This window comes from Kitasatospora cystarginea (assembly GCF_039533515.1).
In the GTDB taxonomy this organism is placed as follows: domain Bacteria; phylum Actinomycetota; class Actinomycetes; order Streptomycetales; family Streptomycetaceae; genus Kitasatospora; species Kitasatospora cystarginea.
This window is the reverse complement of record NZ_BAAATR010000048.1, coordinates 1-56,625: the sequence shown is the minus strand read 5'-3', so window position 1 is coordinate 56,625 and position 56,625 is coordinate 1. Positions and strand designations below refer to the sequence as shown.

Genomic DNA, 56,625 nt, shown 5'->3' with positions numbered 1-56,625 from the left:
TCACGACGAAGACGCCGAAGAAGATCAGCGAGGTGCCGAGGTCGCGCTCGAAGATCAGCACCAGCAGGCTGACCACCCAGATGGCGAGCACCGGGCCCGCGTTGCGTCCGCGCGGAAGGTTCATGCCCCAGACCTTCCGCCCGGTCAGCGCGAGCGCGTCCCGGTTGGCCATCAGGTACCCGGCGAAGAAGACGGTGATGGCCACCTTGACGAACTCGTCCGGTTCGACAGTGATCCCGGGGAGCTTGATCCACCGCTTGGCGCCGTTGACGTCACCGGGGAAGAAAGCCGGTGCCGCCAGCAGGATCAGCGCCCCGGTCATCAGCAGGTAGACGTAGCGCTGGAAGATCCGGTGGTGCTTGATGACGACGATCACGGCAGCCGCGGCCGTGGCGGCGACCCATACCCACATCACCTGGTCCGGGGCCGCCGGGCTCTTCTGAATGTCGCCCTTGGCGGCGTGGAAGAGCGCGTAGGACTGGTCCAGCCGGCTGAGCAGCACCAGTCCCAAGCCGGTCAGGAAGACGGCCAGCGGCAGGATCAGCGGGTCCGCGTACGGGGCGAAGCGCCGGACCGCCAGGTGCAACCCCAGGGCCAGCGGTGGCAGGCTGAGGCCGTAGACCAGCAGGCCCTTGGGCAGCGCGTGGTTCATCGCCTCGTTGGCGGTCACGTAGCCCACCAGGCAGACCAGGACCGCCGCAGCCAGCATGAAGAGTTCGAGGTTGCGGCGCCGGGTGGCCAGCCTGCGCCCGGAGCTTCGTGGGCTGTCCTTCACAGGATTCCCTATCTTGGCGGCTTCGACAGCGATGCGGTGGACGACGACTCCTGACGCGGGGTGGGCACGAGCCGATCGTGCCCGTTCATCACAGGCTCGACCGTCTCGCCGCCCCCACGGAGGGGAAGTCCGCGGTCGTACGGGGAGGCCCCTGACCGGCACCGCTCAGACCGTTCGTCCCCCGGCGATCGAGACGCCGAACGTGACGGCACCGACGAGCAGGGCGCTGACGAAGACGAATGCTGCGAGCTGGGCGAGCGGGTCGAGCTGGGTGCCCTGCCCGACCAGCGTCCAGATGGGGTCGCGGAACGCTCCTGAGACCGCGATGGCGAGTGCCGCCGCGTTGACGGCGTGCCGTGACGCGCGACGCCGGTTGCCGCTCTGCGGACGCCGGCCATCGGCCTCGCGGCGACGAGGAAGAGCGTGAAGGACACCGCCCCGATCGTGTGGCCGTGGCGGCCGGGGCGGCACTGGTGTTGCTCGCCTGGGCACTCACGGCCACCCTGCGCGACCTGCGCTCCGTGCCGACGGAACTGGCCTGACCCTGTCGTACCACGTTGCCCACCGGCCGTGGCGAGGCGGTTCCCGCGAGCTGGAGGTGTACCGTGCCGGCCTTCAGGAGCTGCGCGGGTAGGTCCGCGTCACGTTGCCCTTCGGGTCCGCCTCCAGGTAGCCGCTGCCGTAGTCGTCGGAGAGGTAGACCTTGACACTGGGCGAGCCGTCGAACATGTCGGCCTCGATGATGAGGTAACGGCTGGTCGGATGGGCGACGTTCAGGGTGTCCTGGGCCTTCTGCAACAGGGCCGGCAGGACGTCCCAGTCGAAGTCCTGCAGACCGATGGCCTTCTCGTCGGGCGTGAGCTCACCGCCCACCGAGCGGACCGCCTTGCCGTCACGGTAGTTGACCTCGTCGTAGAACTTGGCGCCGGCGGCGGTGGGCACCTGGGCGATGGCGTAGTCGGGGTAGACGACGAGCTGGTAGGCCTTGCCGCCGGAGAGGTACGGGTGTAGCGCGTCGATCGTCCGGCGCACACCGCCCGGCGTCAGCAGGTTCGCCCCGCCCGGGGATTCCGACGGCGGCAAGGCGGCAGGTGCGCCGGCGCCGGCCGGGTCCGGACTGCTGGTGACCGTGGTCGTCGTACCGGTCGTCGAGCCCGCGGTGGTGCCGTGCGCCGCTGTCGCGCCGCCCTGATTCAGGAGCAGGGCGACGACACCGGCCAGCACAACGGCGGTGACCACCCCCGTGGCGGCGACCGTCCGGCCCCGGCGGGCGGCCGCCGAGGGCTTGGCGGGGGTGCTCGGAACCGGCCGGAAGTTCTGCGCCGCCGGGTCGGGCGGCGGCGCGGCGAAGCCAGGCGGCATCCGGTCCGCAGGCAATGCGGCGCCACCGGGCGGCGGCGCGGCGACGACGGCCTGCGGAACGCGGTCTTCGAAGGCGGCGCGGTCTTCGAAGGCAGCGCCGTCGAACTCAGCCGCCGCGAGCATCCGGTCGAGCTGCTCGGCGTCCGGGCGGGCCGCCGGGTCCTTGGCGAGCAGCGCGGTCAGCAGCGGGCCGAGCCGCCCCGCGCGAACCGGGGGTGGCAGCGGCTCATCGAGCACGGCGGCGAGCGTGGCGAGCGTGGTCGCCCGACGCAGCGGGTGGCGGCCCTCGACGGCGACGTACAGCATCATGCCGAGCGACCACAGGTCGGAGGACGGATTTCCCTCCTGGCCGCGGATCCGTTCCGGCGCGATGTACTCGGGTGAGCCGATCAGCGCGCCGGTCGCGGTCAGGGCGGTCGCGTCCTGGATCGCGGCTATGCCGAAGTCGGCCAGCACCGGCGTGCCGTCGGGGCGCAGCAGCACGTTGCCGGGCTTGACGTCCCGGTGCTGGATGCCGCCGGCGTGCGCGGCCCGAAGCGCGGACAGCACGCCGCGGCCGGTCCGGGCCGCCTCCGCCACGTCGAGCGGCCCCTCGGCCAACCGGTCGGCCAGACTGCCGCCGGCCACCAGCTCCATCACCAGCCAGGGGTGCGGGTGTTCCGGGGTGTCCACGATGTGATGGATCACCACCACGTTCGGGTGCTGGAGCCGGGCGAGCGCCCGCGCCTCGCGCAGCACCCGTTCGCGCAGCTGCCGCGCCTGGGCCGGATCGGCCGCCGCCATGGCCGGGTCCGGCGGGCGGACCTCCTTGAGCACCACCTCACGTTGCAGCGCGTTGTCGCGTGCCCGCCAGACCAGGCCCATGCCGCCGCCACCGAGCTGTTGCAGCAGTTCGAACCGCCCGTCGATGAGGCGCTGCTCCGCCCCCGCTGTGTCCATGGCGGTCATCGTAGGAGACGCCACCGACTGCGCTGACCACACCGGCAGCTCCGTCGGCGGACGGGTACGCACCATGGCCCGGTTCCACTGCCCTCACCCCGTGACCGGCTCCGTCCCCACACCCGAGGGCCCTTCCTCGTTCCGCACACTGGTGCGTGAACGGAGTGTGGTGGCCATTCCGCGCGTGCCCCGGTGCGGAGGGCGCGGACGTCAGGGCACTGAGCGGCCACGACCGCCTGCAGCAGTCCGGTGCGGGCGGTCGGGGCATCGGCGGTCGGGGCATCGGCGGCCGGGGCATCGGCGGCCGGTGACTCAGTGGCAGGTGTAGGTGAAGGAGGCCGAGGCAGTACGGGAGTCCGGGGAGAGCACCTCCAGGGTCGCCGTGGCCGCCATGGTCCCCTTTCCCTCGAAGGTCCAGCGGAGCACCACGTCCGTCTGGTGGCTGCCCTTCGGCACCGGCTGGGCGATCTCGGCGGAGACCGTGCCGTCGCTGCGGCGCCAGCGGTAGGAGACCGTGCCGGCCCGGCCCTTCGTCCGCAGGGTGCCGATGACCGTAGCGGTGCCGTCGCAGGACGGACCGGCCGGGTCCGCGCGGACCGAGACCGCGGTCACCGAGAGCGGCTGCGCGGAGCCCTGCCAGGCCAGATAGCCCAGCACGGCGAGCAGGACCAGCAACGGCAGCAGCCACCCCAGGCGCCTCCGGGCTGGCCGTGGGGCTTCCGCGGCCGCCGGCTCGCCGGGCCGGGCGGTGCCGTGCCACACGGCTGCGGCGAGCGCCGGAACGTCCGCGGTGGCGCTCGGCACACCGGGGCCGAACCGGCGCAGCCCGTCGGCCCGAGGTTCGCCCGTCGGCTCCGACGACCCCGCCGGTGCCGGGACGGTCGCTTCGAGAGTGGCCTCGAGGGGTGCTTCGGCCGTCGTCTCGACGGTGGCGGCCGACAATTCGACCGTGGCGGCTGGGGTGGCCCAGGCCTCCTCGTCGAGCAGCGTGGCGCTTTCGGCTTCCTCACCGACCGCACGCACGTCAGCAGACGCGAGCCGCACCGTCGCCGCAGCAGCCGACGGCTCCAGCTCCACAGTGGCAACCGTATCGAGCTCGACATCCTCACCGACGCCGCGTACATCGGCAGACGCGAGCCGCACCGTCGCGGCGGCGGCAGGGTCGGGCGGGGACGGTCTGTCGAGGCGCATCGTGCGGTCCGGCTCCGGGACGGTCTCCGTGGCCGGGCGCTCCTGAGGTGTGGTCATGGTCTCTTCCTGGCGGGTGGTGCGGTGTGGTCTGCGGAGGGGGTGTCAGCGGGGCGGGTTGCAGAGGTAGGCGTAGACCTCTTGGTAGCTGCCCTGGCCCCGGAGTGCGGCGGGGGCGGTGCTGACCTGTAGGCCCCACGCGGTCGCGTTGTCCGCGAAGGTGTGGCTGACCGGGAACGAAGCGTTGGTCTGGCCCTTGGCGAGTGTGAGGCTCTGGGTCGCGACGACCTTCCGGGATGACCCGCCGTCTATCCAACTTACAGCAAGGGTCCCGGTGTTGGCGCCGTTGGTGGTGACGTTGACGGTGCCCTTGGTGCCGTAGTTCCCGTAGCAGCCGTACGAGGAGATGCTCACCGAGATGACGCGCAGCGGCGTCGGGGCCGGCGAGGGCGTAGGCGGGCTCGGCGGGCTCGGCAGGCTCGGCGGGGTCGGACCCGTGGTGGTGGCCGTCGGGTCCGTCACCGTCCCGGGGGCCGGCGCAGGTGGGTCGGTGGCGGCCGGGCCGGCAGTGCTCGATCCGGTCCGGGTGGTCGCCGTAGCCGTCACTCCGGGCGTGGCGCTCGTCGAGGACGACGGCGACGTCGACGCGGTCACCGAGACGGAGGGTGAACCGCTCGCGGACGGCTCGGTCGAGGACGCGCTCGCCGTAGGCGCCAGCGAGGTCGTCAGTTCCGGTGCCGGAGCAGCCACGGACGTCACGTGCGCGGCATCCACGCTGCCTGCGACCGCGACTGCGGCCATCGTCCCGGCCACCAGCGTGACGCCCACGGCACCCGCCGCGAGGCTGGCCCTGCGGCTCAGCCGAGGACGCCGAGCGGGCTCGACGTCGGCGGCGGTAGTCGCGGCCGGGTCCGGGCCGCCGTCCAGCACGGTGGTGGCCAGCGTGGTGCCTCCCGCACCCGTGCCACCGGCGGAGGGGAGCAGCAGGGGCAGCAGTGCCACCAGCGCCGCGAGCACCCCTCGCCCGCGCTCCTCCCAGTCCTCGCCGTACTCGGAACTGGCCACCCGTTCGAGCTCCTCCACCAGCGCGGCCGCGCTCTGCGGGCGTTCCCCGGGTGTCTTCGCCAGGCCGGCCCGGATCAGCGGCCGGACCGGCTCCGGCGCCAGCTCGTCGGGGATGGGTGCCTCGGTGTGCTTGATCGCCAGCTCCGCCAGCGTCGTGCCGCTGTAGGGCTTGGTACCGGTGAGGCATTCGAAGAAGGTCGCCGTGGCCGCGTACACGTCGCCGGACGGCGAGGCCGGCTCGCCCGCCCACTGCTCGGGGGCCATGTAAACGGGGGTGCCGGCGACGCCCGGCCGTTCGCCGCTGCGTACCGCGATGCCGAAGTCCACCAGCTTGGACGATCCGTCGGCCGCGACCAGCACGTTCTCCGGCTTGTAGTCGCGGTGCACCACACCGGCCGCGTGCGCGGCGGCCAGGCCGAGCAGGGACCCCTTGAGCACCACCAGCGCCGCCTCCGGCGAGGTGGCGCCCTCCTGGCTCAGCAGCCCGCGCAGCGCGACGCCGTCCACCAGCTCCATCACGATCGCGGCGCCCCGGGGGCTCTCCACGTACTCGTACAGCGCGGCCACCTGGGGCGAGCGCAGGCCGCCGAGCAGCACGGCCTCGTTGCGGAAGGAGGTGGTGTCACCGACCGCCGCGCTCAGGTACTTGACGGCGACCCGCGTGCCGGTGGCGTCGTGCCGGGCCAGCACCACCCGCCCGCTCGCCCCGGCGCCGAGCTCGCGCTCATGGGTGTAGCCGGGCAGCGTCCACAGGCCGTCGGCCTCCGCCGCCGTGCCCTCGGTCTGGCCGTTCATCCTCAGTCTCTCTCTTGGTCTCTCTCGGATCCGGCGAGCAGCGCCGCGCCGTCCGGACGGACGTCGGGTGCGCGGCCGCCGCGACGTGCCACGGCGTTGTCGGCGACGTGAACGTCAGGGCCTCGGGTTCCCGCCCGAGACGGATCGCAGGTCACGATTCGGATGCTTCGCATGCATCCGCAAAACCCTTCGCACACAGGCGAGTTCGCTTTTCGGGTAGACCGGTCGTCCGGATGCGCAGCCACCCGGCGGCGAATTGTACGACGCGCGCCGGATCCGTCGCGCCGTGCGCCGACCGGACGGAGGAGTCGTGGAGGAGCTGTGGTGTGCCGAGCGGGACCGGCGCCGTGTGTGCTGCCCGGCGGTGAGGTCTGGCGTGGTCCTCGCGGGGTGGCGGATCGGTCGGGGCCTGCCACGTCCGCTGCCGCGTCACCTGCGCGGCCGCAATGGCCGGCAGCCGATCGGACTGGGCGGTCAGCCGGCTTCGACCGGGGCCGGTGGCCGTTCGTCCGGCGCGGTGGCGGTGTGGATCGGACCGTCGGTCCGGGTGAGCGGCCGGCCGGTGCCGCCCCAGCGGGCGGCGATGATCTCGGCAGCGATGGAGACCGCCGTCTCCTGCGGCGTGCGGGCGCCGAGGTCGAGCCCGGCGGGAGCCGACAGCCGGGCCAACTCCCGTTCCTCCAGGCCGGCTTCGCGCAGGCAGGCGAGCCGCTCACGGTGGGTGCGCCGGGAGCCGAGCGCGCCGACGTAGGCGAGTTGCGGCAGCCGCAGCGCGGTCGTCAGCAGCGGCACGTCGAACTTGTGGTCGTGGGTCAGCACGGCCACCACCGTGCGGTCGTCGACCCGGCCCGCCCCGGCCTCCTCGGCCAGGTACTCGTGCGGCCAGCGCACCACGACCTCGTCCGCGTGCGGGAAGCGGGAGGCAGTGGCGAACACCGGCCGCGCGTCGCACACCGTGACGCGGTAGCCCAGGAACGACCCCAATTCGGCGACCGCGGCGGCGAAGTCGATCGCACCGAACACCAGCAGGCGCGGCCGCGGGACGAAAGACTCGACGAACACGGTCAGCCCGCCGGGCTCGGCCCTCTCCGCGCCGTCCAGGCATCGGCCCACGGTGTCGTAGTGGCGCAGCATGGTCGTGCCGTGGTCGAGCAGGCCGCGGACGTCGAGGCCCACCGCGCGGTCCAGCGCGGCCGACCCGAGGGTGTCCGAGGAGCGGTCCGGCCAGACGACCAGGCGGCTCCCGAGCGCGCCCGCCCCGTCGTCCGCCCCGGTCACCACGGTGGCCACCGCGACGGGCTCACCGGCGCTCAACGAGGCCACCACGTCCGGCAGTTCGGGAAAGGTCCGGCGGGACACCGGTTCGACGAAGATCTGGATCGTGCCGCCGCAGGTCAGCCCCACCTCGAAGGCGTCGTCGTCGCTCACCCCGTAGGTACGCAGCACCGGGCGTCCCGTAGTCCGGGCCGCCTCGGCCTCCTCGTACACCGCGCCCTCGACGCAGCCGCCCGAGACGCTGCCGACCACGGTGCCGGAGGCGGACACCGCCATCGCCGCACCCGGCCGGCGCGGCGCGCTGCGGAAGGTGCTGACCACGGTGGCGAGCCCGAAGCTCTCGCCCGCCTGGTACCACGGGTAGACCTTGTCCAGGACGTCACGCATGGTGGCTCCTCACGCGCGCCGGCAGGTCCGCCGCAGTCGGCGCACGACGCCCAGCAGGACCGTGACGGCGAGGACGACCGGCACCAGGCGCTTGACCACCGGACCGCGCGCCACGGCGAGCAGGTCCAGCGGCTCGCTCCCGGGCGTCTTCGACGGGGCGGCCGCGGGCTCCGCGGCCGGCGCGGCCTCGTCCTTGGCCCTGTCCTCGCTTCCGCTCCCCCGCTCGGCGGCCAGCCGCTCCTCCAGGCAGGCCACGAACTGGTCCGGCAGCTTGCGACTGATGTCCGTGATCACACCCTTGCCGAACTGGGCCACCTTCCCGGTGACGCTGAGCCGGGTCTCCACCGTCACCCGGGTGCCGTCGCCGTCCGGCGCCAGGGTCGCGGTGATGTGCGCCTCGGCGTTGCCCTGGCCGTGGGTGTCGCGTCCGGAGGCGGTGAGCCGCGCGGTGCGGTTCGCCCCGTCCAGTTCGTCGACCGCGGCCGTGCCCCGGTACTGGACGGTCACCGCGCCGACCCGCACCTTGACCGTGCCGTGGAACCGATCGCCGTCGACCTCGGTGAGCTCCGCTCCCGGCATGCACGGGGCGATCCGCTCGACGTCGGTGAAGAGGTCCCAGGCCGCTTCCACCGGCAGGCGCACGCGGAACTCGTTGGTGAACTCCATGTGGACGGTCCTCCTTGCCCGGACCTGCCCGGTGCCCCGGGGAATCCGGCGCTCGACGTACCTTCCAACGGTTCCCGGCGACCCGGCGATTCCCGGTGGGGCGGTGCCCGGTCAGCTCCACAGGCTCACCCGGACGGTCGGCCGGTAGTGGTCCACCGGCACGCCGGTGGCCGGGTTCAGCAGACTCCGCACGGCGGCCGGCGTGGTCAGGAACCGGCACAGCGCGGAGGCGGCCGGCGAGCGCCGGTCACCGCTCAGGGCGGCGGCCCGCAGCACGCCGTTGACCGGGGTGCCGGGGACGGCGACCACGGTGAGCGTGCCGTGGCGCAGCTCGTCGCGGACCAGGTGGAGCACGGCCAGCGACAGCCCGTCGCCGGCCATGACCGCGCTCAGGGCCGCGCTGGCGCTCGGGAAGATCGACGCGTCGGCGTCGCCGACGCCGTGCCGGGTCAGGAACGCGCCGCCGGGCGTGCCGGGGTCGAGCCCGCCCGGCCCGAGCAGCCAGTGCTCCCGGGACAGTCGGCCGATCGGCAGGTACAGCCGGCCGCCCGGGGCACGGTCCAGCCGGGCGCCGGCGTGGTGCGGCGCAGCGACGACCACCAGTTGGAAGCCCAGGAACGGGATGTGCTCGAGGGTGTCAGGACCGGGCGGTGCGGCGATCGGGCCGGGGCGCGCCCGGTTACGCCCCGCTCGCTGCCGGGATCGCGGCCGCACTGCCGCACTGCGTCCCGCCAGCCGATGCGACCGGTGTCAGCTCAGCGCCCTGGACTGCCAGTAGCCGAACTGCCGGAGCGGGTCGCCGTCGAGCACCCACGGCCAGGCGGTGACCGTGTCACCGAGCAGGCGGAAGGTGTCCGTACTCTCCTGCACGCGGCCGGCCTGTGCCAGGGCGAAGGCGAGCAGGTTGAGGTCGGCCAGGGCGGCCGCGTGCCGCAGGTGGCCGGGGCGGGGCCAGACGGCCACAGCGGTGTTCAGCGCGGCGGTGGCCCGGTTGCTCGCCCACTGGCGGCGGACCAGCAGCGCCTCGACGCCGCCACGCGCGGCAGTGCGGGCGTGCTCGTCGACCAGCGCGGTCAGTTCGACACCTACGGCCGGTGCGGCCGGCGGTACCGCGCCCCGCACGGCGTTCACGAACTCCAGCTGGCCGCCGCGCGAGCCGCACTCCTCCGGCGACAGGTAGCGCAGCATCTGCAGATGGGCCTCGCGGTTCCAGGGGTCGCGCGAGGTCACCTCGTGCCAGACCGCGAACAGCTTGCGCGACTCGACGCGCGCCAGGCGCAGGATCCCGAGCAGCACCACCCAGGGCGTGGGGTCCTCGGGGCGGGCGTCGGCAGCGCGGTAGCAGTTGTCGGCGGCGGCCCGGACGTCCTCCATCCGTCCCGCGTGCCGACCGCGGACCAACTCGACCCACGCCTCGAATACCAGCGGGTCGGCGCCCCGCGACCGGCGCATCCGCCAGGAACGGGCCAGCGCCGACGGCGCGGCGGCCTCGGCGAGCACGGCGAACCGGTGCGCACGACGGTCCCAGTCCGTACCGGCCTCCTGCAGAAGCCGCTCGACCTGGCCAATCTGAATGTCGTACTGGCCCGGCATCCCGGAGGAATTCAACTGTCGCCGCACGCGACCGAGTTCGACGTCGTCGAGTTCCGGCAGGAGGCGCGGGCCGGAAGCGCGAAGTCTTCGAAAGATCGACACGCGCCGCAGCCTAGGCCCCCGGCAGAATTTCAGACAGCCCTCGAAAGGGAATTGTTATTTCCCGGCGATTTTGGTGACCCTACTGTCTCGTACCGCAACCGGAGGAGGCCGGCGACCGGCGAAAACGGTCGCGAAAGGGAAGGGATTGGGGATGTGGAAGGACAGGGAGATGGAGTATGGTCTGCGAATCCGACGCGCACCACGGGAATATGGTCATGCGTTCGCAAAGCCGGGTCGCGGATAGCGCGGGCCGGTGGAGTGGTCCCCCGCGGTGTGGAGGATTCCATCGTCCTGCTCGTTTCCGGAAATGTGACCACGCGTCAGGAACGCGCTTTCCGAACGACGGTATTTCGCGCCGTCCGGCCGCCGAGGAACCGCACGCCCCCGGAGCGGACACCGTCGGCCGCCCCACGAGGTCCGGACCACGGAACGTCGAGGACGGTCGGCCGGGCAGTGCGCGATCCCCTTGACGGCGGCCGGAGTCAGACCCCGGGCGTCCCGGCGAGCGTCCTCGTCATGAAGACGCTGTTGGGGTCGGGCCGGTAGTCGGCGAACGGCTCGCAGTAGTCGAAGCCGAACTTCTCGTACAGCTTCCTGGCCGGCAGGAAGAACTCCTCCGAGCCGGTCTCCAGGCTCAGCCGGGTGAACCCCATCCGCCCGGCCTCGGCGACGATGTGCCCGAGCAGCCGCGAGGCGATCCCGCTCCGTTTGCGCGCCGCGTCCGTGCGCATCGACTTGAGCTCCGCGTGGCCCGCGTCCAGTTGCTTGATCGCACCACAGCCGACCAGCGCATCCGCGTCCCTCACCGACCAGAACGTGACCTCCGGCCTGCGGAGCTCGTCGAGATCCAGCGCGTGCACACTCTCCGGCGGCGAGATCGACCGCAGCTGCCGGAGATGAGCGTCCAGGAACCGCGCGATCTCCGGCCCGGAGAGGTCGTCCACTACGATCTTCATGCCCTGCGCCATTCCTTCCCACCCGGGCCAGCCCGGGAATCCGTACCTCGGCGAACCGTCCGAGACCCCCGGAAGCCATGATCGCTCCTCGCCCCGTGCCGCCCGGCCAGCGGGGTACCGCACGGGCTGACCACCTGATCCAACAGTCGTGGAAGCGATGACAGAGCACCCGGCCAACCCCTGACCAGCGGGCTCACACCGGAAACCGTCCACTGCACGATCCACAACACGCTGATCGCCGAAAGCACCACCGACACCGCCCGTCGCGGCTGGTGCAGTTCAGCACCAGCCCCGAGCGTCACGGCGGACGAGCAAGACGGGTCGACGGCGGCCGCCGAGCGCGCACGGCGGGGGGCACCGTCCGGATCACTGTCGGAGCCCCTCGCCGTACACGGTTGCCGGCCTCTGTCACACCGGCCGCAGGACGGCGGCGAACTGGGGTAGCGCGAGAAGCAGCAGAGCCGTTCCTGCCTCGATCCAGCGGTATTTGGCGCGAACGATCGCGCTGGTCCCGATAAGGGAGGCGAACAGCGGGCCGACTGGGTCGCGTCCGGCATCCTCGAAGGCGCGGTTCAGTCGGACGTGGCCCGACTCAGGCGTGATGTGCTCGAAGTAGCTGGGGCCGGCCGTCGCGTGGCGTCGGCCCTTGCGGTGGCGCGGGGCGATCGCGGACACGAAACAGACGACAGCGAGCAGCGCGCTGAGGACGGCTGTCCACCACAGCAGGTGGGCATTCCAGGCGTGGGAGACAACCCCGGTGCCGTCGTTCCTGGTCAGGGGGATGAAGGCGCCGAGGGCCGCTCCGGTGAAGCCTAGAAGTACGGCAGCCTTGGTGTCCGCCCGGGTGAGTTCCGCGCTGTTGGCGGCCATGAGGCGCTCCATCGCCGCGACAGTCCGCGGGTTCGGCGTGGTCGGAGGGGCGACCGCGTCGCGACGCCGGCGCAGCGCCCCGTGTGGTGACCGGCCGCAAGGGTGCCGGGACAACAGCAGCCGAAGCCTGACGTGCGTACCCCGTGGCCTCCCCCGTGCCACGCTGCGGGCTGAGGCCGTCGGCGTCATGCCGGCCTCCCGTTCACCACGCCTCCCGCCCAGCCGTTGGCCTGGGAACGAATCTTCCCGAACTCCACTCCAGGGCCCTGCGGGCCGGGCACGGACCGCCCGAGCGCGACGAGCCGATCGCGCAGCAGCCGGGAGAGTTCCTGCTGCTCCTGCGCCGTCAGCTTTCCCAACAGGCCAGCCACCGAGTCCTGCCAGGTGGTCTCGCCGCGGAGCAGGTCGGCGTGGTCGACCGCCCAGTTCAGCACCTGGCTGACCTCGTCCGGGTGTCTGGTGAGCCAAAGCCCCGCGAGTGCCACCGGGCCGTCCTGGACGGCGCGCTTGCAGAAGTCGTACTCCTCACGGCTCTTGTCGGTCCAGGCGTAGGGCAGGCCCACGCCGTCGGGCTCTCCCAGTCGCAGTTCGGTGTCGTTCTCCCGCGCGGAGACGTCCGTGACGCGGTAGGTGAGACCGCAGTCCGGCATCTGGTGGGGTGCGGCCAGGTGTTGCATCACCTCGGACGCACCGAGGCCGTGCCCGGCAGCGGTGTAGCGGTCCTTCAGGTGGCGCAGGCGCCGGTCGAGGTCCTTGCGGACCGGATACCAGCCGCGCGCGGTCCGGGTCTGCACGGCCTGTACAGCGTCATGGACCCACCACAGCACGTGGACGTCCAAGGCTTCGGTGCCGTACCGGGTCGGGAAGGCGACGGCCCGGGTCCCCGGCCGTTCGTCGAGTTGGACGAGGTACGCGGAGTCGTATCCGCGCAGTCCGAGGCGGCCGGCCCAAGGCCCGTCCTGGCCCAGTTCGAGACCTTCCGCGGCGGGCGTGCGGCGGCGGTTCCCCAGCAGGTGGTGGTACCCCTCCCGGTCCCGCAGCACAAGGGCGCGGTCGCGCCGCCCGGACCAGCGCTGGCGCAGGACCTCACGCCAGGGGGCGTATGCGGCGCGAGTGTAGACGGGCTGATCATTCTCGGCGGTCATCGGGTCCTCCGTGCAGGTACGTGGGGGTGTACGGCTGTGGATCGCCTCGGCGCCAGGCCTCCAGTGTGTGGCGGGCGATGTGCCTTCCGGGGAGTTCCGGGTTCTGGTCTCCCTCGATCTCGACGAACAGGCGCAGGACGCCGAGGCGCAGGTCGTGGGCGAGCGCGATGAGTAGTGTCTCCAGGGCAGTGCGGAGCCGTTCGTCCCAGGCTGCCAGGTGGCACCACCCGATCAGCGAGCGGCAGGTCGCCTCGAAGAGGCTGTCGTCGTTGAGGGTCCGGCGCACGAGGTCGATGACCGTCTCGGTGTGTTCGCCGAGGGTCAGCAGCTGTTCCTGGAACCAGGAGGGGTCCTCCTGCAACAGTTTCGGGAAGACCTGGAGCGACAGTTCCGCGTCGGGCCCGTCCGCCCATTCAGCGATCTGGCGGAAGACGGTCGGCTGATTGCCCGCCGCGAAGAGCGCCCGCAAGGAGCGCTGGACGGCCGAGGCAACTCGTCTCTCGTCGCCGTCGGGTCCGTGGTAGCAGCGCCGCAGCAGCAACAGCGCCAGGTCCGGCCGGGATGTCCCGAAGGCGGTGCCGCATGCGTAGGCGACCGTCGATCGCAGCTGCCAGCCGCGGTCGCTGCTCCACTTCCTGAGGTGGTGCTTGATCTCACTGGCCAGGACCGGGTCCTGAGCCGCGATGCCCAGGGCGTACGCGGCGGTGGTGCGGCTGTGGAACCGCTCGGACCGGGCCAGCTCGCGGATGTGCACCAGTGCACGGCGGCCACCGCCCCAGCCTGCGGCCATCCCCATGACGCGACCCACGGGCTCGGCCAACTCGGGCTCCGTGTCAGGGACGTTGTCCATCCAGTCCGTCAGCAGTCTGGACACCTCGCCGTACTGCCGCCATACGTGCCGTAGCACGGCCTCCGCCTGCCGGTGCCGAGTGAAGCGCACCGGCTCCACCGCGTAGGTGAAGCCGGTATTCGCCCGGTTCTCCCGGGGCGCGCACTCCGCGCGGACGGTACGCAGGAGTTCCTCCAGCGACCGGCGGAAGACGAATCGCGGGTTCGGCTGGAGGTTCTCCCGGCGTCCCGGCCGCCCCTCGCCGTCGTCGCCGCCCTCCGGCAGGACGGAGTTCAGCCGCCCGTCGGCCAGCGCGAGGAGCCGCTCGGCCTCCTCCCTGACGATCCGGTGATCGAGCCCCTCGAAGACGCTGGTGGCCAGGAGGAAGGCGAGGCCGTCGGGGTCCTCACGGAGCTTGTCGATCAGTTCCGGCACCTCCCCCTCCGCCAAGAAGCTGAGGCGCTCGCGAAGGTCGCCGGGATCCGGGCCGTCGTCGCCGGCTGTACTGATCGCGGCGACGAGTTCAGCGACCTGGGCGGGGACTAGTTCGGGGGTCAGCAGTGCGTCCAGTAGGCCCGGGTCCAGTCTGGCCAGCAGCCGTGCCCGGCTGGCCGTGTCGGGCACGGCGGCTTCGAGGCGTGCGTCGAAGACCGCGTGGGGCAGCGGGGGCTCGCAGTGCACCGGGGAGACGTGCAAGTCCCGGGAGAGGCTTCGGATGCGCTCCGGATCGTGGGGCAGCACGATCACCATGCGGGCGTCAGCGTCGCTCAACAGGCGGCGTAGGTTCGCGATGACCGCTGGCCCGAGCGGGTGTTTGGGGAGCAAGCCGTACACGAGGTAACCGCGGGCCTCGCTGTCGGTAGGGCGCCACGCCGACAGGTTCTCGTCGCTGTCGAGCGCACGGAGGTTCATGCTGTGGCCACTATGGCGGTACAGCAGGTTCAAGGCCGCGGTGCGCCGTCCGGTGCCGGGCTCTCCGGAGAGGAAGAGGATGCGAGTGTCGAGCTCGGTCAGTGCAGAGCGGAACCACCCGGGTTCCGCGAATCCTGTTTGGGCTTCCATGATCTCCAGCGCGGAGATCGGTCCCTCGTGCGCCTCCACCCGTTGGCCACCGTAGGCGCCGTTGGCTCCGGTGTTCTCGACGTGCTGATCGCCGTGCACGGAACCGGTGTTGATGTTGCCATGAGGGGCGTAGATGACGTTGCGCGGGCCCCCGGTCTCCCTCATGCCGAACAGGCTGGCAAAGTCGTCGTCGATGTCCGCGAGGTCGTCGAAGTCGCTGACATCCCGGGTGCCGTGGTCGTCCTTCTCCGGGCCGGACGCCCGGCCATCGGGCTCAGCCGTGCTCTCGGGCTCACCCTCACCCTTCGCTCCGGCGCCGTTGAGCTCGCCGGCGCTCACGCGCGGCGCTCGTTCTTGTCACCGTGGACCGTGTCACCCTGGTTGCCCTGGACCGTGCCGGCCTTGTTGCCCCCGACATAGTCGCCGCCGAAGGAATTTCCTCGAACGAGGTTGCCGCGGACGAAGTCACCGCCGGCGTTGGTGACGCTCTGACCGCCGTGCACGGTGCCGTTGTTGAGGTTCCCCCGGTCGGCCCTCTGCGTCATGGACAGCTGCGGTGCCCGAAGGCCCGCCTTGCCCTTGGGCGTTCGCCCGTCGGCGTCGGCGGCATCACGCCCCGCCTCCTGGTCGTCGACCACGCGGTCGCCCAGGATGCGGCGGTCGTAGAGATTGCCTGAGGGCGCGGGCACGTACAGCCAGGCCCGCTGGTCGAACCGCTTACCCTCGACGGTGGCCGGCACCTCGATGAAGTGGTCGGGGTGCCGACCGGTGTAGCCGCCGGCCACGGCGTCCTGGTAGCAGCGGTCGGACAGGATGGCGGCGACCTGGGTGATGCTCGCGTTGGAGGCGGCCAGCATGGCCTTGACGGGACGGGAGTCGAGCAGTCGGTGGGTGTCGTTGCGCGGCGTCCCGTTGCCGTCGAACTCCCCGCCCGAATCGGGCAGCGGCCCGACGTGGAGGCTGACTCGCAGGCGGATGCTCACGGTTCCCACGGAGTGCACATTGAACTCGCTGAGCACCTCCTGGAGAGTGTGCAGCCAGGGATGAATCAAAAACGGCATCCACGCCGGTTCGAAGCCGAAGACGTACCCGTCACCCGTGGACGCGGGGAACCTTCGGTCGTGCCAGACCTCAGCGATGTCGGCCCGCTCGAAGGACTGCTGGAGAAGTTGCGGGATCGCCTGGCTGATCAGGCCGTGCTCGATGGCGGGGAAGCCGGTGAAGTCCTTGGCGTCGACGGCCACGATCCCCCGGTACGGCGGGAGGCGCCGGCTCCGGCTGTGGGGCAGCGCGCTGGCTTCGGGTAGTGACTGGCCGAACTGCGGCATCAGGGCTCCTCGGTGTTCCGTACGGACCTCGTGCTCCAAGCTTGGCGAGGACGCGTGTCGCGGTGTGCTCGCTCAGTGCGGAAGCCTGGTGACGGGCGTCACAGGAGCCGAGGCTCTGAAGCGTCGATCAGTGGCCGGGCAGGCCCCCGGAATGGTGCGATCTCCGGTCTCGATGTCAGTGGCGCAGCACCGAGGCCGCGTCACGCAGGGCAGGCAGGTCGCCGATCACGATGTGCTTGCGTCCGCTCTGGACCTGTAGGTGGCCGAGCTCGACGAGGCCCGCAGTCACCGTGTTGCGAGACACCCCGAGGTACTGGGCCAGCTCGTCACGGGTCAGGGCGAGTTCGATGCGCTGACGCTGCGATCCGGGCCAGCCTGCGGAGACATCAGCCAGGGTGACCAGAGCGGCCGACAAACGGACCACGACATCCCCGCCACCACGAGCGAGGTCTGACTCCCTGAGCCTGCCGAGGGCATAGCGAACCATGACGGGAAACAGATCGTGGTCCGTGACGAACCGCAGGAACGCCGCCTTGTTCAGAACCGCGACCGAACAATCCGATATCGCCTGAACACTCGCCGACCGCACCCCGTCGTCCAGCACCGCCACCTCCCCCAGCAGCTCACCGGGACCACGGAACGCCAACAGCGTGCGGTCTCCGCTCCTCTCGCGCCGGATCACTTTGGCAACTCCGCCGAGCAGCGCGAGGACGTGGGTGCCGGGCTCCCCTTGCCTCAGTAGCATGCTGCCGATCGGATGCCGTCGTTCGTAAGCCTCCGCCAGCATGTCGTTCCACACCACCTCACCCATGAGGTGACGCAGCGTCTGGCCCAACTCATCCGGCGTTCCTCCGGCGTGACCGCTCATGCGACGACCTTAGAAGCCGCCGAGGCGTGCGCACAGACGGCCGCACGCTCAAGGAGGCGCGATCCGATGCCAGATACGGCATGCGTTCACCACGACCGTGGGCGTCCGTGGCGCTCTTCAGTACCTCGCGCGCCTGGGCGGCGGACCGCGACCAGACATCGGCGGGCGCGCCGGAGAACGGCTGGTCCAGCAGGACGACCCCGGGGGCTGCGAAGCGGACCAGGCAGTCCACGTGTGCGTCGGTCATGTCCTGGTCGCGCACGCCGGCGAACCAGATCACCTTGGTCACGCCGAGGGCCTTCTTGAGCTCGGCCTCGATCTCGTCACGGCTCTTGCCCGGGTTGCGGCGCTGGTTGACCACCGAGCTCTCGGTGACCAGCAGCGTCCCCTGCCCGTCGGTCTCGAAGGAGCCGCCCTCCGCGACCACCGACATGCGGACCCGCTCGATCCCGTACCTGCCGAGGACAGCGGCGGCCAGCGCCGTGGCGGGCCGTTGAACCATGATGGAAGCCCCGCTGACTGGCGCTTCGTCCAGTCGGCGGGGCTCCGGCCTTGCCGACAGCGCGAGCGGTCAGCACACGGCCAGCTGGCTGGACTCGTCGAACAACCTGTCATCGTATCCGCTCGAGCTCAGCGGCCGGGGGCGTGCCCGTTACCGTCTTGGTCCTGCTGCGGCGTACAGCACGGTACCGGTCGCCAGCAGGGCCCACGCGGTCACGGCGGACGCCGTCGTGGCGGGGGAGATGATCATCCAGTCGCCCACCTCTCCCGCGATGCCGCGCGGAACCGGGACGAGGAGGGTGAACGCGAGCCAGCCGATCGGCAGGGTCCATGCGAACTGCGCCCCGCACAGCACCGCCCCGAGCGCGGCCAGGCCGATCAGCCCCGCACTGTCCCGGACGACGAGCCCGGCGGGGGCGAGCTTCGGCCCCGCCGCCTGGACCCCCAGCAGCGCCGCCCCGGCGACCGCGCCGGCCAGCAGCACGTGCGCCGCCCGCCGGGGCATCCACCGGATCGCGGCCGTGCGATCCAGTGCGGCATCCTGCCCGCCGAGCCCGACGGAAGCGGCCGCCACGTTCGCGGTCAGGACCAGGACCACGATCCCCAGGTCCATCGGGCCCGCGCCGTCGTGCTCGAAGGCCCACGCCGCCAGTGCGACGAGCGTGACCGCGGCGGCCGAGGTGGGTACCTGCCGTGAACGCGCGTACAGCATCAGCCACCTCATCGCGATGCCTTCCCCGCCAGCACCGAAAGCTCGTTGTGCCCCGTGCAGGAGAGGGCGGCGGCATGCACCTCGGCAATCCGCGAGCGCTGCTCGGCCGGTGACAGCGCCATCAGCCGCTGCCAGGCGGTGTCGGCGTCCGCCCATGTACGCTGCGAGTACGCGTAGGAGTCCGGCCTGTGCAGTGGTTCGAACTGGTGATCGCCCAGGGCCCAGCTCGCGGCGATGCTCTGTACAGGGATGTCGACCTGCCCCCCGCCCTCCCAAGTGGTGCGCGGTGCGCAGTTCGGTGCCAGGCCCTGGGCGACCAGGAGGCGGGTCAGTTCCGCCCCCGTCGCATGGGCGATCAGCGGGTCGTCGAAGTCGACCAGCACCGCGTCGCCGAAGAGTTGGCGTTCGTCGCCGAGCGCGCGCAGCTCGGTGTCCTCCCGCACCGAGTTCGGCGCCTTGTCGCCCAGGGCGTCGTGCAGCACGCGCAGCGCGTCCTTGCCGCGCGGCGCGAGTTCGGGCAGGTGTGAGCGGTTCGCGTGCGTCACGCACACCGGTCCGTCGCAGACCAGGGTGGCGGCGGCCTTGTCGATGACGTAGGTGTCGCGCGGAGTGGCCGGAAGGATCAGCAGGGCCAGGGCCGCGCCGGCCAGGACGGGGGCCACCGCGAGCAGTCGGGCCCGGCGGGTCGCGGCCGACAGCAGTGCGAAACCGGTGGCGATCAGGCCGAGCAGCCAGAGCGTCTGGCCGAGGTGCACGGAGCCGGACAGGGTCAGCAGTGTCTCCCGCGGCTCCGCGGTCACCGGGACCAGCAGGGCGAGCCGGTTCGGCGCGACGCTCGACGGCAGTGCCCCCTCATTGCTCTGCCGCAGGAGGAGGGCCGTCAGCAAGAGGAGCACCGTCAGGGCCGGCGGGGTGAGCACGGAGGGCACGGCCCGCGCGACGCCCATGCCGAACACGGCGGCCGCGACGAGGCCAAGTACCGCCACCAGCGAGATCGGCAGCCAGCCGAGGCCCGTGTAGGTGGTCGAACCGAGCGCCACCTGGGCGCCGCCCACGAGGACGAGGAGGCCGAAGCCCGTCGCCAGCGCGAGCGCGATCGCACCGGCCGGCAGCGCCGCACGGCGCCAGGCCGGCAGCGGCGTGGTCGTCAGCAGTTCGGTCATCCGCGAGCGGGGTTCACGCAGCCCGTACACCGCCCCGATGCCGACCGCGAACGGCAACCAGAAGGCCAGCAGGTACCGGGTCCACATGGCCATGGTGGTCCACTGGGCCGTCCACCCCGCGTTGCCCTTCCACCAGATTCCGTCGATCAGGCAGAAGATCGCCAGGCTTCCGCCCAGGACGACGACTCCAGCCCACGGGGCGGCGGAGCGCTTCAGCTCGATGCACAGGACACGTGCGTTCACCAGGTGCCTCCCTGCTGCCCGGAGTTGTGGAGCAGCGCCGAGTAGCCGCGCTCCAGGGGGCTGTCGCCCGGGTACTCGGAGCCGCCCGCGGCGGCCAGGTCGTCCGGCGTGCCCTGGAAGACGAGGCGGCCGTCGGCGAAGAGCACCACGTCGGAGCAGGCGGCCGCGACGTCCTCGACCAGGTGGGTGGAGACGACCACGCAGGTGTCGCGGCCCAGTTCCTGCAGCAGCTCGCGGAAGCGCAGCCGCTGCGCCGGGTCCAGGCCGGCCGTCGGCTCGTCCAGCAGCAGCACCGCGGGGTCGTTGACGATGGCCTGGGCGATGCCGGCCCGCCGCACCATGCCGCCGGACAGGGTCTTCATCCGGTGGTCGGCGCGGTCCGCCAGGCCCACCCGTTCCACGGCCCGCTGGACGGCCGCGGGGACGGCCGCCTTCGGAACCTCCTTCAACCAGGCCATGTACTCGACGAACTCGCGCACCGTGAAGCGCTTGTAGTAGCCGAAGTCCTGCGGCAGGTAGCCGATCCGGCGACGCAGGGCCCGGTGGTCGCCCATCGCGCCCACGGAGGTGCCGAGCAGTTCCAGTTCGCCCTCGGTGGGGCGCAGTACGGTGGCCAGCGTCCGGATCAGGGTGGTCTTTCCCGCTCCGTTGGGCCCCAGGAGGCCGTGGGCGCCGTTGCCCAGGGAGAGGTCGAGCCCGTCGACGGCCATCTTCTTCCGTCCGACGCGTACTCTCAGGCCGCTGGCCCGGATCTCCCAGGCGTAGGTCTTCGGCGCGGTGTCAGCCGCGCTCGTCACGGGTGTCATGCGGTGGTCCCTTTCGAGGGTGGACATGGGTTTCACAGCGTTGAGTACGCGTTTCTGCGGGCGATCACGGCGCCGGTTCCGAGCGCGAGGAGCAGCCCCCACACGGGCAGCCGGTCCGGCTGGAGGACAAGCTGCAGGGCAAGGGGGACGCGGCCGGTGGCCCACGCGGGTACCACGACGACGACGCCCCAGGCGACCATCAGCCCGACGGCTGCGCGGGTCACGCCGACCACGCTGCCCAGCGCCAGGGCGGTGGAGGTGAAGGCCAGGGAGGGCAGCAGCCACTGCGCGGCGGTCATGGTTCCGGTCAGCCATCCCCCCACCAGGAGCCCGGGCAGGACCACCACGAGAACCGCCGTGGTGCGCCTGAGGAGCAGGGGCAGGCCGGCCCGGGCAGTCGAGGCCGTCAGTTCGTGTGCCGGGTCCAGGCCGCGCGACCACGATGCGGCGACACCGCACAGCGGCAGCACGGGCGCGATCGGCAACACGGGAGAGGCGTCGCCGAAGAACGTCGGCGCCGCGACCGCGTCCAGTAGCAGCGCCATCAGGGTGACGACGACGGTCATGGCCAACCACGGGGCCATGACCGGCGTCAGCCAGGCCGAGACCCACCTCGGGCGGTGTCGCCGCGAGGGCGCCCCAACGGCCGCGTCCAGCTGCGGTTCCAGACCGGCCCGGACGGTGTCGAGGAGCGCGGCGATGTCGGGCGCCTCGGTGGCCACGGAGGCCGCCAGGTGACTCCGGCACGGCGCGCACGTCTCCAGATGGGCCTCCAACGCCCATACCGTGTCCGCGGCCATCGTTGCGTCACCACGTGCGTAGTCGTCGATCAACCGCCTAGACGCGTGTTCCCCGCTCATGCGCCCATCTCGCTTCGCTCGGCAGACGCTTCGCTCAACGCGCGCCTCTTGATGGTTCGCTCGCTTCGCTCGCTCATGCCAGCGCCTCCCGCATCGCGATCCGGGCCCGGCGGGCGCGGGTCTTGACCGTGCCTTCGGGCAGTCTGAGCAGGACGGCGGTCTCCCGGACGGAAAGCCCGTCGAGCACCGTGGCCTGCAGTACCTCTCGGAGTTCCGGCGCCAGTCGCCGCAAGGCATCGCCGACGTCGCCGCCGACGGTCCCGGCGAGTGCCTCGTCCTCCGCCGCGGGCACCACCGCCCGCTCGGCGGCGGAGGCGACGACGACGGGAAGTTCGGCGTGGTGGGCACGGCGCCGGAACGCGTCGACCAGGCGGCGCGCCGCGATCGTCCACAGCCACCCGACGGCCGTCCCGCCGACCGCGCTGCCGGAGAACGCGCCGGCCGCACGCCACACCGCCAGATAGGTCTCCTGCATGACCTCGGCGACGATCTGCTCGTCCGCGCAGCGGCGGCGCAACCGCACCGCCAGCCACGGCGACGTGCGCCGGTACAACTCGTCGAACGCTCCGCGGTCACCTCTGGCCACCAGCCGGAGGAGGCGTTCCTCGTCCAGCTCGTCCAGTGCTCTCCTGCGTGATCTCACACCAGCCAGACGCCCGATGCGGCGCGCAGGTTCTACATCTGCCGTGACCTGCGTCACAGTTCTTCCGAGCGCACGCCCACCCGCAGCGCCGCCGCGATGTCCCTGTTCTGCTCCCCGCTCTCGAAGCGTTCCGCGGCTACCGCCGGACCCGCTCCCGCGCAGCCCTCCCGGCGTCGGTCAACCCGCCGCTCCGCGCGTATCTCATGCCCCAGGACCACCGGATCCTGGCTGCCGCTGTTCGGCGAACGGCCAGGGCATCACCCGACCGAAGTCAGTTCTCTTCGGCCAGCTCCCGCAGATGCACGGAAGTCCCATCCTTGGAGATCGTGTACCACGTGCCGCCCCCTGCTGCGCGGGCAGGACCCGAGACGGGAACGGGGTAGGAGATCTCGCCGCGCAGAGTCATCTCGTGCACGTCGACCAACCAGTGGCGGGCTGTTCCATACGGGGCGTCACACTCGGAGGTCCCGGCAACGATGGTGGCCTCATCCACGAAGGCCGCGTCATAGTCCCAGTACACCCTGTCCTCGCCGGTGCTCCCCGGGTGTACCGGCACCGTGTCCGCGGCCTCCAGTTCCCGCAGAACCGAACCGTTCTCCACCTCGTGGAGGGAGAGCGACCACTGCCCGACATCAACGGTCAGGAGGTGCCGGCCGGACGGGCTCACCGCAAGGAGGACCAGCTCGATCCCGATCTGTGCGGCGGTCAGTTGCTGCCCGTCCCAGCGTCCCCACAGCGCAGGCGACCCTTCCTCGCCCTCGCCGACACTCAACCCCGTCTGCGCAGGGTCCGGGTGTGGAGTGTGCTCGGAGTTGGAGGCCACCGTCATGGTGTCCACACGTCCCAGGACCCTTCCGTCCCTGGCGTCCAGGACCACCCACAGTTCCTGGCAGTCCTCCGTGTCCCCGTCGCCGCCCAGCGGAGCGCGGACGTGCGACACGATGCCCCCAACACCTATGTGGAGCCCCGATCTCACTCGTGGCACCTGGGCAGGCAGACCCTTATCGGTAGGTGAGTCGGGAAGTTCGCCCACTCCCCTACCGCGTGAGCCGCGCCCGGTGCGCGGCGATCAGGTCGCGGTACCAGGCATAGGAAGCCTTCGGCGTCCGCCGCTGCGTCTCGAAGTCGACATGGACCAGCCCGAAGCGTTGCCGTCCCAGCCCCTCCGCCCACTCGAAGTTGTCGATCAAGGACCAGGTGTAGTAGCCGCGGACGTCCACGCCCTGGGCGATCGCCTCGGCCAGGGCGTCGAGGTGGCTCGCCATGTAGTCGATCCGGAACCGGTCGTCGATGGTGCCGTCGGGGGCGACCCGGTCGTCCACCGAGCAGCCGTTCTCCGTGATGGTGATCGGCGGCAGCGCATCGCCGTACCGATCGCGCAGGCCGAGGAGGAGTTCGCGCAGGCTGTCCGGGACGACCGGCCAACCGAAGGCGGTGCGCGGGACTCCCTCGATCTCGGCCTCGTTGAACGGGAGTTCGGGATCGGCGGGGGCGGCGATCCGGGTCGGGTTGTAGAAGTTGAGGCCTAGTCCGTCCAGGCCCGGAGCGGAGATCAACTCCAGATCCCCGAGGCGCACGCTGCCCCCGAGGTCCCCGCCGACGCCGAAGGCGGAGAGGTCGGGGTAGCGGCCGAGGAGCAGGGGGTCGGTGAACAGCCGGTTGTGCAGCGCGTCGTACGCGGCCGCCGCCGCCACGTCCGCCGGGTCGTCGCTGGCTGGCCAGACCGGGGTGAGGTTGTTGGCGATCAGGACCTGGTGGCCGCGCTCACGCAGCACAGCGGCGGCAAGACCGTGGCCGAGGAGCTGGTGGTGCGCAACGGGCAGGGCGTCGAGCATCAACGTGCGGCCCGGGGCGTGGATGCCCAGCGCGTAGCCGAACACCATGTGCACGAAAGGCTCGTTGAGCGTGATCCAGGCGGGGACGCGGTCGCCGAGCTGGTCCACGACGAGTTGGGTGTACTCGGCGAAGCGGTACGCGGTGTCCCGGGCCAGCCAGCCGCCGCCGTCCTCCAGGGCCTGTGGCAGGTCCCAGTGGAAGAGCGTGGGCATCGGTGTGATGCCAGCGGCGAGCAGGGCGTCCACCAGCCGGTCGTAGAAGGCGAGTCCGGCCGGGTTCGCCGGGCCCGTGCCGGTGGGCTGGATCCGGGGCCAGGCGATCGAGAACCGGTAACCATCCAGGCCGAGTCCGCGCATCAGGGCGATGTCCTCGGGGTAGCGGTGGTAGTGGTCGCAGGAGATCCGGCCGGAGTGGCCGTCGCGGACGGCACCGGGGCGGGCGGCGAATATGTCCCAGACGGAGGGCCCGCGCCCGTCCTCGTCGACCGCGCCCTCGATCTGGTAGGCGGCCGTGGAAGCACCCCAGCGGAAGCCCGCCGGCAGGTCGAATCGAGTCGGCATGGTCAAGCCCCTCTCCGCTAATGTGAGCTGAGCTCATGTTAGGGAACCGGCCGCTGAACTGACAGACACACCGCGTAGAAGCCGCGATGCCACCGCACTCAAACGGTGCGGAGCTGGCGCCGGCGGGGGCGGGGGCGGACCATCATCTTGTGTCACCGCGGCAACGGGGCGGCGATGCCGTTGAAAACGGCGTCGACCAGCTGCTCGGCCAGCGCGGGATCGTCGAGCGGTGCCTCCTTCCAGAAGACGGTGCGTAACAGGATCGGTCCCATCACCACTTCCGAGAGCAGGTCGGGGTTCAGGTCCGGGCGGATCACCCCTTCGGCCACCCCGCGCCGAACTATCCGCCGGACCAGTTCGCGGCGGGGTTCGAGTACCTGCTCCTGGTACATCGAGCGCAGTTCGGGCCAGTTGTCCAGTTGGCCGAGGGCGGTCTTCAGCACCCAGCGCGAGCGCTTGGCCAGACCCCGGCGGCGCATGAACTCCATCATCGCCAGGAGTTCCTCGCGCACCGTGCCACCGGTGAGTTGCGGCTCGGGGGCCTCCAGTCGGGCGACCACATCGACCAGCAGCGCCTCCTTGTTGGGCCAGCGCCGGTAGATGGTGGCCTTGCCGACGCCCGCAGCCGCGGCGATCCCCTCGATCGAGAGGTCGGCCAGGGCCACACCGTCCTCCATCAGCCGCTCGACTGCGGCGACGATCGCCCGCTCCGCCGCCTCGCTGCGCGGGCGGCCCCGCCGCCGGACACACGGCTCGGCGGCCGCGCAGCGGCTCTCGGGTCGAGGCACCGGGGCCGCGGTGTCGATCTGCATGGCCTTGTCCTCCACAGGCTTTCGAAGCCGTTCGTCCCACCGCCACGGCCAGCCACCGCGGTGGCCTCGCCCTCCTTGCCACAGGCGACGGCGTACCCCCGTCCCGGTCAACCGTCGGCCCTTCCCCCGTTCGCCGGGCTAAGAGCTCGGCGGCCTACCACGGCTCGGCCTCGGTACCGAGGCCGAGGACCGTTCAGCCCGGAGGCCGAACACCCCGGGCGCGCCGGGCAGTCAACCCGACCACGGGGCCTTCGTGCCGCGCTGGAGCGTGAATCGGGCCTGGGTGAGGGTGCCGATGGCAGCCAGGGCGAGGGTGAGGACGGCAAGCCAGGCAACCCAGTTGCCCGGAGTGGCCAGGGTTGCCAGCGCGCCACGATCGGCGGCAAGCGCCGGGTTGAGCACACTCGCCCGCCAGAACAGCCAGGCGAGCGGCGCGATGCCGGCCAGGGTGAGTGCGGCATGGGCGACGACGGTCACGGGCCTGCCGCGGCGCAGGCGCAGGCTCACGGCGCTGACCAGGGCGGCGAGAGCGAGCACGGCACCGAAGTAGGGGATCCAGAAGCTCCAGAGGGCCGGGTTGATGATCGGCACATGCCCACCCGTCGGGGTGGTGACCGGCGAGATCACCCGCTGCGCGAACAACGCCGCGATCAACGCCACCGCCCTGACAATGTCGCGGATCAGGTCGCGCACGGTGACGGCCGGGCTCGGCTGCTCGGCGACGGGCAGCTGGTCGGGGGTCCAGGGGGCGGCTGCCCTGACGGCTTCGGGATGGGCCCTGCGCACGCGGTCGGCGATCACGAAGAGGACGGTCACGAGGACCACGAGGTACATGGCGGCGGTCACGATGCTGCCGAGCGGGCGCAGGAGTGCGACCCAGGTGCTCGCCCCGTGGGCGCGGAAGACGATGGCGAGCACGACGTAGGCGAACGGCAGCACGGTCCAGCAGGCGCCTCGCAGCGCGTGGATGTAGCCGGGGTAGCTGTCGGGGCCGATGAGCGCGACGTCCTGGCGGGCGTACCGGGCGGCCAGGCGCTCGGGATCGCCGAGTTCGGCGAGCGCGGCGTATTCGGCGTCGGCCGGACCCTCGCCGCGTTCGATGCGGGACTCGACGTCGTCGGCGATCGCGGCGCGCAGCTCCCGCTCGATCTCGGCCCGCTGCCTGTCGGGCACGCGTTGCACGGTAGCGGCGATGTACCGGTCGGTTAATGTCGCGGTCACTGGTTCTGCCCTTCCGGGATGGTGGCTGAGGTGGGGGCCAGGCGGGTGAATGCCGTGTCGATCGCCTGCCATTCCCGCAGCAGTGCCTGGGCGAGGAGGATGCCGTCACGGCTGGTGTGGTACGCCTTGCGCGGGCGCGGCTGGCTGGTGTCCCACTCGCTGGTCAGCAGTCCCTGGCCCTCCGGCCGGCGCAGCAGCGGATAGGGCGTGTTTACCGCGACCGGCACGCCCGCGAGCTCAAGCTCGTCCAGCAGGCCGTAGCCGTAGCCCGGTGTCCGCAGCGCGAGCAGGCTCGCGAGCACCACGGAGCCACGACGCAGTTCCTGCCTGTGGGCATCGAGGAGTTCGGAGCCATCCACGCACACACCATACTGTGCGGCACACATTAGGGTCTAGCGGCATCAGTGTGTGACGAGTGACAGTGCGCGACAGCGAGTCCCGCCGGTAGCGGGCAGCCGGGCAGGGCGCGTGGTGGCGCCCGCGATGGTGGTGTTGGCGAGGGCCCGCGTGCGGCCGGGGTCGGTGCCGTGGTCATGGGCGAGGAAGCTGTCCCAGCGTGACGCCCATCGCACCTGACCCCATCGAGGAGCCCTTCATGATCTCGCCGACACCGCTGCCCGAGAACGCGCCGCTCTGCGTGCTGGGGACGGGGCAGTGCCGGTCTCCCATCGTCAGCGCCACCACGACGGTCGGCAGCTACCGTCCCGGAAGGCCGGCAAGGGAGTTGATCGGCGAGGGAGTTGGCCGAAGAGCGCGGTACGGGACGCAGGCACAGTCCAGGCCTCCCGGAGGCCGGCTAAGCCTGGCTGACGCACCGTCAGTGCGCGGCGTCCGGCGGCCACCGCACGATCGCCAGGAGTCCGAATCCCCCCGATGACCGCGCGGTGGCCACGCCTCCTCCCACGCGACTCGACGTTCCCACCCGACGCGACCCCGCGTCGCGAAGTCACACCTGAGTGCTCGCCTACTCGTTGTCGAGCAGCCTCCTGCTCCGCAGGATGCGCTCGGCGCCGGCCAGGGAATCCCGAACGGCCTGGTATCCGTATTCGCGCATGTCCGTCTCGTACTGACCGATCGCCTGCAGCAGCAGGTCGGGGAACTCCGCCACCTCCGCGAGATTCCTCGCCAGTGCGGCGGCATCGCGCAGCGCGACGTTGGCACCCACGCCGCCCACGGGGGTGGTGGCGTGGACTGCGTCACCGAGCAGCGTCACCCGGCCGGTCGGCCATGTCGCATCGGGACGAGACGCCCGTATCGACAGCGGAAACGTCACGGCGACGAGCGATTCGTCCAGGATCCGCCTGACGGCCGGGCCCCACTCCGCCGTCATCTCGCAGGCCTTCGCGTGCAGCCACTCCGGGGAGCCACCGAAGAAAGCCGCCTCGTCGACGCCGAACTGCTCGGCAGGAGCGATGAGATTCCATTTCAGGTAGTCGTCCACCGGTGTGATGTCCGCCTTCGGCGCGAACTCCGCGACCGCATCAGTGATCGGTATCTGCGGCTGGAACGTTCCGAGCGCGAGGGTCCGGCCCTCTGGCCCCAGGACGGGTCGGGAGCCGCCGAACACGTTCGGCGGTATCCACCTGCGGTTCTGTTCGTCCAGCATGAGCTGCCCGTAGATCGACCACAGTCCGGTGTCGATCAGGCCGCTGTCCGGCACAAGCTGCCTGCGCACGGCCGAGTTGATGCCGTCGGCTCCCACCAGTACGTCCGCGACCCATGCGCTGCCGTCCCGGCAGTAGGCCACGACCCGGTCGTCGAGCAGCTCGTAGCGCTCGAACTCCTTGTCGAAGAAGACATGGTCCGATGTCTCGGACATCAGGATCTGCCGGAGTGTGTGGCGGTTCACGACGATGCTTGCCGTCGCCTCGTCCACGGTGCTCTGGGCGGGAACCGCGGAATGCAGCTCGTTCAGGTTCTCGTCCAGCGTCACGCCGCGGGACTGGTAGGGCTTGTTGGCCGTCGCGGCGAGCAGTTGGTAGTAGTCGTCGTTCAGGCAGTCGGCGAGCGCGGATCGGCCGAGTGCGTCGATCTTCAGGCGGAGCCCCTGGGCACGGGCGTCCGAGGCGACGTCCCGTTCCAGCACCACAACGCCGATCCCCCGTTTGCGCAGGCCCTGCGCGAGGCACAGCCCGCCCACACCGGCGCCGACGATCAGTACGTGCATCTCATCCTCCAGGCCGACCCGCTCGATGCGGTCGGCAGTCCTGGTTTGTCCTTGTGTACGACGTGCACGAGACCGAAATCACCGTCCGGTGGCAGGGCGGCCTCTCGCCAGCTTCACTCATCTCGCCGCCTCCGATCGCCGTGCGGCGATCGAACCGCTGATCAGGCGCACGGTCCCGGCGGCTCCGTCCACCTCGACCAGATCGCCGTCCTGCAGCAACCGGGTGGCGTCACCAGCGGCCACCACCGCGGGAATGCCGTACTCCCTGGAGAGAATCGCCGGGTGGGACAGCAGGCTGCCGCCGTCCGCCACAAGAGCCCCCAGGCTGGGAAAGAGCACTGCCCACTGCGCTGTGGTCTCGGGGCAGACGAGCACGTCACCGCGGCGCAGCTTGCCGAAGTCACGCGGACCGCCGACAACCCGGGCGGGTCCCGTGTAGCGCCCGGCGGCGGCGGCGAGACCGCTGATGCCGTCTGTCTCGGCCGGCGCCTGTGGAGACCCGCCCATCATCCGCGTTGTCCACGCCGCGATGTCCATCACGTGCTTTGCCGCCTCGGAGGGTTCGGCCATGCCCGGCCCCCAGGTCGGCGGCGTCGGCGGAGTGCCGTAGAACCTCGGCCCCGGGTTGGCCTTCGCCCAGTTGAGCTGTCCACGGCCGAGCCGCACCGCCGGGCGCAGATCGCATGGGTCCGCGAGTGCCGCCAGCGCCTGGTCGAGCCCGATGAGGAACACGTCCTCGGGCTGCTGGATCAGCGCCGACCCGGCGAGCCGGTTGCCGAGCTCCAGGACGGCGTACCGCATCAATGCCCACAACGACACGGCCAGATGGGACTTCTCGTCCCTGATGGGCGCGCTCAGCTCCGCGGCCGCCAGCGCCGCCTCGAACTGCTGCCGCTCGGCCGCGGGCCTGCCTGCCAGCCTGCGCTCCAGCTCGTCGCGGCGGGGCTGGACCCGGCGGGCCAACACCGCCCGGCGGTCGGCCAGGTCGAAGGGTTCGCCGAGTTGCGCGACCACCATGGTGAGCACCATGGCGGGCTGTTCAGCGAACGTGGGGTCGGTCAGACCGAGTCGGAGAGTTCGATGCCCGTAATCGGCCAGATACCTGTCGAACGCCGCGGCGAACTCCGGTTCCATGTCCCGGAGTTGCCCGACCGCGCTCTGCACGTCGCGCTCCAGCGCCGCGCTGAGCGCAGGTTTGGCCGCCGCCAGCCGGGCGAGGTCGCCCAGGGCCACGACGGCGCCCATGTGCTCCCCGACCAGCCCGCTGCGCAGCGGGAGCAGGTCGTCCGGCGGCCAGTCGAGCAACTCCTGTGCCAGCAAGCCAAGTTCGGCGCCGATGAACATCGCCGCGCCCGCGATCCGGAAGTACACATCGTGAAGTTCGGAGAAGAAGCCCGTCAGCTCGGCGACATGAGCGGCAAGCGCCGCATCGTCCACTGCGCCGAGGTCGGTCTCACGCAACCGCCGGATGCGTGCCACGAAGCCGGGCTTCCACTCGGATTCCCATCGCCTGACGACAGCGAGCGGCGCGCCCTCGGCCACCAGTTCGGCGATGCGCTCCGAACGCCGGATCAGCTCCGGCATCGTGTCGGGCAGCGGGTTGAGGTACACCCAACCGCCGATGGTTGTCGCCGTCAGCGGCGCGCCGGTGGTGAAGTCGAAGAGCCGTTTCGCGGAGGCGGCGAACACCGGCAGGAACACCGAGTTCTCCATCGGAGCCCTGGCGTCGGGGGATCGTACGTCCCGGACGAAGAAGCCCGGCGGGACCTCGATGTCGATCGGCACGAGGTCGTGGTCCTCCACGAGCGTTGTGATCGGGCGTGCCTGCAGTAGCCAGAGTTCCCCCGCCGCGAACGCCCACTCGATGTCCTGCGGGGTGCCGAAGTGTTCGGCGACACGGCCGACCAGCGCCTCGACCTCGCATACCTGGGCCTCGGTGACGGCCTCACGGGACCCGGACAACAGCTGGGCCGTCCCGTCGCGGACCGACCATTCGTCGGCGACGGTCTCCCCTGCCATCAGCCTGTCACCGAGGCCGGTCACCGCGCTCACCATCGTTTCGCCACGGTCACCCGTCACCGGATTCGCGCTGAACGCCACTCCCGCGGCTGCGGCAGGCACCATGGCCTGGACCAGGACGCCCATCCTCATCGGGGCATCCTCACCGTTCCGATAGGCGGCCACGCGGTCCGAGAACGCCGACGCCCAGCACTGCCTCAGGGCGTCGGCAACCGCGTCGGCCCCACGCACGTCGAGGACCGAATCGTACTGTCCGGCGAACGAGCGTCCGGCCAGGTCCTCTTCAATGCCGGACGATCGCACCGCGACCGGACCATCGCCGAGTTCCCGGAGCGCCGCCGACAGTTCCGCGCGGAGCGCGTCCGGTAACTCCGTGCAGCGGATGCGTTCCACGACCGCGTGCGGGTCGGCGGGATCGATGCCGTCGAGCACATCCGTGAGCACCTGCCAGGGAACCCCGAATCCATCGGGGACGCGGAACCCGGTCTGCCGCAGCTCACCGAGTACCGCGGCCTTCCTTCCGACCCGGTCCACGTCGTGAAGGCCGAGCTGAGCGAGTGGAATCAGGTAGGCCATCGGCTCCTCTGTTTCTCTCCTGTCACGGCGTTGCCAGGTTTCCACGGTTCCGTCATGACTGACGGAACCCTTCGTGCGCGGGCGTGTCCGTCCCGCCTTCGGAGGCCGTCGGAATGTCGGTTCCGGAGTCCGCGGACTCAGCCTTGAGCTGTTCGACGATTTCCAGCACGATTTCTCGTGCGGGCATGATCAGCTTTTTGGAGACCACACCGATGACCACGAACAGCAGGATTCCCGCGACGTTCGACAGGAGTAGGGAAACGTCGATCCGGCTCACCGGGTAGACGTAGATGACGAGGACCCGAACTGCGGCATCGACCACCATGATCGTCCCGATCGCGGTCGTCAACGTGCGTTGCTGCTGCCGGTACCTGGCGACGTCCTGCCACGCCTTCTCGAAAGCCCTGGCCCGCAGCGGGTCTCCGAACGTGGCCATGGACGCGGTGGTCACGGCGGTGAACGGTCGGCGACCGAACAGCGTGCCCAGGCAGAACAGCCCGCCGATGAGCACGTACAGGGGCTGTCGGCAGGCCGCGATACGCGCGTCGTTGGTGACGAAGGAAAGCCCGAGCGTCGCGGCCAGCTCCACGAGCACCAGGACACCCACCACATCGAGCTTGCGCCGACGAATGGTACTCAGGACGGTCAGGACTCCGACCACGATGCCCGGGATCGCGAGCGACCAGATCACACTGACGCCCGCCGCCCGGAGAATGAAATATCCGCCGATCGACACGAAGAGATCGAGAAATACGGTTGCCAAGCCGCCGAGCTGTGGCCGCTTCTGTGCCTTGGATTCCATGTGTGCCCCTGGTCCAGCCGTTGTTATCGCAATCATCATCACCAATCAGCCTGGGAGTCGTATAGTGACATGTCTACGGACCTCGGTAGGAGTTTTCTCCTATACCGCGGGGCACCGGCCCGAGCCCACCACCTCAGGCTCCGGCTGCTCGAACCGTCGCCAGTTCGCCGCTGATCAGGTCGTCGATGAACGAACGCACCAGGACGGGCATCACATAACTCCCCGGGCCGATTCCGGCCGCGACCGCATGCAGGAACCGCAGCTGCTTCAGCTGGCTGAGCACATGTTCGGTGCTGGCACGGTCCCAGCCGCACAGTTCTCCGATCCGCACCGTCGTGATGGAACACAGACCGGAGACGGCCATCATGGTCAGGGCCTTCCGTCCCTGGCTGTCGAGCAGGCGGTATCCGGCGGCGTAGGTCTTGCGAATGTCCCACTCCCCGAACCGCATCTCCTCCAGCCGGGCCTCCGGAGCCGCCAGACGCTGCGCCGCCGCCGGCAGCGAGGCGTAGACGCCGGTCGTCACCTTCGCCGCCACGATGCGCAGGGCCACCGGAAGCTGGTCACACACCTTGACGACGTCGTAGGCCACGTCCTCTGCGCCGGCCACCCGTTCCCCGCCGATCATCGAACTCAGGACCGCGACGCATTCGTCGACCGACGGGGCGTTCAGCTGGAAGGAACGCGATCCCTCCAGGCCGCCGATGGCCAGCTGGGAACCGGTGATGAGGACCGCACTGCCCGGTCCGGAGGTCAGCAGCGGGCGGACCTGGGCTCGGGATGCGGCATTGTCCAGCAGAACGAGCACTTGGTGCTGCCTGGTCCAGCTTCGGAACAGCTGCGAACGCTCGTCGAGGTCGCCCGGGATCTCCTCACCCTTGAAGCCCACGCCCCTCAGGAACTTGCCGAGCACCTGGTAGGGCTCAACGGCGCCCCCGTCCAGGTCGGCGTACAACTGACCGTCGCAGAAGCGGTCCCGGATCTCGTGGCACACCCGGACCGCCAGTGCGGACTTTCCTGTTCCCGGGCTGCCGGTCAGCGTCACGATGGTCGGAGCCAAGGCGTTCTGGTTCGGCCTCAGCATCCGGCCCAGTTGTTCGATCTCGGCTGTGCGGCCGGTGAACTCCGCTATGTTTCCGGGCAGTTGTGCCGGCGTGATGGTCTCGCGGGCCTGCCACGAGGACTCGATCTCACTGACGCTGCTGGAGTTGGAGTTCAGCAGCTTGTTCTGCAGCTCCTGCAGGCTTGCCGACGGGTCGATTCCGAGCTCGTCCCGGAGGTTCCTGCGAAGCGTCTGATACAGGACCAGCGCTTCGGAGCGTCGGCCCATCCGCTGCAGACTTATCATGAGCTTCGCGTGCAGGTTCTCGTGGTACGGGTGTTCCGCGCACAGCGACTTGAGTTCGGCGACGAGTTCCTGGTGATAGCCCAGCCGCAGCTTTGCTTCGATTCGCAGCTCCACGGCCTGGAGTACGGATTCGCCGAGCTGGCCGATATACGATTCGAGCAGCTCCCGTGCGCTCACGTCATGCAGCGGAGCCGCCCCGCACATGCTCAGGGCCTTGGTGACAACCGTCAGCGCAGCCTCGTCCGCGCCTTCCTGGAGGTGATCCCGCGCCTCTTCGACAAGGCTGCGGAAGATGTCCACGTCCAGCTCGTCCCGCTTGAGCCGTAGTACGTACCCGACCGGCTTCGTCACGAGCACGTCCTTGCCGTTCAGGCCGTTCGTTGTCAATAACCGCCGTAATTGGTATATGTAGGTCTGCAGCGTGGCCATGGCACTCACCGGCGGCTCTTCACCCCACAGCTCGTTGATCAGTGACCCGATCGCCACCACGCTGTTTCTGCGAAGCGCCAGAAGAGCGATGAGCGTCCGCAGTTTCGAAGCCGTCGGAGTAGCGTCGACACCATCAATCGTGACGGCCAGAGGTCCCAGAACTGAGATCATGATCGGCAACATACCCACTTTCTAACGACAAAGCGCGGTAATGGACCCTGCTTGAGCCTGACTCACCTGCGCCTGCGACCATCTCTGATCTGCCCACCCGCGGGCGAGCGGCGCGCGCTCCAACTCACCTCCCAACCACTTGAACGGGCCATCGCTGAACCTCGACTGACCGGGCGAGCCTTTCCACAACACCCCGACACCCTCTCGGTGGCGGCCAACCCGCATCCCCGCGCGCACCTCCTGCCTGCGGGGCCGCCGGCACCGACCAGCCCATCCTCGGGCGAACAGCCACGGCATCGCCCAATCAAGTCCAGGCAGCACGATGACAAGTCGGTGGGCTTTCGTGCCCGCGCGAGAGTGGGCGTAGCCCCGCCTGGCCTTCTCGGGCCCGTACGCCCAGCCACTTGGTTGCACGCCTGATCCCGCAGCGGCGAATTCCGACGATTGCGGCCGTCCGAGCAGCGACGGATGCGACACAGTGCGGTGGCGAGTTCGGTGGGTCTCCGAACCGGGTCAATGGTCGCGGTGGCTGCATGTGTCGCGTGACAGACCGATCCGTGGAACGGACACCTCGTGCGCCTCTTACCGAAGCAAACAGACTTCCGTGCCTGACGGCAAGTGGTGCACGAATCTCTGATTGTCTTTCATCATGGCCACCTGTCAAGAGCGGCTTGTCGCCGACCATCTGTGGGAGCTGGTCTAGCCATTGCCGTCATCGTTGGCGTCGCGCCGACAGGTGGCGTCGCCTGCACCGCGCTTCCATGCGAGACGCACCCCAAACCCACACCACTACCCACGCCAGCCCCTCCTTCCGCGCTCTCTCACGAAGGGAGCCGGATGAAATTCGCTGCACCGCGGCTCGAGGGCGTCGACAGTCCTCTGCTGCAGTCAGTACTGGTCGTTTATGCCTTCGCAGCTGCCTTGCCTGACACAGGATCGCCAGGTGAGCCGGCCGTGCGCCACGGGGACGCGACTGCTGGCACACGGATTAATCTCAGTTAACATACCGAGAGTCGCATGATCCGCATAGGGTGTCAACTAGGGTTAACCGTGGGAACTATGGGGAGGTGGTTCTGTTGACCGGGACGTTCGAGGAGCGACTGAACGCGCTGTTCGAGACGGTCCATCCGCCCGACCGTGGCCCGTACAGCAACCACGAAGTGGCCGACATGCTCCGCGAACGCGGCAGCACCTCCGTCTCCCACGTCTATCTGTGGCAGTTGCGCACCGGACGGCGGGACAACCCCACCAGGCGGCACCTCGAGGCGCTGGCGACGTTCTTCGGTGTCCCCGTGGCCTACTTCTTCGACGACAGCACTGCCGACAGAGTCACAACCGAGCTGGCCCTCGTCAGACGGTTGCGCGAGAGCGGAGTACAGCGTGTCGCCATGCGGGTGGCAGGACTGTCGCCGCAGAGCCTGGACCAGGTACTTGCCACCGTTGAGCAACTACGCGCACAGGAAGGGCTCACGTCCTGCGCGGCCGACGAGGAAACGGACCCGAACCCATGAGGGACAGCACGCAGAGCATCTGCCGACGCTTCGTGCACGGCTTGAACCTGCCGCGCGTCAGCAGCGTGAGGGAGCTCCTCCCCGTCGTCGAAAGCCGGTCAGGCTACCCGATCCGGCTCGTCCACGCCTCCGGGGACATCGTGCAGGGTGTGTGCGGCCTCTGGATCCGGGTGGAGCGCGCAGACTTCATCTTCGTCCACCAGGACACCAGCCGAGCCCACCAGGACCACATCATCGCGCACGAGCTCGCGCATATTCTCCGCGATCACCAGGGCTCCCCCGTCCTTCCTCCGGTCAAGCCGGTCTCCGACCGACTGGTCCCCGACCTCGACCCGCAGGTGGTGAAGATGATGCTGGGCCGCACCAGTTACGAACACGAGGACGAACGGGAGGCCGAGATGATCGGCACCTACCTGCAGCGTCACGTACACCGTCCCGGCCTCCGCCTCCAGGGCCACGATCCCGTGGCGGAGACCTTACTGCGCGGACGGCGGTGACAGGGATCCATGCAGCAGTTACTGCACCCGCTCTGTCTGACCCTGGCCGTCACCGGCTTCCTCGTACTGCTCTGGCCACCGCGATACCTGCGCCGGGACCGGGCGCTGACCGCCCTGGTCGGCGTCTACGGCCTGTCCGCGCTCTCCTTCCTCGTGTCCATCGATCCGGTCTGGGGGCTGCTGGGCGACGCGACCGGCAACCCGTCCATCGGCATCCTGGCCGCATTCGGCACCGTCACGGCTCAGGTGACGCTGCAGATCGTCGTCCTGGCCGACTGGGTGCTGCCGCACGAGAAGGCCCGCAGCAGGACCCGGCTCTGCCTCGCGGCCGGGGCGGCGGTCATCGCCGCTCTGGTGGTGCTGTTCCTCCTGCTGCCTGCCTCCGGCCGGATCTCCCCGCAGGCTTTCACGGCCAGGTACATCCACGTCGGCGTCTACCAGACGTTCCTGACGCTCTACATCGGTGCCTACACCATCGGGCAGGGCATCCTTGCCGTGGTCTGCTGGAGAAGGGCCGGCGGCACACGCGGGACCTGGATCGCCCGCGGTCTGCGCATCGTGGGAGCCGGGGCGTTGCTGACCTTCGGCTACAGCACGATCCGACTCGTGGACGTTGCGGCCGCGGTCTTCGGCTTCACCCCTCTGTCGCGGTCCGCGGAGCGCTTCGCATGGCTCTGCGCCGACGGCGGCAGCACGCTTGTCCTCATGGGATTCCTCATTCCCACGCTGGCCATCCACATCGTCCCGAGGGCCCGGGCCTGGGGACGCGCCTATCGCGACCACCAGCGCCTGGCGCCGCTGTGGCACGCCGTGTACGAGGCTCTGCCCACCATCGCGCTCCACACGCACCGGGCCGCCTCGGCGCACGGCCCGTCCCTGTGGGGTGCCACCTGGCACCTGTACCGACGCGCCGTCGAGATCCGCGACGGCCAGTGGGCTCTGCGCCACCACCTGGACGAATCCGTACGCCGCGCGGCCGAGGCGCGGTACGCTGCCACCGGGCTGCGGGGTGCCGAGTTGGCCGCCGCGGTCACCGCCGACCAGCTCCGCGGGGCGCTGACCGCCTACCACCGCAACGAATCACCGAAGACCCCGACCGAATACGCCGACGCGGGCATCCGCGACGACGTACGCACGCCAAACGACGACGTTCGCGCGCTGCTGCGCATCGCCGCCCACTTCGAGGCCGTCTCCGAACACGAGGATGCCGCCACTTCATGGACCTGATCCGCCACTCCGCCCGCGAACAGCTGGATGCCCTGAACCGAGGAGAGGTCTCCAGCCGCGAACTGACGACCGCGCACCTGGACCGCATCACCTCCCATCCCGAGTACAACGCGGTGGTCACCCTCGGAGCCGAGGCCGCCCTGGCCGCGGCCGCGGCAGCCGACGAGCAGCGCGCCCGCGGCCGGACAACAGCCCTCCTGGGACTTCCGATCACCCTCAAGGACGCGCTGGAGACCGAAGGCCTGCGCACCACGTGCGGTTCGGCGGAGCTGTCCGAACACGTACCAGGACGCGACGCGGACGCCGTGGCCCGGATGCGCGCGGCCGGTGCGGTCATCCTCGGCAAGACGAACACACCGCCGTTGTGCCAGGGCATCCAGACCAGCAACGAGCTGTTCGGCACCACGCCCAATCCGCACGACCCGCACCGCACCACCGGGGGCTCCTCCGGCGGCTCGGCCGCAGCCGTGGCCGCCGGCCTCAGCCCGCTGGACATCGGCAGCGACCTGGCGGGCTCACTACGGCTGCCCGGCCACTACTGCGGGGTCTACAGCCTGCGGCCCACTTTCGGCATCGTGCCGAACCGGGGCCACATTCCGCGCCCACCAGGCTGGCTGACGACCTCGGACATGCTCTGCATAGGCCCTCTCGGGCGCAGCGCGGCCGATCTCGCGCTCGCGCTCGGTGTGCTGGCCGGTCCGGCACCCCATGATTCCACCGCGTGGCGGCTGGAGTTGCCACCGCCCCGACACGAGAGGCTGGCCGACTACCGCATCGGTTTCTGGGCCGACGACTCCTTCTGTCCGGTGGACGCGGCCACCCGAGCCTTGCTGGAGGAACTGGAACGGACCTTGCGCAACACAGGCGTCCGTATCAGCGACTCGGCGCCCCCGGTCGACATGGCCTCTTCCGACCGGCTGTTTCGCTCCCTCATGCTCGCCGGCAGCGCTGCCAGCGCTCCGCCGCAGGCGTACGCCGCCGAGGTGGAGGCCTCCCGGAAGCTGTCTCCAGGCGATGAGTCGCCCGGGGCCCAGTACCTCCGTGACCGCACGATGAGTCACCGGGACTGGCTGCAGGCCAACGAGGAACGCCGACGGCTCCAGGATCGATGGGCCGCCTACTTCGGTGACGTCGACGTCCTCATCACCCCGGCCGCGCCGACGGCCGCAGTACCGGACCAGACGGACGTGCCCGTGTCCGAGCGCTACATCACCGTCGACGGCCGGCGTCGCGGCTACTGGGAGCAGACCACCTGGCTGAACCTCGCCGGCCTCGTCCACCTGCCGGCCGCCACCGTCCCGTTGGGCCGAACCCGTGAGGGGCTGCCGCTCGGCGTCCAGCTCATCGGCCCGCACCTGGGCGATCGCACGGTCGTCAAGGTGGCGGGACTGCTGGGCGAACTACGGGATACGCAGACGGTGGTGCCGGCCTGAGAAGGGATGGCCCGGTCTGGAATGTGAGCAGGTGTCAGCAGTCGGGCTACCTGACGGATGGACATGACCACCGGCAGGGAGCGCGGACCCGCGGTGCCGCACCCGTCACGAGAACCGGAAGACGATCTTTCCGGTCACGGTGCCGGACAGCATGGCCCGCATGCCTCGCCTGACATCGCGCATGTCGAGCAGATCGGCAACAGTCGGACGCAGACCGGTGGCGACGAGAAAACTCATCAGACTCGTGAGATCCTCGGCCGTCCCCATGCCCGAGCCCAGCAACCGGACCTCCCGGAAGATGAAGTCCCGTACGAGGCTGCCGGCGCCGGTCGGCCCCAGGTCGCCGCTGTCCCGGTATCCCGCGCAGACGATCGCCCCGTTGGGCCGCACGCTGTCGACGGATCCCATCCAGCCCGACCCGCTGATCGAGGCGTCCATAACGGCGTCCACGGGTTGGGGCAGCAGGTGCGACCCGCTGAAGAGGGCATCCGCGCCGAGCCGGAGCGCCAACTCGCGGTCGTCGGGCTCGCCGACGACCCAGACGCGTACCCCCGCCGCGTTCGCGAGCGCGATCGCGGCGGAGGCGATGGTACCCAGGCGGCGCCTGCCGTGGACCACGACAGTCTGCCCAGGTTCGACGGCGGCGGTGACGAACAGCATGCGGTAGGCGGTCAGCCACGCGGTGGAGAGGCAGGCCGCGTCGACGGCGGACAGTTCGGGCGGTTTCGGGAGCGCGTTGCGGCGCGGAACGACCGCGATCTCCGCAAAGGTGCCCTGGTGCTGTTCGGAGAGCACCGTGCGCCCCGGATCCAGATTCTCCGGTCCCGTCCAGCCGGGGGACATGACCGATGAATGCACGACGACCTCGGTGCCGTCGTCGAGCACGCCGCAGCCGTCGCTGCCGAGGATCACGGGATAGCGCTGGCGGGCACCCGCGCGCCCGCTCAGCACCGTGATCTCCCGCATGTTCAACGACGCCGTGAGCATTCTGACGGTCGTCCATCCGACGGCGGGCGACGGCGGGCGGTGTTCGCCGACCACTGCGGCGGCCAGCGGGTCGGCGGCATTCGGTTGGGAGCAGTACACCGCGATCATGGCGCTCCGTTCCTCGGGCGGCAGGTTCTCAGACGGTCGGTTTGCGGCCGACGAGCAGTGTGTCGCTGTGGCCGAGCGGCTGGGCCCGGATGTCGGCGCAGCCTGCCGCAGCGAGCCACTGGCTGCCCTCGCCAACGGTGTACTCGGAGCCCTCCTCAGTCACCAGAAGCATGTTGAGACTGATGAGGATGCGCGCCAGATCGGTGGGCTCATCGCTGAGCATGGCGTCGTAGATCAGCAGCGCTCCACCCGGATTGACAGCCTCGTACGCCTTGCGGACCAGGAACTCCCGTTGTTCGACGGACCAGTTGTGCAGGACGTGGCCGAGGATGAGGACGTCGGCGCGTGGCAGCAGGTCGGTGAAGAAGTCACCGGCGTGGAACCGGACACGTTCGGTGACACCGAGTTCGGCGGCGTGGTCGGCGCACGATGACGCCAGCTCGGGGAGGTCGAACACCGTGGCCCGGAGGTGCGGGTGACGAATGGCCAGCTGTGCGACGAGGTTTCCCCGGCATCCGCCGATGTCGGCGACGTGCTGGTGGGAGTTCCACTCGAAGGCGTCGGCCAGGTGGCCCGCGATGAGCCCGTTGGCCGAGTCCATCATCTGGAGGTACTGATCGCGTTGCCGAGGGTCGTCCAGCATGGCCCGGAACGCCTCCTGGCCGGCGCCGGCAGCCTGTGGCTCACCGGAGGCCAGGGCCTGGGCGAGGTTCTGCCACGCGGGATACAGCATGTGGTCCGCACGGCGCAGGAAGCCACCGACGTAGTCGGCTCCACCGGGTACCAGGGTGGCGGACGCGGTCGCGCTGTTGGCATAGCGACCGTCCCGCAGTTCCAGCAGCTCCAACAGGACCAGTCCGTGCAGGAGTTCACGGGTCCCGCGACGGTTCAGGCCCAGGCGTCCGGCGAGTTCGGCCTCGGTCGACGGACCGTGCTGATGCAGATCCGCGAAGACGCTGAGCTCGTTGGCGGCCAGCAGCAGCTTCGCGTGGCAGAACCCGTTCGCCAGGCGCTTGACCGCTGCAGAGGCGGGGGCCTGCGACGGCACGGCTAACTCGGTCATGGTCACTTCCTTGCAGACTTGGGAACGGATGTGCTGTTACCGGAGAGTCGCCACACCGGCGGTGTTCGCCGCCACAGCACACAGCGCCAGCACGGTGCGTGTCAGATGCCAGTTTGCCCAGCGTGCCCGGGGGTCGTCCCAGTCATCACCGATGGACTGCGGCTCGGTGTTCTTGACTGTTCTGTTGATCGGGACATTGGCGAACTGGGACACCAGGCTCACGCCCAGCTGGGCGAGGGCTGCGGCCACGAACAGGGCGATGCGCGCCCTGCCGGAGACCACGGCTGCCAGGACGATGTCGGCTACGGTGCAGCTGATCACCAACGGTGGCATGACCCGGTCGTAGTGCCTCCCGACGAGCCTGTGCACCTGGATGTACTGCGTTGGGGAAAGGCCCTTGAACGCGGGCACGATCCCCAGCGCCACCGCGACCAGCACGCCGGCCATGGTTCCGTTGGCTCCCAACACGAGCGCGCTCAGGACGGCGATCACGGCGCCCCGCTCATCGGGGCCGTCGCGAACTCCGCCATCCCCGCCTCGAAGCCGATCCGCGGCCGCCACTCCAGCTCGCGCATGATCCGGGCAGGTGAGGCCACGATGTGCCGGACGTCGCCGAGCCGGTACTTCCCGGTGAGCACCGGCATCGGGGAGCCCGCCGCTTCGGCGAGGGCGACGGCGACATCGCCGATCGTGTGCGGGGTCCCGCTGGCGACGTTGAACGCCCGGTGTCCGCTGCCCGTCCAGCGCAGCGCCGCCAGGCTGGCCTCCGCCACATCGTCGACGTGCACGAAGTCGCGCATCGAGCCGCCGTCCTCGTAGACGATGGGCGCCTCCCCGCGCGCGACCGCGCTGCGGTAGACCGCCGCCACGCCCGAGTAGGGGCTCTGATAGGGAATGTCGGGCCCGTACACGTTGTGGTAGCGCAGCGAGACGGCCTGGCCCCCGGTCTCGGTCGCCCAGGCCCCCACCAGGTACTCCTGGGCGAGCTTGGTCACCGCGTAGATGTTCCGCGGCGGATCGAGCGGATCGGACTCGGTCACCGCGCTGGACACCAGCTCGTTCCCGCACTCCGGGCAGCGCGGCTCGTACCGACCTGCGTCCAGGTCCGCGCGGCTGCGCCGCGACGGCCGCACCCGGCCGTGCACGGAGCAGTCGTACTGGCTGTCGCCGTAGATCGCCACCGAACCGGCCAGCACCAGCCGCCGCGTCCCGGCCTCGGTCATCGCGACGAGAAGGTTCGCCGTCCCCAGGTCGTTGCAGCTCACGTGGTGGCGGGCGTCCAGGATCTCCCGCCCCCTGCCGATCACGGCTGCGTGGTGGCTTACCAGCTCGACACCGCGCAGCGCCGCCTCGACGGTCTCCTGGTCGCGGACATCGCCGTGGACGAACTCCACCGCGTCGGGGAACTGCGGCGGGACCTGCTCCCGGTGCGTGTCGCTCAGCAGCGCGTCCAGCACCCGCACCTCGTGGCCGGCCCCGACGTACTTGTCGACCACGCGGCGCCCGATGAACCCGGCGCCGCCGGTCACCAGGATCATCACTGCTGCGGTCCGTCGTTCATCCGGCAGACGAAGCCCATGAAGTAGCGCTCCTTACGGACCTCCACCACCTCGTCGAAGACGTCGCGGAGCACGGCGACGGCGTCCTCGCTCTTGGTGAGCTGTGTGCGGTAGGCCCCGGTCTTGAGCTGTCCGGCGGACGCCCGGATGATCACGGCGGTCCCGAAGAACGAGGCCGTGCGCACCAGATGGGCCGCGGTGCCGTAGCGCTTGCGCTGGAACTCGTGGAAGTTGTCGCCGATCCACAGGTTGCCGACGAACACGCCGCCGGGCTTCATCAACGACCGCAGCCTCACCAGCACCTGGCGGAGGTCGCCCAGGTGGTGGATGGCGTCCAGGCACTGCACCAGGTCCGCCTGTCCCAGGTCGTGGTCGGCCCAGAAGTCGCCTTCCACGAGCTTGAGATTGTCGTGCTTCACCCGCTTCGCCGTACGCGCTAGGCCCTCGGCGGAGATGTCGATCGCGGTGATCTCGCTGGCCGGTGTCAGCTTGGCGGCCATCGCGGTGAACTCGCCGGTTCCGCAAGCGACTTCGATGACCTGCTTCGCGTCCTGCCCGTACTTGCGGAGCAGCTCGGCGATCGTCTCCTTCTGGGTCAAGAACTCCGACCTGAGCTGTACGTGTTGCTCGGCTGCCGCACGGTCCCAGAACCGCGCGGCCCAGTACTCGCGGCCGTCCGGCGGGAACCCCTCCAGCAGTGCGCTGCCGCCGCGAGCGAGTAGTTCTGCCAGCATGTCCATGCCTCCATGAAGGGATCTCAGCACTGCGCTGTCGGGTCCGAGCATCGGGCCCGGGGCTCAAAAGGCGATCCAGTCCCAGTGGTCCGGCCGACTGGAGCGGGGGCGAGCCCGGCCCGCGCGTCCCGCCACACCGACCTGGCACCGTCCATCGGCGGCGTGCGCAACTCCCCGCGGAACCGCGGTCGTTCCGTCCCCTGGTCCACAGGACGCCCGCCCGGGAGAACACGGCCGGACAAGCCGCAGGGCCCGGCGCGTCGTCCACGACGACGGGCCGGGCCCTGCTGAATTCCGGTCACCCGACGGCAGTCGGTTCCGGGTCGACCGCCCCCGGGCGTCCCGGGACGGGGAACAGCGCGAGCGCGTTGTCCCGCTCGATCATCCGGCGGACGGCGTCCGGGACGCCGTCGAGCGCCCGTGCGCAGACCGCTACGGGCTCGGCCGGGGCCGCGCACCAGTCGGTGCCGAACAGGATCCGCTCCGGGCCGGCCACCGCCAGCAGTGAGGGCAGCGCGGACTCGCCCACCAGCGCGGTGTCGTAGTAGAAGCGGCGCAGGGCCGCCCGCACCCGGTCGGGGTCGATACCGTAGAACGCCTCGCCGAGCACCTCGATCCGGCTGGCCGCGTACGGCAGGAAGCCGCCTCCGTGCGCCAGGATGAAGGAGATGTTCGGGTACCGCTCCAGCGCCCCGGACCTGATCAGGCTGATAGCGCCCCGAGTGGTGTCGAGCAGGAAGTCGGCCAGCACCGGAGGCGAGGCCTCGACCGGCCCGCCCGGCAGCGTCATCGGGTGTACCAGGACGACCGCGTGCCGACGGTCGAGCTCGGCCAGCAGCGGCTCGAACAGCTCATCGCCCAGGTAGTTCGAACCGGCGTGCGGCACCAGCACGACCCCGTCGGCCCCGAGCTCCTCGTAGACATAGCGCAGGTGGTCGAGGGCGACGTCCACGAAGGGCATCGGGAGTGCGGCGAGCAGGCCGAACCTGCCGGGATGGTCGGCCGCCAGTTCGGCGACGGCCTCGTTGGCCCGGAGGGTGAAGGCCGCCGCCTGCCGGGCGTCGGTGAACAGGTCCCCGGGGATCGGATTGGACACCACGGCCCGGTCGATGCCGTGGGTGTCCATCACCTCCCAGGTGCTCTCCAAGGACCACGGAAGCACGAACCGGGCACCGCTCTCCCGCATGAGCGCGGAGATCTTCGGCACGATCGCGTGGTGGTGCACATCGATCCGGCGCGGACCGCTCATCCCTTTCACCCCTTCCAGTCCCCACCGCCGGCTTCAGTGCTCCGCCTCGACCTCGTAGACGCCGAACACCGACGTGAGGTCGCGATTCTGGTAGGGCCGCAGGGGCGCAGTCGTATCGCGGTGGTCCGACCCGCTCTCCCACTCCCTGAAGGCGGCGGCGTTCTGCCACTCGCTCATGACCGCCCACTCGTCCGGGGCGTGGAAACCGCGCAACAGCTCGTTGCGGACCAGGCCCGGCGTTCCGTCGAGTTCCCGGCTGATGCGGTGGTAGATGTCCTCGACGCGCGCCTCCTCGCCGGGCGGCACCCGCAGATGGACCAGGACCCTTACGCTGCCCTTCATCCGTTGCCACCCTTCCCGTCCAGGCGGTGCAGGGTCCGCATGGTCGTCATCTCCCCGGCGGTGCGCAGCGGATCGAGCGACCTGCGGTGCTCCAGGTGCTGCGGGCTGCGTTCGTACGCGAGGAACGCCTCCCTGCTCACCCAGTCGCTGACGACGTAGAAGGCGTTGTCCCGCTCGCCCTGTGAGAGCCACTGGCCGACGTTGCCCGGCTCGTCGGCGATGCGCTCCGCACCGGCCAGCCAGGCTTCCTCGAACTGCTGCTCCGCGCCGGGCACCACGTCCATCCGCAGGGTCACCCGGAACAGTGAGGTGGCCGGCATCTCAGATGCCCCCGTCGACGGGGACGACGGCACCGGTCACATAGGACGCCAGGTCGCTGGCGAGGAAGAGCACCACGTTGGCCAGTTCCTCCGGCGTGCCCAACCGCTTGAGCCCGGTCATCTGCTGGTACCGCGACGTCACCTCCTCCGACAGCTCCACCTCGGTCTGGACGACACCCGGCGAGAGCACGTTGACCCGGATGCCGAGCGGGCCGAGTTCCTTGTTCAGCGAGCGGGTCAGGCCGATCAGCCCGGCCTTGGCCGCGGTGTAGTGCGCCCGGTTGTGGATGCCCGCCAGCGCCGACCCGGAGCCGACGTTGATGATCGAGGCGCCAGGACCGAGCAGCGGAACGGCTCGGTGGATGACGTCGTAGGCTGAGGTCAGGTTGGTGTCGAGGATCTCGCGCCAACCGGCCAGGTCGAGATCCTTGATCGGGACGTGGGTGATCCGGCCCGCGTTGTTCACGATGACGTCGAGGCCGCCGAACCTGCTCCGGCACTCGTCGATCAGGTGCCCGACATCCTCGCTCCTGCTGACGTCCGCGGTGACGATGTGATGCTCACCGGGCGTGGCCTTGAGCTCGCGGGCCAGCCTGTCGGCGGCCTCGCCGCCGGTGCGCGAGCAGGTCAGGACGTTGGCCCCGGCCCTGGCGAACGCCAGGGTGATGGCGGCGCCGATGCCCCGCGTCCCGCCGGTGACCAGGACGCGCTTTCCCGAAAGGGGTATCTCCATGTTCTGCCTTCCCCTCCTGGGGAGCGGTACGGGCTCAGCGGAGCCGCACCGTCGCCAGGATGTTGACTGTGAATGCGAGCAGTGCGATTGACGTACGAGTGGCGTTCCAGTTGCGCCAGCGCCGACGGGGGTCCCTGCTGGCCCAGTCGGCGGGCTGGTTGCCGGGGTCCAGGGATTTGACGTACCGGTTGACCGGCACGTTCTTGGTGATGGAGATCGCCATGACGCACAGCAGCAGAACGGCCGCGGCGGCGAACCCGGTCCGCGCCGTACTGTCTTCGGCCACGAACGCGAGCACCAGATCGAGCACCGCGGTGAACCCGTTCGTCAGCGGCATGATCGGGTCGTAGCGCGGCCACAGGAACTGCACCGTCTGCACATAGCGCTCAAAGGACAGGCTCAGCATCATCGGCACGATGCCGATGACGGTGGAGGCCATGATTCCCGCCGCGATGCCGTTCGTCAGGACGGCGACCGGGGCCAGCACCGTACCCATCAGGCCCGACCGGCCCGCTGCTCGACCAGCTTCTTGATCCGCTCCATCTGGACGGCCGTGTTGCGGTTCATCCGGTCCTGCATGGCCGCGTCGTCGAGCGGGGCCTCCGGCTTCAGGTGGAAGTCCTGGACCCACCTCATCTCCACGCCGTCCGGGGTCTCGCGGTACGCCCAGAAGATCTTCATGTACTCGAAGGCCCCGGTCTCCACGCGGTGCGCGTGCACCGTGCCGAGGTCCCGGTCCATGCGCCGCTCGGAGACCCAGCTCCACACGTTGTGGTTCTCGTCGGGCACCGTGGTCAGCCGGAAGCTGACGGTGTCCTCGCTGCGCTCCAGCACCTCCGCCGACGCGTACTCGCTGAACAGCTCCGGCCAGGACGCCACGTCGTTGGTCATCTCCCAGACCAGGTCGTACGGCGCCGCGATGACGATGCTGTTGTCGACGTGGCCGGCGCCGGACGCACCGTTGACGAAGGCGACGATCTCGCGGGGGGTGCGGGTCACCTCGATGACGCCGTCGGGAGCCGTCACCTTGTACTGGGAGTCGAGCACCGTGGCGACCTCCAGCATCGCCAGCGAGTCGAACCCCAGTTCCTCGAACGTCACATCGATGTTGTCGCCGTCCACGACGTCGATGTCCCCTGCGGCCTTCCGCAGTACGGCCCGCAGGTCAGCGAGCGTGAAACCGGTCATTGCTGTCACCACTCTTCCCTCCGCTCATCGCAGTTCGCCGGTGAGAACGACGGCCGAGTTGTGGCCTCCGCGGCCGCGCGCCAGCACCAGCGCCGTCCGCAGCCGCGCGGTCCGCGGCTGCTCCAGCACCAGATCGAGCCGGTACTGCTCCGGCACGTCAAGAACCCCGGTCGTCGGCGGGATCACGGAATCCCGCATCGCCAGCAGGGCGGTGGCGATGTCGAGCGCACCGCCCCCGGCGTAGAGCCGACCGACCATGGTCTTCGGCGCGGTCACCGGAACGCCGTACGGTCCGAAGACCGCCTCGATCGCCGCCGCCTCCTGCCGATCCAGCTCGGGCACGGCGGCCGCGTCGGCGAAGACCACGTCGACGGCTTCCGGGGGGAGCGCTGCGTCGGCAAGTGCCAGCTCGATCCCCCGGCGCAGCCCCGGCTCGCCGCCACTGCCGGGCCTGGGGTCGAAGGTCGAGGCGTGCCCGGCGACCACCCCGTAGGGCCTGCGGTGCGCGGCTGGCCGGTCCTCGACGATGAACATGGCACCGCCCTCGCCGGGGACATGCCCGTCGGCCAGCCGGTCGAACGGCCGGAACGCGCGCTCGGTGTCGGCGCCGGCCGAGATCCGGCCGCCCGCCCGCTGGCAGGCCAGGGCGTACGGGGACAGCGGGGCCTCCGTGCCCCCGGCCATCACCAGCCGGGCGCCCGACCTCACCACCCGGCGCGCCTGGGCCATCGCGTCCAATCCGGCGGCCTGCTCGGTGACCACGACACAGCTGGGGCCCCGCGCGCCGTACCTGATGGAGAGCTGGCCGGTGGTCGCCGCGTAGAACCAGGCGATCGACTGGTAGGCGCTGACGTGTGCGGGGCCCTGGGTCCAGAGCTTCCCGATCTCCCGCTGGCCGAACTCGTTGCCCCCCGAGGAGCTGCCGGTGACCACGCCGATCTCGTACTCGGACACGGTCTCCAGATCGACGCCCGCGTCCTGCAACGCCAGGGCGGTGGCGGCGATGCCGAACTGCGTCCACCGGTCGGTCCGCACGACCAGCTGGGCGGGCATGTACCGCGACGCCTCGAACCCCTCGACCACACCGGCGACGCCGTCCGCGATCGGCTCGATGCCGCTCTTGCCGTTCAGCAGCTCCGCCCAGTACGCCTCGTGGCCGATGCCGTTGGGCGCGACCACGCCGATTCCCGTCACCACACCGGGCCGCATCACACCGCCTCCGCCGCTTCGGGGCGGCCCAGCACCAGTGCGGTCTGGAAGCCGCCGAATCCGCTGCCGACGCTCAGTACCACGTCGGTCGGGTGCTCACGTGCCACGAGCGGCACGTAGTCCAGATCGCACTCGGGATCGGGATCGGTGAGGTTGGCCGTGGGCGGCACCACCCGGTGCTTCAGGACGAGCGCGCAGGCGGCGGCCTCCAGGGCGCCGATCGCGCCCAGGGAGTGCCCGATCATCGACTTGATGGAGCTGACCGGTACGGCGTAGGCGTGCTCGCCCAGGCTGCGCTTGAAGGCCGCCGTCTCGTGCCGGTCGTTCTGCCGGGTGCCCGAGCCGTGGGCGTTGATGTAGTCGACGTCGGTACGGTCCACCCGGGCCAGATCGAGAGCGGCCCTGATGGCCTCGGCCATCTCACGGCCGTCCGGCCGCAGGCCCGTCATGTGGTACGCGTTGCTGCGGTTGGCGAAGCCGAGGACGCTGCCGTAGCTGTGCGCACCCCTGCTCCGTGCGGCCCGCGCCTCCTCCAGGATCAGCACGGCCGCACCCTCGCCCAGCACGAACCCGTTCCGGCCACGGTCGAAGGGGCGGGAGGCGTGTTCCGGGTCGTCGTTGTTGGTGCTGGTGGCCTTGATGGCGTCGAAGCAGGCCGAGGTGATCGGCGAAATCGGCGCCTCCGAGGCCCCGGCGATCACGATGTCGGCCAGGCCGTCCTCGATGAGCTGAGCGGCCTTGCCGACCGCGTCCAGGCCCGAGGTGCAGCCGGTGGACAGGCACTCGACATGGCCCTGGGCGCCGCACTCCCAGGCCACCTCGGCAGCGATCGAGCTCGGTACCAGGTAGTCGTACAGGTCGGGGATCGCCCGCTGCTGATCGACCTGCCAGAGACGGCCGTGGTCGCTCACCTTCAGGTAATTCTCCTCCAGACGCATCGTGCAGCCGACCGCGCTTCCGATCACCACACCGACCCGCTCGGGCCGTACGGCATCCAGATCGAGTCCGCTGTCGGCGACAGCCTCGCGGGCGCAGGCCAGCGCGAACTGCGTCACCCTGTCCAGCCGCGCGACCTGCTCCTCGTCCAGCCCCGCTCGGGCCGGGTCGAAGTCGCACTCGGCCGCGACCCTGGAGCGGAACCCGGTGGCGTCGAACAGCGAGAGTGACCTGGTCGCGGTGCGGCCCGCCGTGAGCAGGTCCCAGTACGCGCGGACACCGACGGCGCCGGGCGCGACCACCCCGAGACCGGTTATCACCGCCTTCCGGTCGGCCATCAGAGCGCTCCGGCCTCACGTGCGGGCTCCCCGGACCGGGGAAGGGTCTCGGTGTCGACGTGGTCGAGAGCCTGGTGCGGAGCGGGGGGCGCCAGGGAGATCACGCACTCGGCGGAACGTCCGGACCGGTTCTCGACCCGGTGCCGGACCCCGGGCGGGATCCGCAGGCCTTCGCATGCGGCGACGGTCATGGGCTCGCCGTCGAACCGGACCACGATCTCGCCTTCCATGACGTACACGAACTCCTCGGCGTGGGGGTGATAGTGCTCGGTCACGAACTCCTCGGGGCCGAGCTTCAGGACGACGTAGCGGCAGTCCTTGGCGCGAGGACGGCCGGCCCCGGCCACGAACTGCTCGGGGCCGAACGCCAGGACGTCGGGGAACCCGCTCGTCGCATCGGGAACCGCGGATGCGAGGGCCGCTCGGAGGTCGCCGCCCCTGCGCAGGTTCGGGGTGATGTCGACCCAGCGGATGGGCTTCACGATGACTCTCCCGCCGACCACTGGTAGAAGACCTGCGCCATCGCGTCGCGGGGCTCGCGCCAACCCGGGTCGTACGGCCGCACGCACTTCGCCAATTCGAAGTTGAGATCTTGGAACAGCGAAGTCGAGCGTGCCCTTTCCAACCCGGGGCCAATTTCTGAGTCGGCTTCGATCAGATGGAAGTACAGATCGTGAAAGCCGAAGAGCATACGACGGCTGACGCCGACGATATTGGGGAGTTCGGTCCTGTCGGAATCGGCGAACAGCTCGGCGACTCGCGGCCTGTGAACCGGTTCCAGCCGGGCGACGATGAGCGTCCGATGCGTCATGTCAGCGATCCTTTCCGGTTTCCTCCGAGGAGGACCACTACAGCCTTGGGGAGATTGGTCAACTCTTGGTCCAGCGAAGTTGGGACCGGTCACCGGTGAGATCGGCACCAGATGGACTAGACCGGATTCCGAGCCTGTTGTCCCAGGGTGGGGTGGTCTATCCATACGTCGAAAGGACGGTCTGTGACCGGCCAGCCCTATGCCTATCCGTTCGTGTGGCCGTCACCCTTCGAGCAGCCGAAGGAGTTCTCGGGCCTCCATGACGAACCGGTCGTCGAAGTAATTCTGCCGAGTGGTGACGAGGCGCTGCTGATCACCCGGTACGAGGACATTCGCGCGGTCCTGACCGACCCGCGGGTCAGCAAGAATCGAAACCGTCCCGACATCGCCAGGATGACGATCAAGAAGGTCAAGGCATTCCAGAGCCAGGTGGACATGGATCCGCCCGCGCACCCGCGCATGCGTGGTCTGATTGCCAGGGCCTTCACACCGGCCCGGGTGGAGAATCTCCGGCCGCGAATCCGGGAACTGACGGGCGGCCTGCTCGACGCGATGGCCGCAGGCCCCCAGCCGGCGGACTTCGCCGAGGCGTTCGCGTTCCCGCTGAGCATCCAGGTCATCTGTGAGCTGCTGGGCGTGCCCGCTGACGAGCGCGAGCAGTTCACGCAGAGGACCGCACCGCCGTGGGACTACATGGCGGAACTGATCGAGCGAAAGCGCGCCAACCCGGGCGACGACCTGATCAGCGCCCTGATCCAGGTCCACGACGAGAAGGACGGGCGCCTGAGCTCACAGGAGCTGCACTGGTGGTCCACCATGCTGCTGCTGGCGGGCTACGAGACCAGCGCGAACCAGCTCTGCAGCGCGGTGGTCATGCTGACGAGCCACCCCGACCAGATGGCGAAGCTGCGGGAGGACCCGGCGCTGCTGCCCGGAGCGGTCGAGGAACTGTTGCGTTGCCAGGTGGTGGGCACGTCGCTGTCCATGCTGCGGTACGTCACCGACGACATCGAGGTCGGCGGTGTGACGATCCCGCGCGGCTCCAGCGTGATCACCGCCCTGGAGGTCGCGAACCACGACCCGGCGGCCTTCCGCTGCCCGGAACGCTTCGACATCACCCGCTCCGACGACCCGCCGCAGCTCACCTTCAGCGCCGGACGGCACTTCTGCGTCGGCGCCTCGCTGGCCAGGGCCGAACTGCAGATCGCGCTCGGCTCGGTGCTGGACCGGTTCCCGAACCTGCGGCTCGGCGTGCCCGTCGACCAACTGGTCCGTACCGAGGACGCCTTCACCCAGGGCTTCACCGAGGTCCCCGTCACATGGTGAGCCCAGATCCAGAAAGGCCGTGTCATGGCTGAACCGTTCCCTTACCCGTTCCCGCGGCCGACGGCCCTGGGAATCCCGGAACAGATCGCCGGGGTCCACGACGATCCACTGCTGCCCGTGGTGCTGCCGAGCGGTGACGAGGCCGTGCTGCTGACCCGGTACCGGGACGTGCGCCAGGTGCTCACCGACGACCGCCTCAGCCGCAACCTCAGCCGCCCGGACGCGGCCCGCATCAGCCGCAACAACAGCATGTTCCAGGACCCGCGCATCAACCCCGACCCGCCGGAGCACACGCGGGTGCGCAGCCTGGTCGCCAAGGCGTTCACCGCGACGCGGGTGAAGAAACTGGAGCCGCAGATCCATGCGATCGCCGATGAGCTGATCGACGACATGGAGCGGACCGGTGGGCCCGTCGACCTGAACGAGGCGCTGGCGTTCCCGTTGCCCGTCCGGGTCATCTGCAGGCTGCTGGGCGTCCCCGATGAGGACGTGGCACTGTTCCGCCACTGGACCGCGACGTTCCTGTCGGTCAGTCAGTTCCCGGCCGAAGAGATCAAGAAGTCGATGGCTGACATGAGTCGGTACATCGCCGCACACATCGAGGCCCGTCGGCAGGACCCCGGGGGCGACCTGGTGAGCGCCATGATCCGGGCACACGACGAGGAAGGCCGGCTGAGCGAGTACGAACTCCAGTGGTGGTGCCGGCTGTTGCTGCTCGTGGGCTATGAGACGACTGCCACCCAGCTCGGCGGCGGCGTGGCCATGCTGCTCAGTCATCCGGACCAGCTCAGCCTGCTGCGCGAGGACCCCTCGCTCCTGCCGAGCGCCATCGAGGAACTGCTGCGCTGGAAGATCGTCGGTTCCTCGGTGTCGATGCTGCGGTACGCGACCGACGACATCGAGCTGGAGAACTGCACGATCAAGAAGGGCATGAGCGTCATCCCGGCAGCGGACTGCGCCAACCAGGACCCCGGCCAGTTCCCGGACCCACTGTCCTTCGACATCACCAGGTCCGAGAACGCGCATCTCACCTTCAGCCTGGGCCCCCACTTCTGCATCGGCGCCGCCCTCGCCAGGGCCGAACTGCGAATCGCCACCGAGGCGTTGCTGAACCGCTTCCCGACGCTTCGGCTCGCGGTACCCGCAACCGACCTGAAGCGGATCGAAGGCGCGCTGCTGGAGGGGTTCACCGCGATACCGGTGACCTGGTAGCCGTCGCGGGTCCCGGCCGCGCCCGGGGCCCGAGTCCGCCCCCGGGCGTCGCCGATGCCCACCCCTTTCCCAGCCGACGGCGAGCCCAGGGCCGCCGTCGGCCGTCCTACCCCGGAGGCCACATGTCCGCGTCCAAAGCCCGACCCGTCCGCCCCGGCGGCGCCAATCCGAGGTCACGCGCCCAGCGCCGCGCCGACACCGAGCGGCTGCTGGCCGACGAGCGGCACCTCTGGCTGGCCAGCGGCGGCCCGCGACCGCACCTGGTCCCCCTCGCCTACGTCTGGGACGGTGGCGTGATCACCATGGTCACCCGCCGGGCCACCCGCACCGCCCGCAATCTGCTGGCCGACGGCGTCGTGCGGGCGGCGTTCGGCTCGGCAACCGACGTCGTCCTGGTCGACGGCACGGTCGAACTGACCGAACCGGCCGAGGACCCCGCCGACGTCCGGGCCCGCTACGCCCGGCTGCCGCTGGACCCGGCCCGGGTTCCCGGTGCCGTGGGCGTCCGCCTGACTCCCCGGCGGATCCTCGCCTGGCGGAGTCTGGCGGAGCTGGAGCACCGTGTGATCATGGACGACGGGGTCTGGCTCACCTGACCTCCGCCAGCCGCAGGCCCTCCGCCGCGCCGCGTACCACCGCGAGCTGTCCGTCGAGCGTGCGGTCGAGAACGGTCAGGCCGAGCGTGGTGACACCCGCCTCGGCGTACTCGGCGATCCGGGACGCGATCCGGTCCACGGGCCCGATCAGCCCGGTCCGGTCCATGAACTCGAACGGCACCGCCCGCGCCGCCCCCGCCCGGTCGCCGGCCGCGCACCTGGCGTGGATCTCCTCGGCCGCGTCTTTGAAACCCATCGCGACCGCGAGGGCGAAGTAGATGCCGCGTTCCTTGCTGCCCAGTCCGACGAAGTTGGCGTAGTAGCCGCGCAGTCGATCGGCCGCCTCCCGCGGATCGTCGGCGATGGCGATCGGGACCGAGGGCACCACCTCGAAGCCGTCGAGGTCGCCTCGCACCTTCCGGACGTGTTCGAGCGCCTCGGCGATGCGCTCCGGCGGGCTGAAGACCCCGATCCAGCCATCGGCGATCTCACCTGCCAGTTCCAGGCTGCGCGCGCCGACCCCGGCCAGGTACACGGGGATGTCGGCGCGGACGGGTGCGGCCACGAGGTGCGCGGCCTCGTCGGACCCGGCAGGGGGCAGCTGCTGGTGGCGCCCCGAGTAACGGACCGGTTCACCGCGCAGCGCCATCCGCACGACCTCGACGTACTCCCGCAGGCGGGTCAGCGGCGCGGTGAAGGGCACGCCGTACCAGCCCAGGGACACATCGGGGTTGGAGACGCCGAGCCCGAGCCTGAACCGCCCGCCGGACAGGCTGTCGAGGGTTGCTGCGGTGAGGGCGCTCATCACCGGCGTGCGGGCGGGAACCTGCATCACGCCGGAAGCCAACCCGATCCGCCGCGTTCGAGCCGCGACGGCGCCGAGCACGCTGGGGGCGTCCGAACGGAACCCCTCCGGTACGAGGGCCATGCCGTACCCCAGCCACTCGGCCTCCTCCGCAACCTCACAGGCGGTCTCGTGCGAAAGGAAGACCCCAAGCTCCATGACTGACTCCTTCGTTGGATTTCCGCATCATCACCGCCGGTTCTGAAGCCCTGGCAGAGCGCCACTCCACGCCGTGCGGATTCCCCGCCGCTGCGCCCCCGCCCGCCCCCTCGGCCCGCGCTGGGGCCTCGCTGAACTTCGGCGGACACGCCGACCAGCACCATCCGAGACGCGATTCACCGGAGCATGAACGATCTCCGAGAGTCAACCCGCAGGATCTCAACCCGGAGAGACCAGGTAAGGATTCAGGATGCGCGTATTGTTCACCAGTTGGGCCTGGCCCTCGCACTACATGCCGCTGGCCCCACTGGCCTGGGCGTTGCAGGCGGCGGGTCATGAGGTCCGTGTCGCGAGTCAGCCCAGGCTCACGCCCGTGATCACCGACTCCGGCGTCGCAGCCGTGCCGGTCGGTCCCGATCTGGACCACGACGAGGTCCGCGGCCGTCAGATGGCGGGCCTGTCGTTCTCCTCCGTCCCACGGGTTCCCGCGGCGGGTGCATCGATGGACACCTGGCAGCCGGAACGCATCCGACGGGTCCGTCGGGTGTTCGGCACCTTCGCCGCCTACTCCGACGCCATGCTGGACGATCTCGCCAGCTACGCCCGGTTCTGGCGTCCGGACCTGGTCGTCTACGACCCCACCACCTATGCCGGGCCGCTGGTGGCGGCGATGCTCGGGGTGCCCGCGGTGCGGCACGTGCACGGCATCGACGTCACGTACCAGGCCCGGCAGATTGTTCCCGGGCTGATCCGGAGTATGGCCGAGCGTCTCGGGCTCGACGAGGTGGACGCCCTCGGTGCCGCGACCGTCGACCCGTGCCCGCCGACCCTCCAGATCCCCGCGGACGTGAGCCGCATCCCCGTGCGCTACGTCCCCTACAACGGCCCCGCGGTTCTGCCGGGTTGGCTCAGGGAGAAGCCGGCCCTGCCACGTGTCTGCGTCACCTGGGGAACGTCGACCAGCCGCCTCACGGGGCCCGACACCTTCGTCCCGGCCCGGCTCGTCCAGGCGCTGTCGGCCATGGAGGTCGAGGTCGTCATGGCCCTGGCCGAACAGGATGTGCACAGGCTCGGGGAGGTTCCGGCCAACGTCCAGGTGGTCGACTCGCTCGCGCTGCACCTGGTCCTGCCGAGCTGTGACGCGATCATCCACCAGGGTGGCAACGGCACCCTGCTGACCGCCGCGCTGCACGGTGTCCCCCAGCTGGTCTTCCCCCAAATACCGGACCAGATGTTCCAGGCCGAGCGCATCGTGCTGGCCGGGGTCGCGGACTCGTTGCAACCAGATCAGTTCAGCGAGTCCGAGGCCGCGAAACGGCTCGAAGCGATCCTGACCGCGGCGTCATACCGATCCCGTGCGCGCGCGCTCCGTGAGGAGATGCTCGGGCAGCCGGCACCGGCCGAGGCCGTCGCCCGGCTCGAACAGCTGGCCGCCGAACAGTAATAGATCCCAAGCTGGGGCCTGAGGAGGAAGACCGATGCGTGCGTTGTTCATCACGTGGGCCTGGGGCTCGCACTACTACCCGATGGTGCCGTTCGGTTGGGCGCTGCGGGCCGCTGGCCACGAGGTGATGGTGGCCAGCCATCCGTCCTTCACGCCCACCATCACCCAGGCGGGGCTGCCGGCCCTGCCCGTCGGCAGCGACATCGACCTCAAGGCCCGTGCCGCCGCCGCGTTCGACAACTGGCGCCCGAACCGCGAGGACGAGAGCCCTCGGTCCGTCGCCGAGATCGAACGACGAGCCATCCGGTGGACGGGGCTGGCGTCCGAAAGCGCGGTGGCGATGGCCGAGGACACCTACCGTTTCGCCGAACAGTGGCGACCGGACTTCGTGGTCTACGAACCCCTGGCCTACCTCGGCCCCGGCCTCGCCGGGGACCTGGGGGTGCCCGCGCTGCGGCTGCTGTGGGGACCTGACTTCATCGCCTCGATCGTGGAGCGCCAGAAGGACGTCTTCGCCTCGCTGGCCGGGCGGGTCGGGCTCGACATGGCGCGGTCGTTCGGTGATGTGACGTTGGATCCGTGCCCGCCGTCGCTGCAGGTCCCCGCCGACGACGTGGTCCGCCAGCCCATGCGCTACATCCCGTACAACGGACCCGCCCAACTGCCCGCCGCACTGCGCACACCGCCCGAGCGACCCCGCATCGTGGTCACCTGGGGCGGCTCCC

General features: G+C 70.3%; 53 protein-coding genes and 3 pseudogenes. 9 read left to right on the top strand and 47 right to left on the bottom strand.

Going from position 1 to position 56,625, the window contains the following annotated elements; translation table 11 throughout:
* The 30 genes and pseudogenes from ABD369_RS34740 to ABD369_RS34600 all read right to left on the bottom strand — a co-directional run.
* The coding region (locus ABD369_RS34740; RefSeq protein WP_344640620.1) for an FtsW/RodA/SpoVE family cell cycle protein at positions 1-775 on the bottom strand (775 nt) is incomplete at its 3' end.
* A gap of 615 nt (positions 776-1,390) precedes the next feature.
* Entirely contained in the window at positions 1,391-3,076 is a 1,686-nt protein-coding gene (locus tag ABD369_RS34735) for a serine/threonine-protein kinase (protein WP_344640619.1), read from the bottom strand.
* A gap of 312 nt (positions 3,077-3,388) precedes the next feature.
* A complete protein-coding gene (locus ABD369_RS34730) occupies positions 3,389-4,324 on the bottom strand; it encodes a hypothetical protein (protein WP_344640618.1) in 936 nt (311 codons plus the stop codon).
* A gap of 45 nt (positions 4,325-4,369) precedes the next feature.
* Positions 4,370-6,124 (bottom strand): serine/threonine-protein kinase, encoded by a 1,755-nt coding sequence (locus tag ABD369_RS34725; RefSeq protein WP_344640617.1) that lies wholly within the window; start codon positions 6,122-6,124, stop codon positions 4,370-4,372.
* Between the two features lie 474 nt (positions 6,125-6,598).
* The gene (locus tag ABD369_RS34720; protein ID WP_344640616.1) at positions 6,599-7,786 is read right to left on the bottom strand and encodes an XdhC family protein; all 1,188 of its coding nucleotides are present in this window, start codon (positions 7,784-7,786) and stop codon (positions 6,599-6,601) included.
* Positions 7,787-7,795: 9 nt separating this feature from the next.
* Positions 7,796-8,452, bottom strand: a complete 657-nt coding sequence (locus ABD369_RS34715) for an SRPBCC family protein (RefSeq protein WP_344640615.1) — start codon at positions 8,450-8,452, stop codon at positions 7,796-7,798.
* A gap of 111 nt (positions 8,453-8,563) precedes the next feature.
* Positions 8,564-9,166: a LysR substrate-binding domain-containing protein gene (locus tag ABD369_RS34710; protein WP_344640614.1), complete on the bottom strand. Its 603-nt coding sequence runs from the start codon at positions 9,164-9,166 to the stop codon at positions 8,564-8,566.
* 36 nt (positions 9,167-9,202) lie between these two features.
* Positions 9,203-10,147, bottom strand: coding sequence for a hypothetical protein (locus ABD369_RS34705; protein WP_344640613.1), 945 nt, complete (start codon positions 10,145-10,147; stop codon positions 9,203-9,205).
* A 482-nt stretch (positions 10,148-10,629) separates the two neighbouring features.
* On the bottom strand, positions 10,630-11,103 hold the full coding sequence (locus tag ABD369_RS34700; RefSeq protein ID WP_344640612.1) for a GNAT family N-acetyltransferase: 474 nt from the start codon (positions 11,101-11,103) through the stop codon (positions 10,630-10,632).
* A 408-nt stretch (positions 11,104-11,511) separates the two neighbouring features.
* The gene (locus ABD369_RS34695) at positions 11,512-11,973 is read right to left on the bottom strand and encodes a Pycsar system effector family protein (RefSeq protein ID WP_344640611.1); all 462 of its coding nucleotides are present in this window, start codon (positions 11,971-11,973) and stop codon (positions 11,512-11,514) included.
* 185 nt (positions 11,974-12,158) lie between these two features.
* Positions 12,159-13,118, bottom strand: a complete 960-nt coding sequence (locus ABD369_RS34690; protein WP_344640610.1) for a hypothetical protein — start codon at positions 13,116-13,118, stop codon at positions 12,159-12,161.
* The gene (locus ABD369_RS34685; protein ID WP_344640609.1) at positions 13,102-15,348 is read right to left on the bottom strand and encodes a hypothetical protein; all 2,247 of its coding nucleotides are present in this window, start codon (positions 15,346-15,348) and stop codon (positions 13,102-13,104) included. Before ABD369_RS34685 ends, ABD369_RS34690 begins: the two co-directional genes overlap by 17 nt.
* The gene (locus tag ABD369_RS34680) at positions 15,345-16,337 is read right to left on the bottom strand and encodes a hypothetical protein (protein ID WP_344640608.1); all 993 of its coding nucleotides are present in this window, start codon (positions 16,335-16,337) and stop codon (positions 15,345-15,347) included. The genes ABD369_RS34685 and ABD369_RS34680 overlap by 4 nt, the downstream gene beginning before the upstream one ends.
* A gap of 175 nt (positions 16,338-16,512) precedes the next feature.
* A complete protein-coding gene (locus ABD369_RS34675; protein ID WP_344640607.1) occupies positions 16,513-17,205 on the bottom strand; it encodes a Crp/Fnr family transcriptional regulator in 693 nt (230 codons plus the stop codon).
* A gap of 91 nt (positions 17,206-17,296) precedes the next feature.
* Positions 17,297-17,674: pseudogene (locus ABD369_RS34670) on the bottom strand (agmatine deiminase family protein); the annotation flags it as partial.
* A gap of 183 nt (positions 17,675-17,857) precedes the next feature.
* Positions 17,858-18,430, bottom strand: a complete 573-nt coding sequence (locus tag ABD369_RS34665) for a hypothetical protein (protein ID WP_344640606.1) — start codon at positions 18,428-18,430, stop codon at positions 17,858-17,860.
* On the bottom strand, positions 18,427-19,824 hold the full coding sequence (locus ABD369_RS34660) for a hypothetical protein (RefSeq protein WP_344640605.1): 1,398 nt from the start codon (positions 19,822-19,824) through the stop codon (positions 18,427-18,429). The genes ABD369_RS34665 and ABD369_RS34660 overlap by 4 nt, the downstream gene beginning before the upstream one ends.
* Complete coding sequence (locus ABD369_RS34655; RefSeq protein WP_344640604.1) at positions 19,821-20,630, bottom strand: ABC transporter ATP-binding protein; 810 nt, start codon at positions 20,628-20,630, stop codon at positions 19,821-19,823. Before ABD369_RS34655 ends, ABD369_RS34660 begins: the two co-directional genes overlap by 4 nt.
* A 32-nt stretch (positions 20,631-20,662) precedes the next feature.
* The gene (locus tag ABD369_RS34650) at positions 20,663-21,490 is read right to left on the bottom strand and encodes a zf-HC2 domain-containing protein (protein ID WP_344640603.1); all 828 of its coding nucleotides are present in this window, start codon (positions 21,488-21,490) and stop codon (positions 20,663-20,665) included.
* 73 nt (positions 21,491-21,563) lie between these two features.
* Positions 21,564-22,133 carry an RNA polymerase sigma factor gene (locus ABD369_RS34645; protein ID WP_344640602.1) on the bottom strand — a complete coding sequence of 190 codons (570 nt, stop codon included), beginning with the start codon at positions 22,131-22,133 and terminating at the stop codon, positions 21,564-21,566.
* A gap of 59 nt (positions 22,134-22,192) precedes the next feature.
* A pseudogene (locus tag ABD369_RS41305) lies at positions 22,193-22,338 on the bottom strand (IS630 family transposase); the annotation flags it as partial.
* A gap of 66 nt (positions 22,339-22,404) precedes the next feature.
* Entirely contained in the window at positions 22,405-22,971 is a 567-nt protein-coding gene (locus tag ABD369_RS34640; RefSeq protein WP_344640601.1) for a hypothetical protein, read from the bottom strand.
* Positions 22,972-23,170: 199 nt separating this feature from the next.
* The gene (locus tag ABD369_RS34635) at positions 23,171-24,529 is read right to left on the bottom strand and encodes a GH1 family beta-glucosidase (protein WP_344640600.1); all 1,359 of its coding nucleotides are present in this window, start codon (positions 24,527-24,529) and stop codon (positions 23,171-23,173) included.
* Between the two features lie 152 nt (positions 24,530-24,681).
* Entirely contained in the window at positions 24,682-25,341 is a 660-nt protein-coding gene (locus ABD369_RS34630) for a TetR/AcrR family transcriptional regulator (protein ID WP_344640599.1), read from the bottom strand.
* A 231-nt stretch (positions 25,342-25,572) separates the two neighbouring features.
* Positions 25,573-26,514, bottom strand: a complete 942-nt coding sequence (locus ABD369_RS34625) for a permease prefix domain 1-containing protein (protein WP_344640598.1) — start codon at positions 26,512-26,514, stop codon at positions 25,573-25,575.
* A 44-nt stretch (positions 26,515-26,558) separates the two neighbouring features.
* Positions 26,559-26,921 (bottom strand): PadR family transcriptional regulator, encoded by a 363-nt coding sequence (locus tag ABD369_RS34620; RefSeq protein ID WP_344640597.1) that lies wholly within the window; start codon positions 26,919-26,921, stop codon positions 26,559-26,561.
* A gap of 605 nt (positions 26,922-27,526) precedes the next feature.
* On the bottom strand, positions 27,527-28,729 hold the full coding sequence (locus tag ABD369_RS34615; protein WP_344640596.1) for an FAD-dependent oxidoreductase: 1,203 nt from the start codon (positions 28,727-28,729) through the stop codon (positions 27,527-27,529).
* A 117-nt stretch (positions 28,730-28,846) separates the two neighbouring features.
* Positions 28,847-31,324 (bottom strand): PEP/pyruvate-binding domain-containing protein, encoded by a 2,478-nt coding sequence (locus tag ABD369_RS34610; RefSeq protein ID WP_344640595.1) that lies wholly within the window; start codon positions 31,322-31,324, stop codon positions 28,847-28,849.
* Positions 31,325-31,376: 52 nt separating this feature from the next.
* Positions 31,377-32,126, bottom strand: coding sequence for a VC0807 family protein (locus ABD369_RS34605; protein WP_344640594.1), 750 nt, complete (start codon positions 32,124-32,126; stop codon positions 31,377-31,379).
* A gap of 133 nt (positions 32,127-32,259) precedes the next feature.
* On the bottom strand, positions 32,260-34,086 hold the full coding sequence (locus ABD369_RS34600; RefSeq protein ID WP_344640593.1) for an AfsR/SARP family transcriptional regulator: 1,827 nt from the start codon (positions 34,084-34,086) through the stop codon (positions 32,260-32,262).
* 1,055 nt (positions 34,087-35,141) lie between these two features.
* Between ABD369_RS34600 and ABD369_RS34595 the strand changes: the two genes are divergently transcribed.
* Genes ABD369_RS34595 through ABD369_RS34580 form a run of 4 tightly spaced genes read left to right on the top strand, consistent with a single transcriptional unit; the run spans position 35,142 to position 38,742 of the window.
* On the top strand, positions 35,142-35,585 hold the full coding sequence (locus ABD369_RS34595; protein WP_344640592.1) for a helix-turn-helix domain-containing protein: 444 nt from the start codon (positions 35,142-35,144) through the stop codon (positions 35,583-35,585).
* The gene (locus tag ABD369_RS34590; protein ID WP_344640591.1) at positions 35,582-36,082 is read left to right on the top strand and encodes a hypothetical protein; all 501 of its coding nucleotides are present in this window, start codon (positions 35,582-35,584) and stop codon (positions 36,080-36,082) included. The genes ABD369_RS34595 and ABD369_RS34590 overlap by 4 nt, the downstream gene beginning before the upstream one ends.
* 9 nt (positions 36,083-36,091) lie before the next feature.
* The gene (locus ABD369_RS34585; protein ID WP_344640590.1) at positions 36,092-37,309 is read left to right on the top strand and encodes an MAB_1171c family putative transporter; all 1,218 of its coding nucleotides are present in this window, start codon (positions 36,092-36,094) and stop codon (positions 37,307-37,309) included.
* Positions 37,300-38,742, top strand: a complete 1,443-nt coding sequence (locus tag ABD369_RS34580; RefSeq protein WP_344640589.1) for an amidase — start codon at positions 37,300-37,302, stop codon at positions 38,740-38,742. Before ABD369_RS34585 ends, ABD369_RS34580 begins: the two co-directional genes overlap by 10 nt.
* 105 nt (positions 38,743-38,847) lie before the next feature.
* On the opposite strand, the gene ABD369_RS34575 is transcribed toward ABD369_RS34580, so the two are convergent.
* The 16 genes and pseudogenes from ABD369_RS34575 to ABD369_RS34500 all read right to left on the bottom strand — a co-directional run bounded on the left by ABD369_RS34575 (position 38,848) and on the right by ABD369_RS34500 (position 50,319).
* Positions 38,848-39,837 carry a quinone oxidoreductase family protein gene (locus ABD369_RS34575; RefSeq protein ID WP_344640588.1) on the bottom strand — a complete coding sequence of 330 codons (990 nt, stop codon included), beginning with the start codon at positions 39,835-39,837 and terminating at the stop codon, positions 38,848-38,850.
* Positions 39,838-39,865: 28 nt separating this feature from the next.
* Positions 39,866-40,900 carry a methyltransferase gene (locus tag ABD369_RS34570; RefSeq protein ID WP_344640587.1) on the bottom strand — a complete coding sequence of 345 codons (1,035 nt, stop codon included), beginning with the start codon at positions 40,898-40,900 and terminating at the stop codon, positions 39,866-39,868.
* 36 nt (positions 40,901-40,936) lie between these two features.
* Positions 40,937-41,392 carry an anthrone oxygenase family protein gene (locus tag ABD369_RS34565; protein ID WP_344640586.1) on the bottom strand — a complete coding sequence of 152 codons (456 nt, stop codon included), beginning with the start codon at positions 41,390-41,392 and terminating at the stop codon, positions 40,937-40,939.
* On the bottom strand, positions 41,389-42,441 hold the full coding sequence (locus ABD369_RS34560; protein WP_344640585.1) for an NAD-dependent epimerase/dehydratase family protein: 1,053 nt from the start codon (positions 42,439-42,441) through the stop codon (positions 41,389-41,391). Before ABD369_RS34560 ends, ABD369_RS34565 begins: the two co-directional genes overlap by 4 nt.
* On the bottom strand, positions 42,438-43,199 hold the full coding sequence (locus ABD369_RS34555; protein ID WP_344640584.1) for a class I SAM-dependent methyltransferase: 762 nt from the start codon (positions 43,197-43,199) through the stop codon (positions 42,438-42,440). The genes ABD369_RS34560 and ABD369_RS34555 overlap by 4 nt, the downstream gene beginning before the upstream one ends.
* A gap of 292 nt (positions 43,200-43,491) precedes the next feature.
* Positions 43,492-44,442, bottom strand: coding sequence for an amidohydrolase family protein (locus ABD369_RS34550; RefSeq protein ID WP_344640583.1), 951 nt, complete (start codon positions 44,440-44,442; stop codon positions 43,492-43,494).
* Positions 44,443-44,475: 33 nt separating this feature from the next.
* Complete coding sequence (locus ABD369_RS34545; RefSeq protein ID WP_344640582.1) at positions 44,476-44,784, bottom strand: antibiotic biosynthesis monooxygenase family protein; 309 nt, start codon at positions 44,782-44,784, stop codon at positions 44,476-44,478.
* Positions 44,781-45,104 (bottom strand): antibiotic biosynthesis monooxygenase family protein, encoded by a 324-nt coding sequence (locus tag ABD369_RS34540; protein WP_344640581.1) that lies wholly within the window; start codon positions 45,102-45,104, stop codon positions 44,781-44,783. The genes ABD369_RS34545 and ABD369_RS34540 overlap by 4 nt, the downstream gene beginning before the upstream one ends.
* 1 nt (position 45,105) lies before the next feature.
* Complete coding sequence (locus ABD369_RS34535; protein WP_344640580.1) at positions 45,106-45,837, bottom strand: SDR family NAD(P)-dependent oxidoreductase; 732 nt, start codon at positions 45,835-45,837, stop codon at positions 45,106-45,108.
* A 34-nt stretch (positions 45,838-45,871) separates the two neighbouring features.
* Positions 45,872-46,333, bottom strand: coding sequence for an anthrone oxygenase family protein (locus ABD369_RS34530; protein WP_344640579.1), 462 nt, complete (start codon positions 46,331-46,333; stop codon positions 45,872-45,874).
* A complete protein-coding gene (locus ABD369_RS34525) occupies positions 46,333-46,815 on the bottom strand; it encodes an SRPBCC family protein (RefSeq protein ID WP_344640621.1) in 483 nt (160 codons plus the stop codon). The genes ABD369_RS34530 and ABD369_RS34525 overlap by 1 nt, the downstream gene beginning before the upstream one ends.
* Positions 46,813-47,025: pseudogene (locus ABD369_RS34520) on the bottom strand (acyl carrier protein); the annotation flags it as partial. The pseudogene ABD369_RS34520 and the gene ABD369_RS34525, both read right to left, overlap by 3 nt.
* A 24-nt stretch (positions 47,026-47,049) precedes the next feature.
* Positions 47,050-48,234: a ketosynthase chain-length factor gene (locus ABD369_RS34515; protein WP_344640578.1), complete on the bottom strand. Its 1,185-nt coding sequence runs from the start codon at positions 48,232-48,234 to the stop codon at positions 47,050-47,052.
* Positions 48,234-49,508 (bottom strand): beta-ketoacyl-[acyl-carrier-protein] synthase family protein, encoded by a 1,275-nt coding sequence (locus ABD369_RS34510; protein WP_344640577.1) that lies wholly within the window; start codon positions 49,506-49,508, stop codon positions 48,234-48,236. Before ABD369_RS34510 ends, ABD369_RS34515 begins: the two co-directional genes overlap by 1 nt.
* Positions 49,508-49,990: a cupin domain-containing protein gene (locus ABD369_RS34505; protein ID WP_344640576.1), complete on the bottom strand. Its 483-nt coding sequence runs from the start codon at positions 49,988-49,990 to the stop codon at positions 49,508-49,510. The genes ABD369_RS34510 and ABD369_RS34505 overlap by 1 nt, the downstream gene beginning before the upstream one ends.
* Positions 49,987-50,319 (bottom strand): TcmI family type II polyketide cyclase, encoded by a 333-nt coding sequence (locus ABD369_RS34500; protein WP_344640575.1) that lies wholly within the window; start codon positions 50,317-50,319, stop codon positions 49,987-49,989. The genes ABD369_RS34505 and ABD369_RS34500 overlap by 4 nt, the downstream gene beginning before the upstream one ends.
* A gap of 183 nt (positions 50,320-50,502) precedes the next feature.
* On the opposite strand from ABD369_RS34500, the gene ABD369_RS34495 reads away from it, so the two are divergent.
* The 3 genes from ABD369_RS34495 to ABD369_RS34485 all read left to right on the top strand — a co-directional run bounded on the left by ABD369_RS34495 (position 50,503) and on the right by ABD369_RS34485 (position 53,453).
* Positions 50,503-51,645, top strand: a complete 1,143-nt coding sequence (locus tag ABD369_RS34495; protein ID WP_344640574.1) for a cytochrome P450 — start codon at positions 50,503-50,505, stop codon at positions 51,643-51,645.
* Positions 51,646-51,669: 24 nt separating this feature from the next.
* Positions 51,670-52,857 carry a cytochrome P450 gene (locus ABD369_RS34490; RefSeq protein WP_344640573.1) on the top strand — a complete coding sequence of 396 codons (1,188 nt, stop codon included), beginning with the start codon at positions 51,670-51,672 and terminating at the stop codon, positions 52,855-52,857.
* A gap of 122 nt (positions 52,858-52,979) precedes the next feature.
* Complete coding sequence (locus ABD369_RS34485; protein ID WP_344640572.1) at positions 52,980-53,453, top strand: pyridoxamine 5'-phosphate oxidase family protein; 474 nt, start codon at positions 52,980-52,982, stop codon at positions 53,451-53,453.
* Here ABD369_RS34485 and ABD369_RS34480 read toward each other — a convergent pair.
* Entirely contained in the window at positions 53,446-54,456 is a 1,011-nt protein-coding gene (locus ABD369_RS34480; RefSeq protein ID WP_344640571.1) for an LLM class flavin-dependent oxidoreductase, read from the bottom strand. The genes ABD369_RS34485 and ABD369_RS34480 overlap by 8 nt on opposite strands.
* A gap of 250 nt (positions 54,457-54,706) precedes the next feature.
* Here ABD369_RS34480 and ABD369_RS34475 point away from each other — a divergent pair, with 250 nt between their 5' ends.
* Both ABD369_RS34475 and ABD369_RS34470 read left to right on the top strand, forming a co-directional pair.
* A complete protein-coding gene (locus tag ABD369_RS34475; RefSeq protein ID WP_344640570.1) occupies positions 54,707-55,900 on the top strand; it encodes a nucleotide disphospho-sugar-binding domain-containing protein in 1,194 nt (397 codons plus the stop codon).
* A 34-nt stretch (positions 55,901-55,934) separates the two neighbouring features.
* Positions 55,935-56,625, top strand: a 691-nt coding sequence (locus ABD369_RS34470) for a glycosyltransferase family protein (protein ID WP_486327333.1), incomplete at its 3' end; no start/stop codon positions are given.

Coding starts and splice junctions, on each gene's coding strand:
- ABD369_RS34700 (WP_344640612.1), bottom strand. CDS start 11,103: ATGAAGATCGTAGTGGACGACCTCTCCGGGCCGGAGATCGCGCGGTTC.
- ABD369_RS34535 (WP_344640580.1), bottom strand. CDS start 45,837: ATGGAGATACCCCTTTCGGGAAAGCGCGTCCTGGTCACCGGCGGGACG.
- ABD369_RS34515 (WP_344640578.1), bottom strand. CDS start 48,234: ATGCGGCCCGGTGTGGTGACGGGAATCGGCGTGGTCGCGCCCAACGGC.
- ABD369_RS34610 (WP_344640595.1), bottom strand. CDS start 31,324: ATGGCCTACCTGATTCCACTCGCTCAGCTCGGCCTTCACGACGTGGAC.
- ABD369_RS34680 (WP_344640608.1), bottom strand. CDS start 16,337: ATGCCGCAGTTCGGCCAGTCACTACCCGAAGCCAGCGCGCTGCCCCAC.
- ABD369_RS34480 (WP_344640571.1), bottom strand. CDS start 54,456: ATGGAGCTTGGGGTCTTCCTTTCGCACGAGACCGCCTGTGAGGTTGCG.
- ABD369_RS34580 (WP_344640589.1), top strand. CDS start 37,300: ATGGACCTGATCCGCCACTCCGCCCGCGAACAGCTGGATGCCCTGAAC.
- ABD369_RS34690 (WP_344640610.1), bottom strand. CDS start 13,118: ATGACCGCCGAGAATGATCAGCCCGTCTACACTCGCGCCGCATACGCC.
- ABD369_RS34500 (WP_344640575.1), bottom strand. CDS start 50,319: ATGACGCATCGGACGCTCATCGTCGCCCGGCTGGAACCGGTTCACAGG.
- ABD369_RS34530 (WP_344640579.1), bottom strand. CDS start 46,333: ATGGGTACGGTGCTGGCCCCGGTCGCCGTCCTGACGAACGGCATCGCG.
- ABD369_RS34585 (WP_344640590.1), top strand. CDS start 36,092: ATGCAGCAGTTACTGCACCCGCTCTGTCTGACCCTGGCCGTCACCGGC.
- ABD369_RS34715 (WP_344640615.1), bottom strand. CDS start 8,452: ATGGAGTTCACCAACGAGTTCCGCGTGCGCCTGCCGGTGGAAGCGGCC.
- ABD369_RS34650 (WP_344640603.1), bottom strand. CDS start 21,490: ATGAGCGGGGAACACGCGTCTAGGCGGTTGATCGACGACTACGCACGT.
- ABD369_RS34695 (WP_344640611.1), bottom strand. CDS start 11,973: ATGGCCGCCAACAGCGCGGAACTCACCCGGGCGGACACCAAGGCTGCC.
- ABD369_RS34635 (WP_344640600.1), bottom strand. CDS start 24,529: ATGCCGACTCGATTCGACCTGCCGGCGGGCTTCCGCTGGGGTGCTTCC.
- ABD369_RS34555 (WP_344640584.1), bottom strand. CDS start 43,199: ATGGACATGCTGGCAGAACTACTCGCTCGCGGCGGCAGCGCACTGCTG.
- ABD369_RS34675 (WP_344640607.1), bottom strand. CDS start 17,205: ATGAGCGGTCACGCCGGAGGAACGCCGGATGAGTTGGGCCAGACGCTG.
- ABD369_RS34730 (WP_344640618.1), bottom strand. CDS start 4,324: ATGACCACACCTCAGGAGCGCCCGGCCACGGAGACCGTCCCGGAGCCG.
- ABD369_RS34655 (WP_344640604.1), bottom strand. CDS start 20,630: ATGACACCCGTGACGAGCGCGGCTGACACCGCGCCGAAGACCTACGCC.
- ABD369_RS34570 (WP_344640587.1), bottom strand. CDS start 40,900: ATGACCGAGTTAGCCGTGCCGTCGCAGGCCCCCGCCTCTGCAGCGGTC.
- ABD369_RS34665 (WP_344640606.1), bottom strand. CDS start 18,430: ATGAGGTGGCTGATGCTGTACGCGCGTTCACGGCAGGTACCCACCTCG.
- ABD369_RS34540 (WP_344640581.1), bottom strand. CDS start 45,104: ATGCCGGCCACCTCACTGTTCCGGGTGACCCTGCGGATGGACGTGGTG.
- ABD369_RS34735 (WP_344640619.1), bottom strand. CDS start 3,076: ATGGACACAGCGGGGGCGGAGCAGCGCCTCATCGACGGGCGGTTCGAA.
- ABD369_RS34615 (WP_344640596.1), bottom strand. CDS start 28,729: ATGCACGTACTGATCGTCGGCGCCGGTGTGGGCGGGCTGTGCCTCGCG.
- ABD369_RS34475 (WP_344640570.1), top strand. CDS start 54,707: ATGCGCGTATTGTTCACCAGTTGGGCCTGGCCCTCGCACTACATGCCG.
- ABD369_RS34605 (WP_344640594.1), bottom strand. CDS start 32,126: ATGGAATCCAAGGCACAGAAGCGGCCACAGCTCGGCGGCTTGGCAACC.
- ABD369_RS34725 (WP_344640617.1), bottom strand. CDS start 6,124: ATGAACGGCCAGACCGAGGGCACGGCGGCGGAGGCCGACGGCCTGTGG.
- ABD369_RS34550 (WP_344640583.1), bottom strand. CDS start 44,442: ATGAGCGGTCCGCGCCGGATCGATGTGCACCACCACGCGATCGTGCCG.
- ABD369_RS34630 (WP_344640599.1), bottom strand. CDS start 25,341: ATGCAGATCGACACCGCGGCCCCGGTGCCTCGACCCGAGAGCCGCTGC.
- ABD369_RS34575 (WP_344640588.1), bottom strand. CDS start 39,837: ATGATCGCGGTGTACTGCTCCCAACCGAATGCCGCCGACCCGCTGGCC.
- ABD369_RS34490 (WP_344640573.1), top strand. CDS start 51,670: ATGGCTGAACCGTTCCCTTACCCGTTCCCGCGGCCGACGGCCCTGGGA.
- ABD369_RS34510 (WP_344640577.1), bottom strand. CDS start 49,508: ATGGCCGACCGGAAGGCGGTGATAACCGGTCTCGGGGTGGTCGCGCCC.
- ABD369_RS34590 (WP_344640591.1), top strand. CDS start 35,582: ATGAGGGACAGCACGCAGAGCATCTGCCGACGCTTCGTGCACGGCTTG.
- ABD369_RS34600 (WP_344640593.1), bottom strand. CDS start 34,086: ATGTTGCCGATCATGATCTCAGTTCTGGGACCTCTGGCCGTCACGATT.
- ABD369_RS34485 (WP_344640572.1), top strand. CDS start 52,980: ATGTCCGCGTCCAAAGCCCGACCCGTCCGCCCCGGCGGCGCCAATCCG.
- ABD369_RS34545 (WP_344640582.1), bottom strand. CDS start 44,784: ATGAAGGGCAGCGTAAGGGTCCTGGTCCATCTGCGGGTGCCGCCCGGC.
- ABD369_RS34720 (WP_344640616.1), bottom strand. CDS start 7,786: ATGCGTGACGTCCTGGACAAGGTCTACCCGTGGTACCAGGCGGGCGAG.